Consider the following 56,760-nt stretch of genomic DNA (forward strand, 5'->3'; position numbering starts at 1 on the left):
GTGGTGCTTGTGGTGGGTGGTCGGTTCGCTGGTCCCGCTCGTGGCCGTCTATCGGTTCGCTGGTCGTGCTTGTGGTGGTCGGTCGGTGTGCCGGTGGTGCTTGTGGTGGGTGGTCGGTTCGCTGGTCCCGCTCGTGGCCGTCTATCGGTTCGCTGGTCGTGCTTGTGGTGGTCGGTCGGTGTGCCGGTGATGCTTGTGGTGGGTGGTCGGTGTGCCGGTGGCGCTCCTGGCGGTTCGTCGATGCGCGGGCTTACCGGGCCGCCACCCCGGCGGCGGCCTGCGGTAGCTCGTGGGCGTTCATCGGTTCGCCGGGCGGCTTTCGGTGGGCGTTCATCGGCCTGGCGGGCCGGCCGCGTGGTGGGGAATGCGTGGGCGTGCGGGGTGGAGGCTGCGGGCGTGCGTTGGTTGATGGTGGTGTTTGTGCTGGTCAGTGGGGTTTTGAGGGGTTGGGCCCAGGGCGTAACGGCGGGATGCGTGACGGCGGACTCGGCAGGTGCCGGGCGCCGCTACGCTTGACGTATGCCTGTCGAGTCGATTTTCCACCGCCTGGAAGCGCTGCTGCCGAAGGTGCAGAAGCCCATCCAGTACGTCGGGGGTGAGCTCAACTCGACCGTCAAGGACTGGGACTCCGCCGACGTGCGGTGGGCGTTGATGTACCCGGACGCCTACGAGGTCGGGCTGCCCAACCAGGGCATCGCCATCCTCTACGAGATCCTCAACGAGCTGCCGGGCACGCTCGCCGAGCGCACGTACGCGGTCTGGCCGGACCTTGAAAAGCTCATGCGCGAAGAGGGCGTGCCGCAGTTCACCGTCGACGCGCACCGCCCGGTTCGCGCCTTCGACGTGCTCGGCGTGTCGTTCGCGACCGAGCTCGGCTACACCAACCTGCTGACCGCGCTCGACCTCGCCGGCATCCCGATGCTGGCCGTCGACCGCGGTGAGGACGACCCGATCGTGCTCGCGGGCGGCCACGCCGCGTTCAACCCCGAGCCGATCGCCGATTTCCTCGACGCGGCCGTGCTCGGCGACGGGGAGCAGATCTCCATCGCCATCACCGAGGTCATCCGCGAGTGGAAGGCGGAGGGCCGGCCGGGCGGCCGTGACGAGCTGCTCATGCGCCTCGCCGAGTCCGGCGGGGTCTACGTGCCGAAGTTCTACGACGTCGAATACCACCCCGACGGGCGCATCAAGCGCGTCGCGCCCAACCGGCCCGACGTGCCGTGGCGGGTGCACAAGCACACGGTGATGGACCTCGACGAGTGGCCCTACCCGAAGAAACCGCTCGTGCCGCTGGCCGAGACGGTGCACGAGCGGTTCAGCGTGGAGATCTTCCGCGGCTGCACGCGCGGGTGCCGCTTCTGCCAGGCAGGCATGATCACACGTCCCGTACGTGAGCGCTCGATCACCACGATCGGCGCGATGGTCGAAAACGGCATCAAGCAGTCCGGCTTCAACGAGGTCGGCCTGTTGTCGCTGTCGTCGGCCGACCACTCCGAGATCGGCGACATCGCCAAGGGTCTCGCCGACCGCTACGAGGGCACCAACACCTCGCTGTCGCTGCCCTCGACCAGGGTCGACGCGTTCAACATCGACCTGGCCAACGAGTTCTCCAGGAACGGCAGGCGCTCGGGCCTGACGTTCGCGCCGGAGGGCGGCTCGGAGCGCATGCGCAAGGTGATCAACAAGATGGTCACCGAAGAAGACCTCATCCGCACCGTCACCACGGCCTACTCGCAGGGGTGGCGGCAGGTGAAGCTCTACTTCATGTGCGGGCTGCCCACCGAGCAGGACGAGGACGTGCTCGGCATCGCCGACCTGGCCAAGAAGGTCATCAAGGCGGGCCGTGAGGTGACCGGCAGCCGCGACATCCGCTGCACGGTCTCCATCGGCGGGTTCGTGCCCAAGCCGCACACCCCGTTCCAGTGGGCCGCGCAGGCCGACCACGAGACCGTCGACCGGCGGCTCAAGGCGCTGCGCGACGCGCTGCGCAGCGACAAGGAGTACGGCCGCGCCATCGGCTACCGCTACCACGACGGCAAGCCGTCCATCGTGGAGGGGCTGCTGTCGCGGGGCGACCGCAGGGTCGGCGCCGTCATCAGGGCCGTCTGGGAGGACGGCGGCCGCTTCGACGGGTGGAGCGAGTACTTCTCGTACGAGCGCTGGATGAAGGCCGCCGAGAAGGTCGGCGTCGACGTCGACTGGTACACCACCCGCGAGCGCGAGGAGAACGAGGTCCTGCCATGGGACCACCTCGACGCCGGGCTCGACCGCGAATGGCTCTGGCAGGACTGGCAGGACGCCATCTCCGGCGGCGAGGTCGAGGACTGCCGCTGGACGCCGTGCTACGACTGCGGCGTGTGCCCGACCATGGGCACCGAGATCCAGATCGGCCCCACGGGGCGGAAACTCCTTCCTCTGACGGTGGTCTAGCGCGCTCAGTGGGCGAGCCGTGTCTCGGCGTACACGTTCACGCGCGAACGCGGCTTATCCTGAGACGTAGGAACTCTTACAAGGGAAGGACGACAAGCTCTGAAACCTGTTCCCGACGGGCCACCGCCCGCGCCCACGGTGCAGCGCCTTCGCGTGCGTTACGCCAAGCGCGGCCGCCTGCGCTTCACCAGCCACCGCGACATCTCGCGGGCCGTCGAGAGGGCGGTCCGCCGTGCCGGCATTCCGGTGGCCTACAGCGCGGGCTTCTCGCCCCACCCGAAGATCTCCTACGCGGGCGCGGCGCCGACCGGCGTCGCCAGCGAAGCGGAATACCTCGAGATCGGTGTCACCGAGCCGTGCGACCCCGACCAGGTCAGACAGGGCCTGGACGCGTCGCTGCCGCCCGGTCTCGACGTTCTCGACGTTGTGGAGGCGGGCCCGGGGGGCCTGGCCGACCGCTTGGAGGTCTCCGACTGGGAGGTGCGGCTGCCCGGTGCCGACCGCGAGCTCGCCGAGGTGGCGGTGGAGAAGTTCCTCGCGGCAGGCACGGTGGAGGTCGAGCGTCTCACCAAGAAGGGCCCCCGTCGCTTCGACGCACGGGAGGCCGTCGTGAGGCTCACGGTGTCCGAGGGAACAGCCAGAACCGCAGCTCAGGTGCAAGAGGAGCCGTGTGTCATACTGCGCATGGTTGTTCGGCACATGACGCCTGCCGTTCGACCCGACGACGTGCTCACAGGGCTGCGCCTTGTGGCCGACTTCGCGCCGCCGGTTCCCCCCGAGGTGACCAGGCTGGCGCAGGGGCCGCTCGACGCGACTACTGGTGCGCTTGCCGATCCGCTCGGCCTGGACCGCGACGACACGCGCGGCGGCGAGGCGGAACCGGCGGGTGAGCACATCGCCGGTTAAGGACGTGCCCGGCGAGAGCCGAGCACGACCGCTGACAGGACTTGGCGCCGGCGCTCTCACCGAGAGCGCCGGCGGACAACGAGACACGAGGGCTCCTGCGCGGCGCGGCGACGCGCCCGGGAGCTGACGGGAGAGCGCCCGCATGCTCGACAACGAGCCCAACGCCGGGGCCACTGGCCCTGACGGGGAGACAAATGAACAGCCCCAGGTGACCAGGCGTCGCCGCTCCAGCAGGCCTGCGGGCCCTCCGCCGGAGCTGCCAGAGGAGCCGGTGTCCGTGCCGGTCACCGTCGCCGCCGCGAGGACGGCGCCGGCGGTGGTCAAGGTGGAGCCGGTGCAGATCAACGCCGTGCAGCGCGCGGCGGGTGAGCCGGCGCCTGAGCTGCTCGCCGCCGCGGAGGAAACGCCGAAGGTGAAGACCGTTCCCGCGGGTACGGCCATGCTGGCCACGCCTGCCGTGGAGACGGTGCCGGGCGGCCCGCAGGGCACGAGCCAGACCGAGAACGGCCAGGTGACCGGGGCCGAGGCGGCCGAGGAGGCCGCCGCGGAGAAGCCGAAGAAGACCACGAGGACGCGTTCCACCGCGACGACGACGCGGCGGCGTACGACGAAGAAGGCCGCCGAGGCGGAGGCCCAGGAGACGCCCGCCGAGGGCGAGGGCGCCACGCAGGACAAGGCCGCTGAGGCCGAGGCGCCCGCGCCGGCGAAGCGGACCAGGACGCGGAGGAAGGCCGCGGCGACGGCCGAGGCCGACGCCGGTGCGCAGCCGGCCGAAGGCGCCGCCGCAGGTGCCGCCACCGCCGCCGGCACGGCGACCGCCGACAGCGCGGCGACCGGCCAGAGCACGGCGACCGCTGACAGCACGGTGGCCGGCCAGAGCGCGGCCGGTGCCGCCGATGCCGTGACCGCCGGTGGAGAGGCCGCCGGTGCCGTGGCGGAGGGCGTTCAGGACGCCGGTGCCGCCGCCGAGGCTGCCGAGGAGGCGCCCGCCCGGCGTACGCGGACGACGCGTACCCGTACCAGGACGACCACCGGCACGACCAGGCGCGGCCGTGCCGCCCGCGCCGCCGAGGAGAGCGCCGAGAGCGCGCCTGAGGCGGGCGCAGAGGCCGCGGCCGGTGCGGATGCGGCGGCGACCACCGAGGTGGCCGCCGAGCAGGCCGGAGAGGCCGCTCAGGGCGCCGTGGCGGCGGCCGGGAGCCAGGGCGAGGACGTCCAGGACGCGAAGGCCGAGAGCGCCGAGGACGTCCGGGCCACGGCGAACACCACCGCGGACACCACCGCGGACATTACGGCGGACACCGCTGAGGACACAGCGGACACCACGGCGGACACCGCCGAGGACGCTGAGGACGCTGAGGACATCGACGAGATCCTGCCCGAGGACGAGCCGCTCGACGACGAGCCCGCCGGCGAGGACCTCGACGAGGACACCGTGCGGCAGAGCCTGCTCGCCGACCCCTTCGCGCTGAACGCGCGCAGGGAGTCCGAGCCCGGCACCACGTTCCTGCGGCCCGCCGCGATCTTCGAGCCGCTGTTCCAGGCGCCCGACCCGAGCAAGGCCAAGCCGGCCGTGCCGCGCAGGACCGAGCCGGAGCCCGATCCGGCCGACGCCGACGACGTCGTGGACGAGACGGTCACCGACGAGGAGACCGACCTCGACACGCCCGAGGAGCACGAGGAAGAGACCGGTGGCCGCCGCCGTCGCCGCCGCAGGGGCGGCCGTGGCCGCGGCAAGTCCCGCGAGCGCGACGAGTCCGAGGACGCCGAAGAGCAGCAGGCGGAGGAGGAGCGCGAGGAGGAGCCGGTCGCCGAGGAGACGCCGCAGGAGGAAGAGGTCTCCACCTCGCGTCGCCGCCGCCGTCGCCGCCGCAGGGGCACCGACGAGAACATCGAGCCGTCCAGCGACGACCCGCCGAACACGGTGGTGCGCATCCGCGCGCCGCGCTCCGGCCGCGCTACCGCGCTCGACACCGCCACCGACGGCGTGCAGAGCGTGCGCGGCTCGACCCGGCTCGAGGCCAAGAAGCAGCGCCGCCGCGAGGGGCGCGAGCTGGGCCGCCGGCGTCCGCCGATCATCACCGAGTCGGAGTTCCTCGCCCGCCGCGAGTCGGTCGACCGGATGATGGTGGTGCGCCGCCAGGGCGACCGCACGCAGATCGCGGTGCTCGAGGACGGCGTGCTCGTCGAGCACTACGTCAACCGCGAGGCCAGCCAGTCCTACGTGGGCAACGTCTACCTCGGCAAGGTGCAGAACGTGCTGCCCTCGATGGAGGCGGCCTTCGTCGACATCGGCAAGGGCAGGAACGCCGTCCTGTACGCCGGTGAGGTGAACTTCGACACCGCCGGGCTCGAAGGCCAGCCGAAGCGGATCGAGTCGGCGCTGAAGTCGGGGCAGTCGGTGCTGGTGCAGGTCACCAAGGACCCGATCGGCCACAAGGGCGCGCGGCTCACCTCGCAGATCAGCCTGCCGGGGCGCTACCTCGTCTACGTTCCCGACGGGTCGATGACCGGCATCAGCCGCAAGCTGCCCGACAAGGAGCGCAGCCGCCTCAAGAGCATCCTGAAGAAGGTCATGCCGGAGAACGCCGGCGTGATCGTGCGGACGGCGGCCGAGGGCGCCTCCGAGGAGGAGCTGGCCCGCGACGTGGCCAGGCTGTCGGCGCAGTGGGAGAACATCCAGAAGAAGGCCAAGTCGGCCAGCCCGCCCGAGCTGCTGTCGGCCGAGCCGGACCTGACGATCCGGGTCGTGCGTGACGTCTTCAACGAGGACTTCACGAACCTGGTCGTGCAGGGCGACGACGCCTGGGACACGGTGGACGAGTACGTCAAGTACGTGGCTCCCCACCTGGCCGAGCGGCTGTCGAAGTGGGACATCGAGCAGGGCGACGTCTTCGAGCACTACCGCATCGACGAGCAGCTCGCCAAGGCGCTGGAGCGCAAGGTGTGGCTGCCGAGCGGCGGTTCGCTGGTCATCGACCGCACCGAGGCGATGACCGTCGTCGACGTCAACACCGGCAAGTTCACCGGCCAGGGCGGCAACCTGGAGGAGACCGTCACCAGGAACAACCTGGAGGCGGCCGAGGAGATCGTCCGCCAGCTCCGGCTGCGCGACATCGGCGGCATCATCGTCATCGACTTCATCGACATGGTGCTGGAGTCCAACCGCGACCTGGTGCTGCGGCGGCTGCTGGAGTGCCTGGCCCGTGACAGGACCAAGCACCAGGTGGCCGAGGTCACCTCGCTGGGTCTGGTCCAGATGACCCGTAAGCGGGTCGGCCAGGGGCTGCTGGAGGCGTTCTCGACGCCGTGCGAGTGCTGCAACGGGCGTGGCCTGCTGATTTCCACCGAGCCTGTCGACGGCAAGCCCGAGCCGCGTGGCACGCAGGGCAAGATGGCGGTCGAGAAGGCGGTCGCGGAGAAGGTTTCCGCGGCCAAGGACACCTCCGGCCGTGATACCGTGACCGGTGCGCTTGATGACGTCCCGGCTGAGGACGACCAGGCAAACCAGACTTCCGGCAGGGGGCGGCGACGCTCGCGCCGAGCCAAGTCCGCCGAGTAGCTCTCGGCGAGCTTCCGACGATCCGTCCGGTTCGCCTAGGGCCCGGTCATCCGGTACCCTGGTGAACCGGTGCGTCAGGTGACGTGCCCTGTTGGCGCGCTTACTAAGGTTCGTCGGTGACCGACCGGCCGAATGACGGGCGCAGCATTCGGCGGCCTCCTCTCCGTGAGGCGGCTGATGATCGAAAGCAACAGTGAGTCAGTAGAAGGGTTCCGCGGTGTACGCGATCGTTCGTTGCGGCGGCAGGCAGCAGAAGGTCTCCGTCGGTGACGTCCTCGAGGTGGACAAGGTCGCCGGCGAGGTCGGCTCTTCGGTAGCGCTGCCGACGGTGCTCGTCGTCAACGATGGCGACGTGACGACCGAGGCGGGCAAGTTCACGGTCAACGCCGAGATCATCGGCGAGACCAAGGGCCCGAAGATCAACATTCTCAAGTACAAGAGCAAGACCGGTTACAAGAAGCGCCAGGGCCACCGCCAGCGGTACACCCAGGTGAAGATCACCGGCATCGAGCAGGCCTGACGGGAGTTTGAGAGATGGCACACAAGAAGGGCGCGTCGTCCACCCGGAACGGTCGTGACTCCAACGCCCAGCGCCTTGGTGTGAAGCGCTTCGGCGGTCAGCTGGTGAACGCGGGCGAGATCATCGTCCGTCAGCGCGGCACCCACTTCCACCCCGGCGACAACGTCGGCCGTGGTGGCGATGACACGCTGTTCGCGCTCAAGGCCGGTCACGTGCAGTTCGGCGTCAAGCGCGGCCGTCGAGCCGTGAGCATCGTTCCCGTCGCGGAGTAAGGTTTCTCCTTCGACTTTCAGGGGTGGATCGACCGATCGCGTGTCGATCCGCCCCTTTTTGCTGTTCGTACGGCCTGGGGATGCTCCCGTAGCGGCCGGTGCGTTGTGGGTATGAGAGGCCTCCTTACGGGGGCGATGGAGGGATAGGGCATGCCGGACTTCGTGGACCAGGTGGTCCTGCACGTCAAGGCCGGTGACGGAGGGAACGGGTGCGCCTCCATCCACCGGGAGAAGTTCAAGCCGCTCGGCGGCCCCGACGGGGGCAACGGCGGGCGCGGGGGTGACGTCATCCTGGAGGTCGACCCCAACACGGCGACCCTGCTCGACTACCACCGCCGCCCGCACCGCAAGGCGCCCAACGGCAAGCAGGGGCAGGGGTCGCACCGCGACGGCGCCAACGGCGACGACGTGATCCTGCCGGTGCCCAACGGCACCGTGGTCAAGGACGCCGCCACGGGTGAGGTGCTGGTCGACCTCGTGGGGGCCGGTACGCGGTACGTCATCGCGCAGGGCGGCCGCGGCGGTCTCGGCAACGCGGCCCTGGCCACCGCCAAGCGCAAGGCGCCCGGGTTCGCGCTGCTCGGCGAGCCGGGCGACGAGCTCGACGTGGTGCTCGAGCTGAAGAGCGTCGCGGACGTCGCGCTGGTCGGGTTCCCGAGCGCGGGCAAGAGCTCGCTGATCGCGGCGCTGAGCGCGGCCAAGCCGAAGATCGCCGACTACCCGTTCACCACGCTGATCCCCAACCTGGGCGTGGTGACCGCGGGCGAGAACGTGTTCACGGTCGCCGACGTCCCCGGCCTCATCCCCGGCGCGTCGGAGGGCAAGGGCCTCGGCCACGAGTTCCTGCGCCACGTCGAGCGCTGCGACATGCTCGTGCACGTCATCGACTGCGCCACCATGGAGCCGGGCCGCGACCCCATCACCGACTACGAGGTCATCGAGGCCGAGCTGCACGCGTACGGGAAGCTGGAGGACCGGCCGCGGCTCGTCGTGCTCAACAAGACCGACGTTCCCGACGCACGCGAGCTGGCCGAGCTGGTCAGGCCCGAGTTCGAGGAGCGGGGGCTGCGGGTCTTCACGATCTCGGCGGCCACCCGCGAGGGGTTGCGCGAGCTCGCGTACGCGATGGGCGAATGGGTCGCCGCGGCCAGGGCCGCCAAGCCGATCGAGGAGCCCACGCGCCTGGTGATCAGGCCCAAGCAGCTCGGCGAGGCCGGGTTCACGGTGCGGCGGGTCAACGACAACCTGTTCCAGATCACCGGTGAGAAGCCGGAGCGGTGGATCAGGCAGACCGACTTCACCAACGACGAGGCCGTCGGTTACCTCGCCGACCGGCTGGAGCGGCTGGGGGTCGAGGAGGAGCTGGTCAAGGCCGGTGCCGAGCCGGGGGCCGAGGTGGTCATCGGGCCGATGGAGGGCGGTTACGTCTTCGACTGGCAGCCGACGGTGAACGCCGAGTCCGTACGCCAGGGCCCGCGCGGCACCGACAACCGCCTCGGCTGACCGCGTCCGGCGGGGATCGAGGCGCCGCGTGAGGCGCTTTCAGGGCGGGCCGTGTGTCCTTGGCCGGGAGGGCGTTCTCCGGGGCGCTGAGCCGGTCTCTGGGCCGGCTGCCGTGTCGGCTTCCGTGCCGGTTTCTGGGCCGGTTTCTGGGCCGGTTTCTGGGCCGGGTTTTCGGGCCTGTCTCAGGGGTTGAGCACGATTCAGGTCGTCCTCGGGTCAGCGGATAGGCTTCCACACGTGCGGGAACGGATCAGCTCAGCGTCGAAAGTCGTTGTCAAGGTCGGCTCCTCCTCGCTCACCACCCCTCAGGGAACGATCGACGTCGATAGGGTCGATGCCCTGGTGGACGTGCTGGCGGCGCGGCGCCGGGCCGGGACGCAGATCGTCCTGGTCTCCTCGGGAGCGATCGCGGCGGGCCTCGGCCCGCTCGGGCTGAGCACGCGACCGCGCGACCTCGCCACCCAGCAGGCCGCCGCATCCGTCGGCCAGGGCGTGCTGGTGGCCCGCTACACCTCCTCGTTCGCCCGCTACTCGCTGCGCGTCGGCCAGGTGCTGCTGACCGCCGACGACATGATGCGCCGCGCGCACCACGCCAACGCCCAGCGCACCCTCAACCGGCTGCTCGAGCTCGGCATCGTGCCCATCGTCAACGAGAACGACACGGTCGCGACGGACGAGATCCGCTTCGGCGACAACGACCGGCTCGCGGCGCTGGTGACGCACCTCATCCACGCCGAGGCGCTGATCCTGCTGTCGGACGTCGACGCACTCTACGACGGCCCGCCGAGCCGCAGCGGCTCGCGCCGGCTGGCCGAGATCCGCGGCCCCGAGGACCTCGTCGGGGTCGAGCTGGGCAAGAACGGCGCCTCCGTCGGCACCGGCGGCATGGTGACCAAGGTGCAGGCGGCCAGGATCGCCACCGGAGCCGGCGTGCCCGTGGTGCTCACCGCGGCCGCCCACGCGGCCCAGGCGCTGGCCGGCGCCGACGTCGGCACCTACTTCCACCCCGACGGCCGCCACCCGGGCACGCGGCTGCTGTGGCTCGCCCACGCCACCACCGGGCGCGGCCGGCTCCACCTCGACCAGGGCGCGGTCGAGGCCATCGTGGGCCGCCGCAAGTCGCTGCTGCCCGCCGGGGTGACCTCGGTGGAGGGTGACTTCGCCGCGGGCGATCCGGTTGACCTGTGCGCCCCGCACGGCGGCGTGGTGGCCCGCGGGCTGGTGAACTTCGACGCCGCCGAGATCCCCGGCCTGCTCGGGCGCTCGACCAAGGAACTCGCCAGCACGCTGGGGCCCGAATATGAGCGCGAGCTGATCCACCGCGACGACATGGTCATACTGGAATCCCACAACTGAACGTTCCACCGAGGAGCACGCGATGTCCGAAGAGTTCCTGAGCGTCGCCCGCGCGGCACGAGAGGCCGCCGCCGAGCTGGCCCCGCTGCCGCGGGCGCCCAAGGACCGGGCGTTGCGCGCCCTCGCCGACGCCCTGGTCGCCCACGCCGCCGAGCTGGTCGCGGCCAACGCCGAGGACGTCGAGCGGGCCAAGGCCCAGGGCACGTCCGAGGCGATGATCGACCGGCTGCGGCTCGACGAGGCCAGGATCGCCGCCATCGCCGACGCCGTACGCCAGGTGGCCGACCTGCCCGACCCGGTCGGTGAGGTGGTGCGCGGCTCGACCCTGCCCAACGGGCTCGAGCTGCGCCAGATCAGGGTGCCGCTGGGTGTGATCGGCATCATCTACGAGGGCCGCCCCAACGTCACCGTCGACGCCGCCGCGCTCTGCCTCAAGAGCGGCAACGCGGTGCTGCTGCGCGGTTCGTCCAGCGCCTACTCCTCCAACACCGCGCTCGTCCGCGTCATGCAGGAGGCGCTGGAGGGCACCGAGGTGCCGGCCGGGGCCGTGCAGCTCGTGCCGGGGCAGAGCCGCGACTCGGTCAAGGAGCTCATGCGGGCCCGCGGCCTGGTCGACGTGCTGATCCCGCGCGGCGGCGCCTCTTTGATCAACTCGGTGGTCGAGGAGTCCACGGTGCCGGTGATCGAGACCGGCGTCGGCAACTGCCACGTCTACGTCGACGCCGAGGCCGACGTCGACCTGGCCGTGCAGATCCTGGTCAACGCCAAGGCGCAGCGGCCGTCGGTGTGCAACGCCGCCGAGACGTTCCTCGTCCACGAGGACATCGCCGACGCGTTCGTGCCCAAGGCGCTGGCGGCGCTGCGCGAGGCCGGCGTGACCGTCCACGGCGACGAGCGGATCGCCGCCTACGACCCGCGGGTCGTTCCCGCCACCGAGGACGACTTCGCCGCCGAATACCTCTCGCTCGACATCGCCGCCGCCGTGGTCGGCTCGCTGGAGGAGGCCGTGGCCCACATCAGGCGCTACGGCTCCGCTCACACCGACGCCATCGTCACCCGGTCGCAGCGGGCCGCCCGCAGGTTCGTCGCGCTCGTCGACTCGGCCGCCGTGGCGGTCAACGCCTCCACCAGGTTCACCGACGGCGGCGAGTTCGGCTTCGGCGCCGAGATCGGCATCTCCACCCAGAAGCTGCACGCGCGCGGCCCGATGGGCCTGCCCGAGCTCACCTCGACCAAGTGGGTCTATACGGGCGAAGGACATCTGCGCACCTCAGAGGGCACGGTGGTGGCCGGTTAGTCGGCGTGTCGGCCTGACCGGCGCGGGTGGCGTCGCTTGACTGGAGCACATGGAAATCGTCGTCGCCCTCGCCTTCTCCGCTGCGGTGCTGCTCGGCGCCGACCGGCTCATGCTGTGGCTGGAGCGCCGAGGTCACGTTCACTGGCGCAGGAAAGGGCGCAGGCGGCTGTCGGACGAGCCTGTCACGCGGCTCGACAGCATGCTCTCCGACCACACACGCCGATAAACCTTCGGCGTGCCTCAAGCGATGACAGCGGCACCGGCGCTAGGGTTGTGTCCCTTATGGGCGCGCCGGGCGGGGAGGGACGGTGAGCAAGCTCGGCAAGGTCGGGCCGTACAGCCTGGTCGAGCGGCTCGGCCGGGGTGGCATGGGCGAGGTGTACCTCGCGACCACCCGCCGCGGCGAGCGAGTCGCGCTCAAGGTCCTGCACGACCTAGCCGAAGACGAGACCTCGCGCATCCGGTTGGAGCGCGAGGTCCGAGCGCTGCGCAGGGTCGAGAGCCCGTACGTCGCCAAGGTGCTCGACGCGGACCTCGACGGTGCGCGGCCGTACCTGGTGATGGAGCACATCGAGGGCGACACGCTGCTGGAACGCGTGCGCAAGGAGGGCCCGCTCGACGTCTCCGAGCTGGTCGAGCTGGCGCAGGGCATCGCCGCCGCCCTGGCGATCATCCACGCGGCCGGGGTCGTGCACCGCGACCTCAAGCCGGGCAACATCATCATGAGCGCGCGCGGCCCGGTGCTCATCGACTTCGGCATCGCCCAGGTGCTCGACGCGACGCGGCTGACCATGACCGGTACGTTCCTCGGCACCCCCGGCTACACCGCGCCGGAGATCTTCGCCGACGAGCAGGTCGACTCGCCCGCCGACGTGCACGCCTGGGCCGCGACGGTGGCGTTCGCGGCGACGGGGCGGCCGACGTTCGGGCGGGGCACGGCCGAGGCGCAGATGTACGCGGTGCTCAACGGCCAGGCCGACCTCAAGGGCGTGCCCGTCGAGCTGCTGCCGCTGATCCGGGCGGCGCTCAACAGGGAACCCGGTAAGCGGCCCACGGCGGCGCTGCTGGCCGACCGGCTGTCCAGGCTGGCCAAGGCCACGAGCGCGGCTGAGAGCGAGCCTCAGGCGGCCTCAGGGCGCGTTGCCGACGCCGGCGAGGAGCCCGGCAAGGGGGCGGCCGTGCGCGGCAGGACGGCGCCTGACGAGGCCGCGCCGCCGCGCGGCGATGGCAGGGCCAGAAGCCGGCCCAACGCGCCCGCCGAGGGCAAGGTGCCGCCGCCGCGCGGCCGGGGGAGCCGGGTCGTGCCGGAGAGCGGGCGCGCCGGTCGCGCCCTGCCGGAGGGCGGGCGTCCTGGACGTGCCGTGCCCGAGGCCGGGCGTCCCGGGCGGAGCGTGCCCGAGGCCGGACGCGCCGGGCGCGCCGTACCGGAGGGCGGGCGTCCCGGGCGGGCCGTGCCCGAGAGCGGCAGGGCCGCGAGCCGGGCGGTGCCCGACGGCAAGGGTCAGGCGCTCGCGCGCAGCCGGGCCGAGGGCAAGGTACCGCCGCCGCGCGGGCGTACCGGTGCCGACGGCAAGACCACCGGGCCCAGGGCCAAGGTCACCGCGTCGCGGCAGCGCGCGGCGGCGGCCGTCAGGAGCAGGACCGCCACGCAGGACCGGCGCAAGAGCGCGGGGCTGCGCGAGACGCACACCACGCTGCCCGCGGGCAATGGCGCGCTGCTGCTGCTCGCGGTGCTGGCCGTGCCGTGCGTGGTGGTGTCGGTGATCTGGCCGATCGCCTCCATCGCCATCACGACGCTGTTCGTGGTCCTGACCAGGACCCTGTGGATGAGCCACTGGATGGTCTGGAAGCGCAGCTCCCGGCGTACGCGGGTGCTGCTGCGGGTGCTGCTGTTCCCCATCGCGCTGGCCGGGGCGGCGTCGTCGGCCGTCGTGTGGCCGGGCGTGCCGGTCGCGGTGGCGGCGGGCGGTGCGCTGTGGGCCACCGGCGGCGGTGAGATCACCCCCGACTGGTGGCAGGAGGCGGCGCCCGTGACCGTGGCCGGGGTGGTGTTCGGGATGTTCTGCGGCGGGATCACCGGGCGCGAGATCGAACGAGTCGGGCAGCGGCTGCCCGAGCTGCGCAGGGAAGGGCTGCGCGCGCTGGCCGTGCTGGGCGGGTTCGTCGCGCTGTGCGCGGCCGCCGTACGCGCCATCGCGCTGCTGCTGTGACCCTGCGGCGCCGCTGTGACCTGCGGGTCGCCGGTGTTGGCCCGCCGCTGCGGTGCGGCGGGCCGGCGCGGCCGATCAAGCGGATCCGCCGCGCGGAGGCGGTGTCGTACTCGGTCGCGGCGAGCCCGGCCGTGTCGGGCCCGGTCATGTCGGGCCCGGTCGTGTCGGACTCGGCCGTGTCGGGCCCGGTCGTGTCGTAACCGGTCGCGACGGGCCCGTCGTGTCGGGCTCGGTCGCGGGTGCGCTCAGTCGCGGCGGGCGAAGCGGTTGAAGATGCGCTCGCCCGCGTTGACCGCGCCCTCGGCGACGTCGCGCAGCACGCCGATGAACGGGTCCTGCGACTGCTGCCAGGACGCGCGGTAGGACTCCGCCGCCGCCTTGATCTCGTCGGTGACCCGCGCATGGACGTCGTCCTCCCTGCGGGGGTAGTCGCCGCCGATGATCCGGTCGTACGCGCCGCTGCGCTGCCACTTGTCCAGCTCCGCCACGCGCACCACCGCGAACGGGTGGGTCGTGCCGAGCAGGTTGAGCACCTTGAGGAAGCCGTCGCGAAGGTCGCCTGCGGTGTCGTACTCCTGGAACTGCTCCAGGAACGCCTCGATGTTCATCTCGTGGGTGTAGTCACCGCCGGCGAGCTTCATCAGCGCGCGCTTGGCCGACTCGGGGTTCTGTGCCACGAGCAGGCCGCCGCGGTCGGACGACAGCTCGGACTTGCGGTACCACTCCTCCAGGCCCGCGACGATCGCCCGCAGGCCGATGTAGCCGAGCGGGATCCAGGCGACGCGGGTGGCGAGGCGGGTGAGGATGTCGAGCATCGTCCGGTAGACCGCGTGCCCCGACAGGATGTGGGCGGTCTCGTGGCCGATGACGAAGCGCTGCTCCTCCTCGTTCATGAGGTTGAGCAGACCGGTGGTCACGACGATGAACGGGTCGTCGAAGCCGATCGCCTTGGCCTGCACCTGCGGGTCCTGCTGGACGTAGATCTCCGGGATCCGATGCAGGTCGAGGGTGTAGGCGGCGTCGCGGCCCATGTCGTAGAGGGAGCGGAACTGGGTCTCGCTCACTCGTACGGCCGACGCGAGGTACATCAAGCGGAGCCGGCGCTCACTGACGAGGCCGGACATCTGCTTGAGAACGGTGTCGAACCCACTCAACTTGCGCAGAGCGACCAGGGCGGACCGGTCTGCGGGGTGTTCGTAGGCTCGGGACGAGATGCCTGGCAGTTGGACGCGATTGCGGTCCGGGGTGGTCGTCATGCCCGGCATGCTACGTCCGCAACGGAAGTGATGCGCGGTCATCCTGAAGGGGGGTGCCGTCGAGTTGTCGGAGAGAGTCCGCGTAAGGTCCGTTTCATGATGAATGCGCCTGGTGTGCAGGGGAAGCGGCGAGTAGGTGTGATGGGCGGGACGTTCGACCCCATCCACCACGGGCACCTCGTCGCCGCCAGCGAGGTGGCACACCACTTCCAGCTCGACGAGGTGGTCTTCGTCCCGACCGGCCGGCCGTACCAGAAGTCGGAGCGCGAGGTGTCGGCGGCGGAGGACCGCTACCTGATGACGGTCATCGCGACCGCCTCGAACCCCCGCTTCTCCGTCAGCCGGGTGGACATCGACCGTCCGGGGCCGACGTTCACGATCGACACCCTGCGCGATATTTCGGAGATTTACGGTCCTGAGGTCGAGCTGTACTTCATCACCGGCGCCGACGCGCTCGGCGCCATCCTCGGCTGGCAGAGCGCCGACGAGTTGTTCCAGCTCGCCCACTTCGTCGGTTGCACCCGCCCCGGCCACACCCTGCACGACCCCGGTCTGCCGGAGGGACGGGTGACGCTGCTGGAGATCCCCGCCCTGGCCATCTCGTCGTCGGAGTGCCGGCAGCGCGTCGCCAAGGGCGAGCCCATCTGGTATCTGGTGCCCGACGGAATCGTGCAGTACATCAACAAGCGAGGGCTGTATCGCTCGGCCGGATGAGCCTGCTCAGGGCGTCCTCGTGGCGTAGGTGGGGGGTTTCGGCCCGGAAGGGTACCCTCAAACATAAGGGCATGCTGCCGACACAGGAGGACAGACCCGCATCGTGACCGCATCTGACAAGGCCGTCCAGCTCGTGCGCATCGCCGCGGAGGCCGCGGCCGACAAGCTGGCCGATGACATTCTGGCCTACGACGTGAGCGAACAGCTCGTCATCACCGACGCCTTCCTGCTCTGCTCCGCCACCAACGACCGCCAGGTCCGCGCCATCGTCGACGAGATCGAAGAGCGGCTGCGCACCGAGGCCGACGCCAAGCCCGTACGCCGCGAAGGCGAGCGCGAAGGGCGGTGGGTGCTGCTCGACTACATCGACATCGTCGTGCACGTACAGCACGAAGAGGACCGCACGTACTACGCGCTCGAGCGTCTGTGGAAGGACTGCCCGGCCATCACGCTGCCGGAGAGCGTCATGCAGGCCAACCTCCAGCGGGCGCGCGCGTGACCGACCGACACGACCTGGCGCTTCGCGCCGATTGCGAGCGGTCCGCATGAGCAAAAGGATCGTGTGCCTGCGTCACGGCCAGACCCTGTGGAACGTCGAGCAGCGTTTCCAGGGCCACTCCGACATCCCCCTCGACGAGACCGGCATAGCGCAGGCCGAGCGTGCGGCCTCGCTGCTGGCCGCGCTGCGGCCCACCATGATCGTCTCCTCCGACCTCCAGCGGGCCCACGTCACCGCACAGGCCCTCGGCCGTCTCGTCGGTCTCGACGTGGCGATCGACAAGGACCTCCGCGAACGCGGCGGCGGCGAATGGGAAGGGCTCACCCGCGACGAGATCGCCGCCCGGTGGCCCGAGGAGTACGCCGCCTGGGAGGCCCCGGGCGGAGAGCCTGTCACCGAGGTCGCCGCCAGGGTCGCCAACGCCATGCGGCGCTGGGCGGCCCGCCTGGACGACGACGGGCTCCTCGTCGTCGCCTCCCACGGCGCCGCCCTGCGGCTCGGCATCTGTGAGCTGCTCGGCCTGCCCGAGCAGCTCTGGCCCGCCATCGGCGGGCTGGGCAACTGCTCCTGGTCCGTCCTGCAGGAGGGGCGGCGCGGGTGGCGGCTGCTCGAGCACAACGCCGGCACGCTGCCCGAGCCGGTGCGCAGCGACGACAAGCCGGAAGCGGAGGTCTGACCTCCTGGCCGGGTGCGGTCCCGGCTCGTAGGTCTCCTCCTTCCCGCCGGGTGCCGGCCCGTGCGAACGGGCTGCACCCGGCTTGCCGCATGCCCGCGCCCATCCGATGGGGCCAGGGGTTGCGGTCCGGCCTCCAGCACCACGGCTCTGTAGCCGGCCGAGTCCGCGGGCCGGTGCGTTGGCGGGGCGGCTCCGGTGAGGGTGTGCACGGACGGTCGGGGAGGGCCGGTGCCAGGTTCCGTACGGACGGTCGGGGAGGGCCGGTGCCAGGTCCCGTACGGACGGTCGGCCAGGGCTGGGAGCGGCCGCGCCGGGGTGCGTTCGAGGGGCGGGTGAGGCCCGCCGGGCTTCCGGGGCGGTTGCGATTAGGCGAATCGGGCCGGTTGGCTATATGCTCTCGGAGCGCCGCAACGGGTGGACTCGAAGCGGTGACCAGGGGCTATAGCGCAGTTGGTAGCGCGCCTCCATGGCATGGAGGAGGTCTGGGGTTCGAATCCCCATAGCTCCACGTTCGAAAACCTTGCCCCGCTGATCGCCGGGCAAGGTTTTCTGCTGTACGGAGCCTGTGTCCTCGCTGTACGGCCCCCGCGTCTTCGGCCTCCGGCGGTGCGGGGTCGAATCGCGTTCTGGGATGACATGCGGAAGGCCGGGCGGAGGGCCCGGCCTTCAGGGGGATGAACGGGTCAGTGCTGGACCGCCTGGCGATGCGCGGCGCGGCTCGCGGGGACGGCGGTCAGGCTGAGGACCACCGTGACGACCCCGACGATCCAGGACGTCCAGGACGCCCCCTGGCCCTCGGTGTACGTGATGGCCCACGGGGCGATGAACAGCAGCACACCCCACAGGGCGTTGAGCCATTCCGTCGCCACCACGCCCGGCTTCGCCAGGGACACGAGCGAGGTGAGCGCGATGAGGACACCCAGGACGATCAGCGAAGCGGCGGCACCCGAAGCGCCGTCGACCCAGATCGGGGAGAGTGCCGCGTAGATGCCGGCGACCAGGGTGACCCAGTCCTGCCAGCGTGACCATGCCTTCATGAGAACCTCCGCCAGTGGCGTGTGTACTCGGCTGGCCTGTTCGGTCAGTCGATCGCTGCAACCCGGGAAGGGCGGCAGCGATTTCACGGTGGCATGTGACCTTTCCCACATTGTATGTCCCTGTGAGTGAGGTGTTGCGCGGTCGTGGGCGGAGCGGTCACAGGCGGTTGTAGCGGGTGGCGAGTTCGTACGTCGTCTTCGCCAGCTGCTCGCGCAACTCCGGCGGCGACAGGACCTCGGCGTCGGTGCCCAGGCGCAGGAACTCGCACACCGCGTGCTCGATCGACTCGATCGGCACCGTCACCCGCGTCCAGCCCTCCTCGTCGGGCGGCGAGGCGGTCTCCCGGGCGGCCGCCACCACGCCGGGCGTCATCAGGTCGGCCAGGCGCTCGACGCCGCGCGGCGACAGCCGTACGACCGCCTCGCCCCACCGCAGGCGGGCCTCGAACTCGGCGAGGTACCCCTCCCAGTACGCCTGCAGGTCGAAGTCCGCCGGACGGGTGAAGCCGCCGGGCAGCGTGTGCAGCTCGAGGATCTGCGAGACGCGATATGTGCGTACGTGCTCGCCGGAGCGCGCCACCAGGTACCAGCGTCCGGCCTTGATGACCAGCCCGTACGGCTCCAGCCGCCGCTCCACTTCCTGAGGCTCGCGCCAGCGCCGGTAGCGGACCTGGAGCGGGCGCTCGTTCCAGACGGCGTCGGCCACGGCCGGCAGGTGGGTGACGGGCTCCGGGTCCCGGTACCAGGTGGGCGCGTCGAGGAGGAAGCGTTCCTGGATGCGTCCTGCGCGGTCGCGCAGCTCCACCGGCAGTGCGGCCATCAGCTTGAGCTGCGCCGCCGCCACCACCGCGCCGAGGCCCAGCTCGGCGGCGGGGCCGGGCAGCCCGGCGAGGAACAGCGACTCGGCCTCGTCGGCGGTCAGGCCGGTCAGGCGGGTGCGGTAGCCGTCGAGGAGCTGGTATCCCCCTTTGGGGCCCGCGTCGCCGTAAAGGGGGATGCCGGCCGCGTGGAGGGACTCGACGTCGCGGTAGATGGTGCGTACGGACACCTCCAACCGCTCCGCCAGCTCCTGGGCGGTCATCCGGCCGCGCGTCTGCAACAGCAGCAGGATGGACACCAGGCGGGAGGCACGCATATCACTGACACTACCTGTCAGTGATTGCGTCTTACCGTGCCGCGCATGAACGACTTCGACTTCCTCGCCGGTCGCTGGAACGTCCGCAGCCGGCGCCTCGTCAAGCCCCTGTCGGGAAGCGACGCATGGGAGGAGTTCCCCGGCTTCGCGGTGGTCACCCGGCACTTCGGCGGCGCGGCCAGCGTCGATGAGATCGAGTTCCCGACCAAGGGGTTCAGCGGGATGACCGTGCGGGTGTACGACGCACGGGCCGGGCAATGGTCCATCTACTGGGCGAACAGCGCCATAGGGCGGCTGGACACCTCGGCCATGGTGGGCGAGTTCGACGGGGACCGCGGGGAGTTCCACGGCGAGGAGACCGTGGCGGGGCGGCGGGTGCGGTGCAGGTTCATCTGGACGGTACTGGGCCCCGACGCGGCCAGGTGGGAGCAGGCGTTCTCCGATGACGGAGGGCGTACGTGGGAGACGAACTGGACGATGGACTTCAGCCGGGCGTGACGGCCTGCGTCCCGGAGGGGAGCGGGTGCGTGGTCGCATCGGCGTTGCTGCGTGCCCACAGGACGGCGGCGACGGCCCCGGCGGCGATCAGCAGGACGAGCCCGCCCGCCACGATCACCCACCACCAGGCGGACCTGGGCGGTTTGGCCTCGTAGACGGGCACATCGGGGAGCAGGTCGGGGGTGAACGGGAGCCGCTGCGTATGGGGCGACTCCGCCGAGCCCTGCGGGAGCCGGGCCGGGCGCGGGAAGCGATGCCTGATCGTCCGGTCGGCATCGGGATCGGAGCCGGAATCGAGGTTGATGGTGGGCTCGAAGTCGGGGGTGCGATCGGGAGCGGGGTCGGGGGCGGGCTCGCGCGGGCCGGGCTGCTCTTCCGTCATGATCCCCTCAGACGAGCTGATCCGGTAGGGATTTACGCGGACATTGTCACACTTCTCCCTGCTGCGTCGTCCAGCCTTCATGACATCTGTACTCGTCACAGGAGGAAGCGGGCGGCTCGGGCGCGTGGTGCTGGAGAAGCTGGTCGCAGCGGGGTACGACGTGCGGGCCGCGAGCCGCTCCCGCAGGCCGGGCATCGAAGGCGTGCGGTGGGTGACGGCGGACCTGACGACCGGGGCCGGGGTGGCCGAGGCCGTGTCGGGCGCCGACGTCGTCGTGCACCTGGCCTCGGCGCCGTACAAGGGGCGCTACACCCGGCAGGTGGAGCTCGGCGGCACGGCGGTGCTGCTCGCGGCGGCGCGCGAAGCCGGGGTGCGGCATCTCGTCTACGTCTCGATCGTGGGCGTGGATCGGGTGCCGTGGGGATACTTCCGTACGAAGGCACGCGCGGAGCAGCTCGTCCGGGACGGCGGCGTGCCCTGGAGCATCGTGCGGGCCACCCAGTTCCACGAGTTCGTGGCCGAGGCGTTCAAGAAGATGGCCGGGCTCGGCGTCATGATCGTCGATCCCGGTGTCCCGGCTCGGCCGGTGGACGTGCGCGACCTGGCCGGCCACCTGGTCGGGGTGGTCGCCCGTGGGCCCATCGGTGCGGTCGAGGAGTACGGCGGGCCTCAGACCCTCACCATGGAAGACGCCGCACGGCGGTGGCTGCGGGCGCGCGGGCTGCGGCGGCCGGTGCTGCGGTTGCGCGTGCCCGGCGCGCTCGGCCGTGCCTTCCGCGCCGGGCACCTCGTCACGGAGGCCGCCCCCGCGGGCACGATCACGTGGGACGACTACCTGGCCGGGGGCTCCGTTGAGCATCCTTGCCGGCAGGAGTGAGACGGCCGCCGAGGGTGCTCAGGCGACCGTGGGCGGCTGACCCGGCCTTTCCCGGGCTACTGCTGGGACGGGGGCTGGTAGCCCTGCTGCGGCGGCTGCCAGCCCTGCTGCGGCGGCTGCCCGCCGGGCTGGACCTGCTGCCCGGGCTGCTGCGGTCCCCAGCCGGGCTGTCCGAGGCCGGGCTGCGGCTGAGCGCCCTGCTCGGGCTGCCACGGCGCCTGCCACTCCGGCTGCTGCCCAGGCTGCGGCCAGCCGGGCTGCGCGTGATGGCCGGGCTGGGTGGGCCAGGTCTGCGGCTGCCCGGCGGCCGGTCGCGGGATGCGGCGGGCGACCACGCCGAAGATCAGCAGTGTTATGCCGGCCACCTGCGTCAGGATCGTGAACGTGCTGTTGATCAGCAGGCCGATCTCGTACCCGAACACATCGATCAGTTGACGGAGGAAGAAGCTGATGGCGGTCTGACCGATGAGCCCGATGAACAGCACGACGCACCCGGCGATGCCGAGCGAGGATCCGCGACCGTGGTCCTTCTTGCGCACCGCCATCAGGATGATCCCACCGATCAGGACGATGACCATGAGCAAGACGTTGACGAGAGTGGTGATGAGGCTGAGCATGGCCATCCGGTGAAATCTCCCAAGGGGGACGAAAGGTGACCTGACGACGCTACGCGGGTCGGCGGAGATCGTCCACCGCATGTGTGATCGAGTCGAGATCGTGGCCGCCCTCGTACCGCACGCCGTTGATGAAGAGCGTGGGCGTGCCGCGCACGCCGCTCGCCTGCCCCGACTCCTCGTCCACCGCGATCCTGGCGACGTGGCGCGGCACGTCGGCCCAGGGCTCGACGCCGAGCTGGGCGGCGTAGCGCTCAAGGTCGGCGTCGGTGAGGAAACGCTGGTTGGAGTAGAGGATGTCGTGCATCTCCCAGAACCGGCCCTGGTCGGCGGCGGCCTCGGCGACGATGGCCGCGGGGGCGGCGCGGGGGTGCAGGGTGCGCAGCGGGAAGTGCCGGAAGACCAGGCGCACGTCGGGGTTCTGCCGCAGGATCTCCTCCAGGATGGGCTGGAGGCGGCCGCAGTAGGGGCATTCGAAGTCGGCGTACTCGACGATCGTCACCTTGGCCTGCCGAGGCCCGCGTACGTGGTCGCCGGGCCCCACGGGCACGGCCAGCGTCGTCGGCAGGTCCTGCGACGGCTCGGCGTCGGGCGGGGCGCACACGCCGCCGCGGTCCCACGCCAGCCGGAAGATCACCCAGCCGAGCAGGGCCGACAGCAGTGAGCCCGCCAGGATGCCGATCTTCGCCTGGTCGTGCAGCGCCCGGTCGTCGAAGGCGAGGTCCACGATGAACAGCGCGACCGTGAACCCGATGCCGGACACGGCGGCCCCGCCGAGCACCTGGCCCCAGACGAGGTTGCCGGGCAGGATGCCCCACTTGAGCCGCAGCGGCAGCCAGGTGCCGAGCGCGATGCCGGCGAACTTGCCGACCAGCAGGCCCAGCGCCACGCCGATCGCGATGGGCGAGGTCACGGCGGCGCTCAGGGACTCGCCGTCGAGCCGCACGCCGGCGTTGGCCAGCGCGAAGACGGGCACGATGATGTAGCTGCTCCACGGGTGCAGGCGCAGCTGCAGCCGCTCGTTCACCGAGACGGCCCGCTGGACGCGCCGCGCCGCCTCCCTGGCGGCCGCCGCGCTCGGCGCGACCGTGAACCCCTGCACCGCCTCCCCGGCCAGCAGCAGCTTGTGGTCGGTGGGCGCGTAGACGAAGACGAGCACCCCGAGCGCGATGCCGACGAGCGTCGGGTGCACGCCGCTCGCCAGCGTGGCCAGCCACAGCGCGAACCCCAGCACGATGTACGCGGGCGCCCGCCAGATCTTCAGCCACCGCAGCGTGACGATGGCCGCGAGCAGCAGCGCGGCGACGATGAGGGCGGGCACGGACAGCTCGGAGGTGTAGAAGATCGCGATGATCATGATCGCGAGCACGTCGTCCACGATCGCCAGCGTCAGCAGGAAGGCCCGCAGCGGCTCGGGGCAGCGGGCCCCGACCACGGCCAGCACGCCCAGCACGAACGCGGTGTCGGTGGCGATGGGCACACCCCATCCGCCGGCGCCCGGCCCGCCCGCGTTGAACAGCAGGTAGACCGCGGCGGGGACGAGCATGCCGCCGAACGCCGCCACCGCGGGCACCGCGATCAGCCGCCGGTCTCTGAGCTGCCCGAGCCGCACCTCGTAGGAGACCTCGAGGCCGATGAGGAAGAAGAAGAGCGTCATCAGCCCGTCGTTGACCCAGTGGCGCAGGTCGAGGCTCAGCTGGGCGTCGCCGAACGACAGGCCGACCGGCGTGTGCCAGAACGCCTCGTACGTGTCGCCCCACGGCGAGTTGGCCCACAGCAGGGCCAGCACGGTGGCGGCGAGCAGCACGCTGGTGCTTCCCGCCTCGGTCCGCAGGAACGACCGCAACATCTCCCATCCCCCCTCGCAGCGATCCTAGGGGGCGCGAGGCGATGCCCCTAGAGAGGAGAGGTGCAGTAGGGGGAGGGATGTGCTGATCGCAGGCCAGGACGCGGCGGTCCCAGGCCGAAGGGACGCGAGCGGCGCTAGCCGGTCTCGACGAACAGGTGGAAGGCGGCGTCGCGGGCCAGCAGGAACCCGACGATCCCCAGCCCCCAGCTCAGCATCGACCCGGAGTGCTTGGCCAGCCAGGCGCGCAGCCGTTCGAGCCTCGGCTCGAGCCGGTCTCCCGCCGCCGCGCGCAGCGCCATGAAGGCCAGCGCGGGCAGGATCATCACCAGCACGTACGCCGCCAGCACCGGCAGCCACTGCGAGGCCCGCAGCCCGGCGCTCGTCATCATCCCGACCGCGGCGAGGTACGGCAGCATCGTGGCCACCTCGACCGCCCCGGCCGTCAGCCCGAGCAGCACCATCGTGCGCGGCCCGCCCACCTTGGGAGTGAACGTGCGCTCCGGCAGCCCGCGCTTGGCCCGCCGCTTGGGGTCGAAGCGGAAGCTCAGCGCGAACAGCACGACACCGATCGCGAGCTCCACCGCGTAGGCGGCCCGGGTCTGCAGCGCGCCGCCGAACGCGTCCATGGCGGCCCCGGCACCCAGCATGAGCGCCACCCCCACCAGGAAGTAAAAGCCCGCCAGGGTGGCCAGGTAGGTCAGCAGCCGGCCGCCGCGTCCCCGCTGCGTGGTCAGCAGCAGGAAGACGGGGATGCCCAAGGTGCCGAAGCTCGTGCTGTCGATCAGCGCCAGAGCCGCGAGCGAGAGCAGTAGCGCGACGGTCATGCAGCGATGATGCCGACCGAGATTCCCCGGCCGCCTCCTCCGGCGGGCTGAACTCGGCGTACATCCTTGTGCTCATCCCCGCCGGAGGATGACGGCGTGGATCTCCCGCCGGTAGGCCCGCTCCCACTCCGCGACGGGATCGCCGGATGCCCCCATGAGAGCCCGGATGTCCCCATGAGAGCCCGGATGTCCCCATGAGAGCTACGCCGCCGGACGTAGGCGAGCCGCCTCCCTGGGGACGATTGCCGGGCGGCCGCGCGGTGGCAGCGTGGTGGCATGGATGTGCTCCCTAGGCTGCTCGGCCGGTTGTCGGTGCTGTACGCACTGGTCTTCCTGACCTTCGCGCTGGCGCACGCTGGGGTCACGATCGGCCCCATCAGCGAGCCGGTGATCGTGCCGGCCGTCATCGTCGAGACGCTGTGCGCCGCCGCCCTCGGCATCGGCGCGTACGGCGCGCTGGCCGGACGGGCATGGACCTGGGACGGCCTGCTCTACGGCCACGCGGCCGCGCTGGGCGGGGTGCTGCTCGGCATCGCGGCCACCACTCTGCGCGGGGGCGGCGGGGACGGGGAAGCGCCTAGCGCGTTGCTGCTGACCTATCACGCCACGATGGCGGTCGTGCTCACCGCCGGGCTGGCGGGCGCCTTCTACGTCTCCAGGGTGCGCAGGTAGCCGGCCGCCGTTTCGAGGTCGTCCTCGCCGAACACGCGGATGCCCTCCGACTCCAGCAGCGCCGTCGTGACGCCCTGGCCCGGCGTACGCCGCCCGGAGAAGCCGCCGTCGTAAACGGAGAGCGCGCCGCAGGAGGGGCTGCCCTCCTTGAGCACCGCCATGTGGATGCCGTTGGCGCGCGCGACCGCGAGCGCTCCCCGCGCGCCGGCCACGAACGCGGCGGTCACGTCGGCGCCCTCGCTCGTCAGCACACGGGCCGCGCCCGCGAGGACCGCGGCGCCGCCCAGACCGCCCTCGATCTCGGACGCGGGACGCGGGACCGGCAGCCCGCCCGCCACCTCGGGGCAGAACGGCACCAGCCGCCCCTCCTCCCGCCACCTGGCGAGCAGGGCGGCCGAGCTGGTCTTGGCGCGGCCGTCGTAGCGCACCTTGCGGCCCATCAGGCAGGCGCTGACGAGGATCTTCTCCACGTCTTCGATCCTATGGCCGCGAGTGGGGTGAGGTCGGGCGGAGGTGTGGCGCGCGGGGCGGTGAGGTCGGGTGGGCGTGTGGCGTGAGCGGGGCGGGGCCGGGTGGAGGTGTGGTGCGTGTGGCGTTGGTGGGGGTGAGGTCGGGCGGAGGTTTGCGAGGGGCGTGGGGACGGGGGGACTTGTCGCGTCAGCGGGGGCGCGTGGAGTCCGCCGGCGGGTGGTCGCGCGGGGCCGGGCGTCGGCGGGAGCGGCGCCCCTGGGCGATAGCCTTACCCCCGATGAACACCACCGTCTCCACGATCGTCATCTCGGGCTCGCTGCTGCTCCTGCTGATGAGCCTGGTCAACGCGATCCGCAACCGGCCGATGGGCATGGTGCTGCTGGTCGGCTTCGGGCTGCTGGAGGTGGCGGTGCTGGTGCAGGCCGGGTTCGTGATCGCCGCGGTGGCGGGCGGTGCGGGGCCCGACGATAAGGCCACGCTGTTCGGTTACGTCGGCGGCGAGGTGCTGATCCCGCCCGCGGCGGTGTTCCTCGCGCTGGCCGAGCGCAGCAGGTGGGGCTCGGCGATCCTGGCGGTGGCGGGGTTCGCTATCGCCGTGATGACGGCCAGGCTGCTGCAGATCTGGCAGGGCGCGGCGTGACCGGCTCGATCAGCACCGGCCCCGGGCGCGCGCTGATCGCGGTCTACGGGCTCTTCGCGCTGGCCGCGGGGTCGCGGGCGGGCGTGCAGATCGCCACCAGGTTCTCCGAGGCGCCGCTTGCGTACTCGCTGTCGGCGTTCGCCGCGGCGGTCTACATCCTGCTCACCGTCGCGCTGTGGCGCGGCGCGCGGCGGCTCGCGCTCGTCTCGCTCGGCATCGAGCTGGCCGGGGTGCTCGCCATCGGCACGCTCAGCCTGGTCGATCAGGCGGCGTTTCCCGACGAGACCGTGTGGTCGGCGTACGGCAAGGGTTACCTGTTCATCCCCCTCGTGCTGCCTCTGGTGGGCCTGTTCTGGCTGCGGCGCCGGCGTTAACGCCGTTACTGCCGTTGATGCCGGGGCAGGGGCTGAGCCCATGAGCACGATCGAGCATTCAGAAGACGTCAAGGTCCCCGTACGCGTCGCGTACGACCAGTGGACGCGGTTCGAGAGCTTCCCCGAGTTCATGGAGGGTGTGGAGTCGGTCAAGCAGCTCAGCGGCACCCGCACCCGGTGGGTGGCCGACATCGCCGGTGTGCGGCGCGAGTTCGAGGCCGAGATCACCGAGCAGCACCCCGGCGAGCGCGTCGCCTGGCGCAGCGTCGATCGCCCCCACCATGCCGGTGTGGTGACCTTCCACCGCATCGACGACCGCACGACCAGGGCCACCCTCCAGATGGAGTACGACCCGGAGGGCTTCGTCGAGACGGCGGGCGACTGGCTGCAGCTCGTCCGCATGCGCGTGGTCGGCGACCTCAAGCGGTTCAAGACGTTCATCGAGTCGCGCGGCGGGGGAGAGACCGGCGCGTGGCGCGGCGACGTGCCGGGGCCGCACCAGGAGGGCTCCACGTACGGCGGCAGCGGGCGGCCCGTGCCGCCCGGCACGGTCGGCGGGGAGGGCAGGCCGCCCGGCGGCACGCTGCCTCCTCCCGGCCCGATCCCCCCGAACGAGCCGCCCGCAGGACCGCCCCGGCCGGTGCTCTGACGGCCACGACCATCCCGCCCGGTGCGTCGACGGCAACGGCCACGACCACCCCGCCGGTGCACTGATGAGACCCGCCGGTGCACTCATGAGAACGGCCACGACCACCCCCGCCCGGTGCGCTGACGAGGACGGTCCGGGCCGCCTCGGCCGGTGTTTTTCACGGAGACGGCGGCCATCTCACGGCCGGCCAGAAGCGGCGTACATCACATTCAGCACCCCGTGAGGACAGGAAAAGCAGGAACCAAAGGCAGATAACATGCTTTGACCGGATTGATGCAGGTCAGGGCCTATACCGTGCGCCCCGAGAGCGCGCGGAGTGAGCGAGCAGGAGCCCCCGGAACCACTCCGGGGGTTCTGCATTGCCCGGAATAAACGGGGATTTTGTACCTGTTAGGGTGATCATTCGTCCCATGATTTGATGAGTGGAGGATTGTCCACAGCCATGAGCGTGCTCGCGCAAGAGTCCCGTGGCGGTAGCGGTAACAGCACCCGCCTCGCCTGGCTCCTCGTTCTGGGAATCGTGTTGGCCGCACTCAACCTGCGCACCGGGGTCACCAGTGTCGGTCCGCTGCTTGATCAGCTCGCCGCCGGGCTCGGCATGTCCAGCGCCGGTACCGGCCTGTTGACGACCCTGCCCGTGCTGGCCTTCGCCGGCGTAGGCGCCGCGACCCCGTCGCTCGCCAGGCGGATAGGGGAGCATCGGCTGCTGCTGCTCGCCCTTGTCACCCTGGGTGCGGGACTTCTGGTCAGGTCGCTGGTGGACTCCGCCCCGGTGTTCCTGGTGAGCAGTGCCGTCGCGCTGTCGGGTGGCGCGGTGGGCAACGTGCTGATCCCGACGCTGGTCAAGCGGCACTTCCCGGCGCGTACCGGGATCATGACCACCGTGTACACCACGGCGCTCGCGGTCGGCACCATGCTGGCCGCCGCCGCGACCGTGCCGATCGAGCGCGCGGCGGGTGACTGGCACGTCGCGCTCGGCGTGTGGGCCGCCCTGGCGCTCATCGCCGCCATCCCGTGGCTCGCGCTGCTGCGCAACGAGCCGGCGCGGGACGTCAACGTCAAGCACGCGGGCATGCGCCGCCTGACGCGCAGCAAGCTGGCCTGGACGGTCGCGCTCTACTTCGGCAGCCAGTCGATGATCGCCTACATCATGTTCGGCTGGCTCGCGGCCATGCTGACCGACTACGGCTTCAGCACCGCCGAGGCGGGACTGATCCTCGGCTTCTTCACCGCGCTGAACATCCCCGTCTCGATCGCCGTGCCCATGGTCGCCTCGCGCTTCAGCGACCAGCGGCCGCCCATCGTCGGGCTCATCGCCTTCTACGTGATCGGCTTCCTCGGCCTGTGGTTCGCGCCCTCGGCGGCCTGGGTGTGGGTGGTGTTCGTGGCCATCGGCATGGGCTCCTTCCCGCTGGCGCTGATGCTGCTGGCGCTGCGCACCCGTACGCCGGAGAACACCGCCGCCCTGTCGGCCTTCGGCCAGAGCGCCGGCTACCTCATCGCCGGTGCCGGCCCGCTGCTGGTCGGCGTGCTGCGGGACGCGACCGGCGGCTGGACGGTGCCGTTCGTGCTGATGTTCGCCGTGCTCGCCGTCCAGCTCCTCACCGGCCTGTACGCGGGCCGCAACCGCTACCTGGAGGACGAGCGCTCCGCTGCCACAATGGCCGGGTGAAATCCACGCTCGTCACCTTTCCCAGCGGCCTGACCAGCGGCCGCTCGCAGATCGTCGGGACCGTGCCGGTGGAAGGGGGTCGGCACGGTCTCGTCGTTTCCGAGACCCCCTTCCATCCGCTCGACCACACCTGGCCCGACCAGCCCGCCGACCGGGGCACGATCGGCGGGCTGCCGGTCGTCGACTGCGTGACGGGGGCGTGCTCGGAGGACGGGCGGATCCTGCTCGGCTCCGGCATTCCCGTACGGCGTGGCGCCGAGGGCTGGGAGTGGCTGGTGGTCCACGTCACCGATGCGCCGCTGCCCGTGGGCGCGGAGGTGGATCTCGACGTGGACCGCGAGCACCGTAGGGCGCTGTCGGCCGGGCACACCGCCTGCCACCTCGCCGCGCTCGCGCTCAACGCCGCGCTGGCCGGCCGGTGGCGCAAGGAGGCGCGGCCGGACTCGCTCGGCCACCCCGACTTCGACCAGGCCGCCATCACCTCGTCCCGCATCGAGCCGTACGGCAGCGTGGACGTCTACCGCCTCGGCAAGTCACTGCGCAAGAAGGGGTTCTCCGCCGAGGGCCTCGACCCGTCGGCGATCGAGGATGATGTGAACGCGCGGCTGGCCGGATGGGTCGCCGCGGACGCCCCCGTACGCGTGGAGGTGCCGGGGCCCGAGCTGACCGCCCGCCGCACCTGGCACTGCTCGCTGCCCGAAGGCGAGGCGTCGATCCCGTGCGGCGGCACCCACGTCACCCGTACGTCCGAGCTCGGCTCCGTCACGATCGCGCTCACGCTGGAGGACGCGGCGCTCACCATGAAGACGACCGTCAGCATGTATTGACAGACGGCCGCGTGTCAGCACATGCTGACACATGGACATGAAAGAGCTGGCCGAGACGGCCGCCGGCCGCGACCCAGGCGACGGCCTGCGCGCCGTGGCCGCTCTCCGAGCGCTGCTCGAGGAGCTGGAGGCGGTCCACGTCTCCACCGCCCGCGCGCAGGGCTGGTCATGGGAGCAGATCGCCGGCGCGCTGGGCGTACGCCGCCAGACGGCGCACCGCAAGCACGCCCGCAGGACCGGGAAGGCAGGGGGTCGATGATGTTCACCAGGTTCACGGAAGGTGCCCGCCGGGCCGTGGTCGCGGGCGGGATCCACGCGCTCGACGCCGGGCGGCCCGCGCTCGATGCCGCGCCGATCCTGCTCGGCCTCGCGGAGGTGCAGCCGTTCGCGCTGAAGCACTTCACCGCCGACCCCGCCGAGGTGCGGCGGCTGGCCGGGCTGCCCGACCCGCGCGAACTGCTCGCCACGCTCGGCATCGACCTCGACGAGGTCCACCGCCGCACCCGCGCAGGGGCCGACGACCCGCGGCGGTGGAGCCTGCGCCGCTCCCGCGTGCGCCCGCTGCGCCTCACCCTGTACGGGCCGCTCGGCTCGCTGCCCCTCACCCCGGCGGCCAGGAAGGTCGTGGAGGTGGCCAAGTCGCGGCCCGGCCCCGTCACCGGGGAGCGCCTGCTGTGGGGGCTGCTCGCCGACGGCACCAATGGCGCGCGCCGGATCCTGCGCGCGGCCGGGGTGGACGTGGCGGCGCTGGTGCGTGAGGCCGCCATCCCCGCCCGCCGCGCCGCCTGACCGCCCGCCGCGCCCGACCTCACACGCGCCCGACCTCGCTCCACCCCCGAGCGCCCGCCGGGCTCGACCGCGCGGCGCCTGACCGCGCCGGGCCTGATCGCGCTCCACCCCCCAGACCGTCACGGTCGCATGCGGTGGCGCGGAGGCGCGCCGCCGCACCGTCGCACGCCTGCGTGGCGGGTGGCGGGTGGTCAGGCGGCGAGGGCGAGGTGGGCGAGCTTGTCGGGGTTGGCCATCAGATAGATCGTCTCGATCCGGCCGTCCACGACGACGAGCGAGAGCACGCCGATCACCCGCCCGCCCGCCGACATCACCAGGGCGGGCGCGCCGTTGATCGCCTGGATGTCGTACGACGGCTCCGCCCCGGCCGCCTGGCCGACCGAGGCCATGAACTTGGCGATGTTCGCCGGGGTGTTGATGGAGAGCAGGAACCGGCCGACGTTGCCGGACCCGGTGATGATCCGCAGCGCCGCCTTGGCCTTGCCGCCGCCGTCGCTGACCATCGCCACCTGGTCCGACAGCAGAGAGATGAGCCCGTCCAGGTCGCCTTCCATCGCCGCGTCGAAGAAGCGCTCGGTGATGCGCCGCCGCTCGTCGTGGTCGACGTCGTAGCGGGGCCGCCGCTCGCGCACGTGATCGCGGGCCCGGCGGGCGAGCTGCCTGACGGCCGGTTCGCTGCGCCCGACGATCTCCGCGATCTCCGCGAACGGCAGGGCGAACGCCTCCCGCAGCACGAACACCGCCCGCTCGAGCGGCGTCAGCGTCTCCAGCACCACCAGCAGCGCAAGCTCCACCGAGTCGGCCAGCTCGGCCTGCTCGGCGGCGTCGGGACCGGTGCTGATCGGCTCGGGCAGCCACGGGCCCATGTACGACTCCCGCCGCGTCTTCGCCTGCCGCAGCCGGTCGATGGCCAGCCGCGAGGTCACCGTGACGAGATACGCCTTGGCATCGGCGATGCCCGCCCGATCGGCGCCGGACCAGCGCAGCCACGCCTCCTGGACGACGTCCTCGGCGTCGGTCACGCTGCCCAGGATGCGGTAGGCCACGGCCATCAGCAGGCCACGGTGCTCCTCGAAGGTCGGCATGAACCCTAAGACGTACCACGGACCCGCGACGTGACACGAGGGCTCCGAACCTCCGTTATAGTTGTGGATCGCAAGGGGCTATAGCGCAGTTGGTAGCGCGCCTCCATGGCATGGAGGAGGTCTGGGGTTCGAATCCCCATAGCTCCACCCGATCGAAAGCCTCGCCTGACGGCGGGGCTTTTCGCATGTCCCGGCCGTTCGGACGTGCGGAGAACCGCGCGGACGCGGAGAGAGATCGTCTCTCGGTCGTTCAGCGCGTGGCCAGTTCGCCGAGCACGGCCAGGTAGTGCGGCGGCGAGCGCGGTCGTCGCCGATCCCGCCGCGTGGGACGCGACGGCGAAGGAGCCGCCCGGCCTGGTACCTGCCGGCCGGCACCGAGCGGCCCCGATGGCCCTGCCGCTCGCCGGGCCGAGCCGGCCCGCATCGGCGCGGAGCAGGTCGCTCGCTACGCCTCCTGGGGGAGGGCGGCCGGTGTGGCGCACCTCGCCGCCGTGGCGGGAAGCCTCGTGCGGGGTGAACGCGGCGTGAACGCGGCGGGAGAGCAGAGGGCCGGAGGCGGAGGCCTCCGGCCCGTTCTCTATGTGAAGCGGCCGGGAAGGCCGCCGAGGGTCAGTGGCGCGGGCGGCGCCGGCCGCACGACGCGCCGACATGGCAGCCGCCGGGCAGGTGGGCCGACGTGGCGGCGGCCGTCGGGCAGTGGCCGAGACGGTCATGCGCGCTGCCTGAAGAACGTCCGGCGCGGCGCCCGGGTTCCCGGCCCGGCTGGTCGTGCGTTCGCACGCGCAAGTGGACCTCGGCCGGCCGCCACCCCCGGCTCTATGGTGAGAGCGACGTCCAGCGAAGGGCCATCCACATGTTCGTGTTCGCTCATCTGAGCGATGTCCACATCGGCGCGACCCCCGAGGCCGTCACCCGTACGGAGGCGGTCATGCGGTACCTGGACGCGCTGCCGGGAGAGCTCGACGCGGTGCTCGTCACCGGCGACATCGCCGACCACGGCCGCGCCGAGGAGTACGAGACCGCGGGCAAGCTGCTCACCTCCCGCCACCCCGTGCTGATCGGCCCGGGCAACCACGACGTGCGGGCCGAGTTCCGCCGCGTCCTGCTCGGCGAGCAGGGGGAGCGGAGCGACCGGCCGGTCAACCAGGTGCTGCGCACCCCGAACGCGATCTACGCGATGTGCGACTCCTCGATACCCGGCGAGGACGCGGGCCGCCTGGACGACGAGACGCTCGGCTGGCTGGGCGGCGTGCTGGCGGGCGGTGGCGGGCTGCCGGTGTTCGTGGCCTTCCACCACCCGCCGGTGGAGCTGCACGGCCCGGCCATCGACGGCATCGGGCTGCGCGAGACCGGCCGCCTGGAGGCGCTGCTCGCCGAGCACGCGAACGTGCCCGCCGTGCTGGTGGGGCACGCCCACACGGCCTCCGCCACCACGTTCGCGGGCCGGCCGCTGCTGGTGGGCGGCGGCGTGGTGTCCACGATGACGTGGCCGTGGGAGGGCGGGGTGACCTTCGACGACTGCCTCGACTACGCGCTGCCGCCGCTGCTCGCCTTCCACGTCTTCGATGAGAGCGCAGGCCGGCTCACCACCCACTACCGGGTCGTGCCGTGAGCGCGGCGGCGGGCCCGTGCGGAGGCCCGCCGCCGGGTCTCACCGCTCGGTGAGCTCGATGAACGTCACCGAGTACGCAGGGAAGTCGTAGGTGAAGGCCGAGGAGAAGCCGTCCACCCGCTGCCGCCGCGGTGAGATGCGGTCGGGGTCGGAGATCGTGTTGACGTCGGACGGCTCCCCGGTGAGCGTCGTGACGGTGGCCGACGGGCGCAGCCGGGCCTTGCCGAGGTCCACGTTCGCGCGTACGGCGCCGTCCCGGGCGTTGACGACCTTGAGCGTGATCTTCTTGCCGTCCCTGGAGACCACCTGGTAGAGCGGCTCGATTCGGGAGTCGTCGACGAACTCGTTGATCTTCTCGCCGTCCAGCCAGGTCGTGATCGTGCGCCCGCTGATCCGCACCTTCAGCCGGTAGTCACGGCCGGTCTCGACGGTGGTCGGCGACGTGGCGATCGACGACTTGCCGCCGTTCACGGCCTTCTCGACGGCGGACTGGGTGTTGTTCCAGCCGCCGACGTTCCACCAGTAGTAGTTGCCGCTGTCGCGGACGCCGAACATGAGCAGGAAGCCCTCGGCCCCGGCGGTCTTGCGTGCGGTCACCTCGATCGTGTAGTTCGACCAGTCGGCCGAGCCCGCCGTGGAGCGGGCGTCCTCGACTTGGGCGGTCTGCACGTACGCGCCGTCCTCGACGGCCCAGGTGCCGAGGCCGGGCGACCAGCGGTCGGCGCCCGCCGAGAAGTCGTCCTCCAGCAGCACGGTGCCGTCGGCCGCGGTGACCTTGACGTCGTCGTAGCGGACGGCGGTGTTCCACGCGCCCAGCCCGACGGCGCCCTTGATGTCCTCGACCGGCCTGGGCTCGCCCTCGAACCTGCTGGGCACGATCCGGTCGCCGGCGTTGGTGGAGAACAGCCGCTGGACGTGGTAGCTGGGCGAGCCGTACGCCTCGTCGTTGTCGAACCAGATGAGGTCGGGCGTCCAGTCGACGTAGTCGACGTTGGCGAGCAGCGGCGCGTACGACGCCAGCCGGACGACGTCGGAGTTGCGCTCGATGCCGGTCAGGTACGCCGCCTCGGCGAGCGCGTTGTAGAAGGTGTTGCCCCGGGAGGCGTACTCGCCCACGAACACCTTCGGGCCCTCGCGGTCGTAGGAGTCGTAGCGGTGGTCGTTGGCGAGGAACCACTCGGGGTTGTTGTAGTAGTGCTCGTCGACCAGGTCGGCCTTCTGGTCGCGGGCGAACTGCCACATCCGGTCGAACCAGGCGCCCTGCGAGGTCTGCCCGGCGTTCGAGATGATCGTGATCTCCGGGTGCTCGGCCCTGATGGCGTCGGCGAACTTCGGATAGTTGGTGAAGAACTCCTCGTAGATCTCCTCGTTGCCGAGCCCGATGTACTTCAGGCCGAACGGCTTCGGATGCCCCATCTCGGCCCGCTTCTTGCCCCACGTGGAGGTGACGGGGCCGTTGGCGAACTCGATCAGGTCGAGCGTGTCCTGCACCCAGCGGGCCAGCTTGGCCTCGTCGGTGAGCGGGCGGTTCTCGCCGCAGCCGTTGACGCCCACCGACAGCACCGGCAGCGGCTCGGCCCCGATGTCCTCGGCGAACTGGAAGTACTCGTAGTAGCCGATGCCGTAGCTCTGGTTGTAGCCCCAGAAGTTGAAGTTGGTGGGGCGCTCCTCGACCGGGCCGATCGTCTCCTTCCACTGGTAGATGCGGCGCCGGTCGCCGGTCTCCGCGTACGGGTCGTAGGTGCCGACGTTCGTCACGCAGCCGCCGGGGAAGCGCAGGAAGCTCGGTTCGAGGTCGGCGATGAGCTTGGCCAGGTCGGCGCGCATCCCGTGCCCTTTGAACGTCTTGCGCGGGAACAGCGAGATCATGTCGAGGTCGGTGCGCCCGGCGGGCGCCTGGACGACGAGCCGTCCCGCGTCGGTGGTGTCCGAGGCGGTGAACGACGCGCGGTACTCGGCCCAGCCGCCTGCTTTGACCCGCACGGTGGCCCGGCCCAGCACCTTCGTGCCGTCCTCGACGGTCACGGTGAGCGTGGCGGGCTCGGCGCGCCTGGCCCACAGCGACAGGTCGTAGTGCTCGCCGGCCTTCAGCGGCAGGCCGCGGTTGAACCCGGCGTTGCTCACTCCGGCCGTGCCGTCCCCGGTCACGTCGAGCCGCAGGTAGTTGCGGTTGTTGGGGTTGAGCGGGTCCTCACTGGTGACGGCCAGAGCGGCGGTGGCGCCGCGCTCGACCTTGCTCCACGCGGTCAGGCCCGTGTAACTCGGCTCGTCGATGGGGTCGAACTCGAACGAGCGGTTCTGCACCAGCTCGGCGTACAGGCCGCCGTCGGCGGCGTGGTTGATGTCCTCGTAGAAGACGCCGTACAGGTCGGGGCTGACCTTGGTGCCGCCGGCGCGGGTGTCCACGGTGAGCTCGCCCGTGCTGTAGCGCTCGATGCGGAACTTCGCGGCCTCTCCGGGCGCGGCCATGACGAGTGCGCCGCCCTTGATGGCGACGGCCCGATCGCCGGAGGCGAGTACGACCTTGCCGCCGCCCGCGTCGGTGAGCCGGAAGACCGAGCCCTTCGCGCCCAGCCGCACCGTGTCCGCCGCTTCCAGGTACTTCCCGCCGGTCTCCTTGAGCTTCACCCCGTCGCCGCTCGGCTCGGCGGTGAAGGCCAGGCTCGTCATGCCCGCCGACGCCGAGGCGCGCACCGCGCCCGAGCGGCTCGCGCTCAGGTACGGCAGCGCCGGAGCCCGCAGCGTGAACGTCCCCTCCGGCACCACGGCCCGCCCGGGAGCCGCCTTGATCGCGAAGTAGTCGAAGTCCACCCGCATGGAGGTGCCGTTCTGGGCCGAGAGCCCGAACAGCCCGACCTGCCCGACCGACAGCCGGGCGGTCATCGTCGCCGCCTGCACCCAGCCCGAGCCGTCCCAGTACGAGGAGACGAACTCGTCGCCGGTCCTGGCCAGCTTGAGAATCTCGGCGCTCGAGCCGGGCCTGGCCGCGAACTGGGAGGTGAAGGCCGCCCCGACTTCGGTGGCCGTCTCGATCACCGGGCCGCCGGCGAAGCCCACGTGGGCGAGGCCCGCGCGTACGTAGTTGTCCCAGTCCTGCCAGGCCAGCAGGCCCGCGCTCTGGTAGTCGAGCGCCACGGGGGCGCTGAGCCTGGTCACCACCTCGAAGTCGCCGTCGGGGACGTCCACGAGGAACAGGTTCCTGGCGTTGTTGCCGGCCTGGTGGGTGTCGCCGGTCGAGGTGTCGAGGTGTAACGCGCCGCCGGACAGGCTCCATCGGGAGTCGTCGGGGGAGAGCACGCTCCAGTCGGGCCCGAGCGTGGTGCCGTCGAACTCGTCCACGACCGCGCCCTCGGGGATCGGATCGGGGGCGGGTTCGGCCGGGGCGCGGGCCGGTGCCACCAGGGAGGCGGCCACGAGCAGGGCCGACAGGGCGATGCGCGGCATGAGCGGGGGGCTCCTCACAGGTTGTTAGCGTTAACACATAAGTGAGCGTTAACAACGGCGATCGGCGATTAGTTAAGGACGTCCGACCAGGGGCGTCAAGAGGGGACCGTGTAACACGACCGTAATCCGGCGAGCCCTTGACGGAAGTGATTGTGAGCGTTCACAGTCGGGGCCAAGCCAGGAAAGGAGCACGGCTGTGAGATCCACCCTGGGGCGCCGCCCGCCGGTCATGGCCGACGTGGCCAAGGAGGCCGGCGTGTCGCATCAGACGGTTTCACGCGTGCTCAACGGCCATCCGAACGTCCGCAGCGAGACCCGTACGCGGGTGCTCCAGGCCATCGACAAGCTCGGCTACCGCCGCAACCTCGTCGCCCGCGCCCTGGTCACCAAGCACTCGAGGACGCTCGGCGTGGTCAGCTTCGACACCACCCTGTACGGCCCGGCCAGCACCGTCTACGGCATCGAGCAGGCGGCCAGGGCGGCCGGCTACTTCGTCAGCGTCGTCAGCCTCACATCGATCGACCGGGCCGGCGTCCGCGACGCCCTCGACTACCTGGCCGAGCAGGGCGTGGACGGCGCCGTCGTGGTCGCGCCGCAGCGCTCGGCCGCCGAGGCGCTGGCCGACCTGCCGCCCGGCATGCCCGCCGTGGCGGTGGAGGGCGGGCAGGCCGGCGACGTCTCGGTCGTCTGCGTCGACCAGGTCGCGGGCGGCAGGCTCGCCACCGAGCACCTGCTCTCGCTCGGCCACGAGACGGTCTGGCACGTCAGCGGGCCCTCCGAGTGGCTGGAGGCCGAAGGGCGGGTGGCCGGATGGCGGGCCGCGCTGGAGGAGGCGGGCAGGGACGTCCCGTGCCCGCTCGCCGGCGACTGGAGCCCGCGCTCGGGATACGAGGCGGGCCGCAGCCTGGCGCGCATGAGGAACGTCACGGCGGTCTTCGTCGCCAACGACCAGATGGCGCTGGGCGTGCTGCGGGCGTTCACCGAGCAGGGGGTGAGGGTGCCCGAGCAGGTGAGCGTCGTCGGCTTCGACGACGTTCCCGAGTCGGCGTACTTCTCACCGCCGCTCACGACCATCAGGCAGGACTTCGACGCGGTGGGCAGGCACGGCATCGAGGTGCTGATACGGCAGCTCGAAGGCGGCCGCGACGATCGGGAGCGGCTGGTGGTGCCGCCCTCGTTCGTGCCCAGGGCCAGTACGGCCCCCGTGGCCTGAGCCGCCGCGGCAAGGCAGGACGCGCTGGCGCCCGAGCCGGGTTGTTAGCGCTCACACCAGGAAGGAAACCCCCCACGTGTTCAAGAGGATCTCGGCGCTGATGCTCGCCGGGCTCACCGCGCTCGCGGTGACGTCCTGCGGCAGCGACGGCGGCGGCACCGGTGGCGACGCGGGCTCCGGTGGCGGAAAAGACGACGCGATCGTCATGGGCTTCTCCCAGGTCGGCGCGGAGAGCGGCTGGCGTACCGCCAACACCAAGTCCGTGCAGGAGGCGGCGCAGGCGGCGGGCATCGAGCTGAAGTTCTCCGACGCCCAGCAGAAGCAGGAGAACCAGATCAAGGCGATCCGCTCGTTCATCCAGCAGCGGGTGGACGTCATCGCCTTCTCCCCGGTGGTGGAGTCGGGCTGGGACCCGGTGCTCAACGAGGCCAAGCGGGCGAACATCCCGGTCATCCTGACCGACCGCGCGGTGGACTCCCAGGACACCTCGCTCTACAAGACCTTCCTCGGCTCGGACTTCGTCGAGGAGGGCAGGAAGGCCGGCCAGTGGCTGGTCGAGGAGTACAAGGACTCCGACGAGACCGTCAACATCGTCGAGCTGCAGGGCACGACCGGCTCGGCCCCGGCCAACGACCGCAAGGCCGGCTTCGCCGAGGTCATCGGCAAGGACCCCAAGTTCAAGATCATCGCCTCGCAGACCGGCGACTTCACCCGGGCCAAGGGCAAGGAGGTCATGGAGGCGTTCCTCAAGGCCCACCCGGACATCGACGTCCTCTACTCGCACAACGACGACATGGGGCTCGGCGCCATCGAGGCGATCGAGGGCGCGGGCAAGAAGCCGGGCGAGGACATCAAGATCATCACCGTGGACGCGGTGCGCGACGGCATGCAGGCGCTCGCCGACGGCAAGATCAACTTCATCGTGGAGTGCTCGCCGCTGCTCGGCCCGCAGCTCATGGACCTGGCCAAGAAGATCGTGGCGGGCGAGCAGGTGCCGGACAGGGTGGTGACGGAGGAGACCACGTTCACCCAGGAGCAGGCCAAGGAGGCGCTGCCCGGCCGCCAGTACTGACCGGGCGCCGCGGGGCGTGACGACGAGGAGCGGCGGCCCGGCGCGCGTCCGGGCCGCCGCCACAGACCAAGAGTCCACGGAAGGGGAAAGGCACATGGCCGTACCCGCGCCGGTCCTGACGATGAGCGGGATCGGCAAGAGGTTTCCGGGGGTGACGGCCCTGGACGGCGTGAACCTGCGGCTGCTGCCCGGCGAGGTGCACGCGCTGATGGGTGAGAACGGAGCGGGCAAGTCCACCCTGATCAAGGTGCTCACCGGCGTCTACGCCGCCGACGCCGGCACCATCGAGCTGGACGGCAGGCCCGTGGCGTTCGGCAGCCCGCTGGAGGCGCAGCAGGCCGGCATCAGCACGGTCTACCAGGAGGTGAACCTCTGCACGAATCTGTCGGTCGCCGAGAACATCCTGCTCGGCAGGGAGCCGCGCCGCCTGGGCCGCATCGACTGGCGGCGCATGCGAGCGCGGGCCGCCGAGCTGCTCGCCCGGCTTGACCTCGACCTGGACGTGGGCGCGCCGCTGTCGTCGTACTCGCTGGCCGTGCAGCAGATGGTGGCGATCGCGCGGGCCATCGACATCGACGCCAAGGTGCTGATCCTCGACGAGCCGACCTCCAGCCTGGACGCCGACGAGGTGCGGCAGCTGTTCAGGGTGATGCGGCGGCTGAAGGACGAGGGCATCGCGATCCTGTTCGTCTCGCACTTCCTCGACCAGATCTACGAGATCTCCGACCGCATGACGATCCTGCGCAACGGCCGGCTGGTCGGCGAGTACGCCACCCGCGAACTGCCGCAGGTCGAGCTGGTCGCGAAGATGATCGGCAAGGAGCTGGAAGCGCTCGAACGGCTGCACGGCGCCTCCGAGGTGCCGGACCGGCCGCTGGTCGAGGCGCGCGACCTCGGCCGCGCCGGCGCGATCGAGCCGTTCAGCCTGACCATCCACGAGGGAGAGGTGGTGGGGCTGGCCGGGCTGCTCGGCTCCGGCCGTACGGAGATCGCCCGGCTGCTGTTCGGCGCCGACCACGCGAGCACCGGCGAGATCGCGATCGGCGGCCGGCCCGCCTCGCTGCGCACGCCGCGCGCGGCGATGAACCACAAGATCGCCTTCTGCTCGGAGAACCGCAAGGCCGACGGGCTGATCCCCGACCTCACCGTGCGCGAGAACATCATCCTGGCCCTCCAGGCCACCCGGGGCTGGACCAGGCCGGTGCCCCGCGACCAGCAGGACGAGCTGGTCAGGAGGTACATCGAGGCGCTCAAGATCAGCCCGCCCAACCCCGACCACCTCGTCCGCGACCTCAGCGGCGGCAACCAGCAGAAGGTCGTGCTGGCCAGGTGGCTGATCCTGGAGCCCAGGCTGCTCATCCTGGACGAGCCCACCCGCGGCATCGATGTCGGAGCGAAGACCGAGATCCAGCGCCTGGTGGCCGAGCTGTCCGGCGGCGGCATGGCGGTGCTGTTCATCTCGGCCGAGCTCGAAGAGGTGCTGCGGCTCAGCCACAAGGTCGAGGTGCTGCGCGACCGGCGGCTGGTGGCCGAGCTGCCCAACGACGCCGAGCTGACCACCGACGTGCTCATGGAGACGATCGCGAGCGGAGGGCGGACCTCATGAGACGCCTGCTCTGGCCGATCGCGGTGCTCATCGCGCTGCTGGCGCTGAACGTGTTCTTCACACCCGGCTTCTTCTCGATCGAGGTCAAGGACGGCCACCTCTACGGCAGCCTCATCGACATCCTGCGCTTCGGCGCGCCGCTCATCCTGGTCGCGCTCGGCATGACGCTGGTCATCGCCACCGGCGGCATCGACCTGTCGGTCGGCTCGGTGGTGGCGATCTCGGGCGCGCTGGCCTGCCTGCTGATCAGCGAGGACGCGAGCGTGCTCACCGCCGTGGCGCTGGCGCTCGGCCTGTGCCTGGTGCTCGGGCTGTGGAACGGGTTCCTGGTGGCCGGCATCGGCATCCAGCCGATCATCGCCACGCTGATCCTCATGGTGGCCGGTCGCGGGCTGGCCCAGCTCATCACCGACGGGCAGATCATCACCGTCAACAGCCCGGCGTACAAGGAGATCGGCGCCGGTTACTGGCTGGCCCTGCCGTCCGGCATCCTCATCGTGGCGGCGGTGCTGGCGGTCACCGCGTTCCTGACCAGGCGGCTGGCGCTGGGCGTGCTCATCGAGTCGGTGGGCGGCAACGCCGAGGCGAGCAGGCTCGCCGGCATCAGGTCACGCGGGATCATCGTCATGGTCTACGCCTTCGCCGCCCTGTGCGCGGGCGTCGCCGGGCTGATGATCAGCTCGAACGTCTCCAGCGCCGACGGCAACAACGCCGGCCTGTGGATCGAGCTGGACGCGATCCTCGCCGTGGTGATCGGCGGCACCTCGCTGGCCGGCGGGCGCTTCTCGCTCGGCGGCACCGTGCTCGGCGCGCTCATCATCCAGTCGCTGACCACCACGATCTACTCGATCGGCGTGCCGCCGGAGACGACGCTGCTGTTCAAGGCGCTGGTGGTGACGGCGGTCTGCCTCATCCAGTCGCCGTCGTTCCGCGCGAAGGTGCTGCGCGGGCGGGGGCGCGGGCGTGCGGCGCCGCCACCGGTCCCGGCCCCAGCCGCACAGGAGGAGACGAGCGCGCCGGACGGAGTGAGGTCATGAGCACGATGAGCGGGACGGCGGCGCTCGGGCGGGTGTCCGTGCCGTCGAAGTACCTGCCGGTCCTGGTGACCGGCTGCCTGTTCGTGGCGATGTTCGTGGCGGGCGGCATCCGCTACGAGGGCTTCGCCCACGGGCAGGTCATCTTGAACGTCTTCATCGACAACGCGTTCCTGCTGGTGGTGGCCGTCGGGATGACGTTCGTGATCCTGACCGGCGGCATCGACCTGTCGGTCGGCTCGGTGGTGGCGCTGTCGACGATGATCGCGGCCAGCCTCATGGAGGGGCCAGGGTGGCCGCCGTACCTGGTGGTGCCGCTGGTGCTGCTCATCGGCTCGGCGCTCGGGCTGGTGATGGGCTACATCGTGCAGGCCTTCGACATCCAGCCGTTCATCGTGACGCTGGCGGGCATGTTCCTCGCGCGGGGCCTGTGCTACACCATCGGCACCGACTCGATCCCCATCCGCGACGCCACGTTCACGGCGTTCGCACAGGCCAGGATTGATTTGTTCGCCGATCTGTGGATCTCGCCGAGCGTGGTGATCGCGGCCGTGGTGGTCGCGGTGGCGGCGTACGTGCTGCACTACACCCGCTTCGGCCGGTCGGTCTACGCGACGGGCGGCAACGAGCAGTCGGCGATCCTCATGGGGCTGCCGGTGGGCCGTACGAAGATCATGGTCTACACGATCAGCGGGTTCTGCTCGGCCCTGGGCGGGGTGCTGCTGACGTTCTACATGCTCTCCGGCTATGGGCAGCACGCCGCGGGCATGGAGCTCGACGCGATCGCGGCGGTGGTCATCGGCGGCACGCTGCTGACCGGCGGCAGCGGGTTCCTGCTGGGGACGGTGCTCGGCGTGCTCGTGCTCGGCCTGATCCAGACGATCCTGAGCTTCGAAGGAACGCTGTCGTCGTGGTGGACGAAGATCGTCATCGGGGCTCTGCTGTTCGTCTTCATCCTCCTGCAGCGGCTGTTCTCGGTGCGGGCGAGGAGGTGAGACGCTGGTAACAGGTAAGAAACCTGCGCAATTGCCTGGCCCGGGGGGTATCGTTCCTGGTCAGGGCGGAGAGGCGCGGCTCGCGCATCTTACGGGAACGTTACCATCAGGTTATGCCCGGACGTTGACATGGTCGTTGTTAGCGATAACAATCGGGCGAAGCAGGTGTGTGCTTTGTAGTGATTCGTCCTGTTCGGGCGGATCTCCTTGCTTTATTCGGCAGCAGCCGCGTTCCAGCGCTGCCGCGACCCCCATGGAAAGGGACACTCATGAGGTTGGGACGAATCGGGGGCGTGGTGTCGGCCATCGCGCTCGCCGCGACCATGACGGCGTGTGGATCGAGCACGAAGACCGTCGACGCCGAGACATCCGCTTCGGCCGCCGCCGGCAACGCGGGCGCCCTGATCGGCGTCACGATGCCCACCAAGTCTTCCGAGCGCTGGATCCACGACGGTGACAACGTCAAGAAGCAGCTCGAAGAGCTCGGTTACAAGGTCGACCTCCAGTACGCGGAGAACGACATCCCGACGCAGGCCAACCAGATCGAGAACCAGATCACCAAGGGCGCCAAGCTCCTGATCATCGCCTCGATCGACGGCACGGCCATCACCTCGCAGCTCCAGCAGGCGGCCGACGCCAACATCCCGGTCATCGCCTACGACCGGCTGATCCGCAACAGCCCGAACGTCGACTACTACGCGACCTTCGACAACTTCAAGGTCGGCGTGCAGCAGGCGACGTCGCTGCTCAAGGGCCTCGGCGTCGAGGACGGCAAGAAGGGCCCGTTCAACATCGAGCTCTTCGCCGGCTCGCCCGACGACAACAACGCCACGTTCTTCTGGAACGGCGCGATGTCGGTGCTCCAGCCGAAGATCGACGACGGCACGCTGGTGGTCAAGAGCGGCCAGACCGACTTCAAGCAGGCCGCCATCCTGCGGTGGGACCCCGCCACGGCGCAAAAGCGCATGGAGGACATCATCACCAGCACCTACACCGGCGGCACCAAGGTCGACGGCGTGCTCTCGCCGTACGACGGCCTGTCCATCGGCATCCTGTCGGCGCTGAAGAGCTCCGGCTACAGCAAGCCGTACCCGATCGTGACCGGCCAGGACGCCGAGCTGCAGTCGGTGAAGTCGATCATCGCCGACGAGCAGTACTCCACGATCTTCAAGGACACCCGCAAGCTCGCCGAGCAGACGGTCAAGATGGCCGACGCCGTGCTCAAGGGCCAGCAGCCCGAGGTGAACAACACCAAGGACTACGACAACGGCAACAAGGTCGTGCCCTCGTACCTGCTCGACCCGGTGATCGTCGACAAGAGCAACTACAAGGACGTCATCGTCGGCAGCGGCTACTACACCGAGGACCAGCTCAAGTAAGGGACCGTGCCCCGGGGAGGACCTCCCCGGGGCCTTCCCTGAACGCGAGGGGCATATGACCGAGCACATCTTGCGGATGAGCGGGATCACCAAGACGTTCCCGGGCGTCAAAGCGCTCCAGGACGTCAACCTGGCGGTGCGCAGGGGTGAGATCCACGCCATCTGCGGCGAGAACGGCGCCGGCAAGTCGACGCTGATGAAGGTGCTGTCGGGCGTCTACCCGCACGGCACCTACGAGGGCGAGATCATCTTCGAGGGCCGGCGCTGCGAGTTCGGCGGGATCCGCGACAGCGAGCACGCCGGCATCGTCATCATCCACCAGGAGCTGGCGCTCAGCCCGCAGCTGTCGATCGCCGAGAACATCTTCCTCGGCAACGAGCGCGCCACCCGCGGCTTCATCGACTGGAACCGCACCAACTACGAGGCCGCCGAGCTGATGAAGCGGGTCGGCCTGCGCGAGAACCCGACCACGACGATCTCCGACATCGGCGTGGGCAAGCAGCAGCTCGTCGAGATCGCCAAGGCGCTGTCGAAGAAGGTGAAGCTGCTCATCCTCGACGAGCCCACCGCGGCGCTCAACGACGACGACTCGGCCCACCTGCTCGACCTGCTGCGCGGGCTGCGCGACGAGGGCATCACCTGCGTGATCATCTCGCACAAGCTCAACGAGGTGATCGCGATCGCCGACTCCGTCACGATCATCCGCGACGGGCGCACGATCGAGACGCTGGACATGGCCACCGACAACGTCACCGAGGACCGCATCATCGCGGGCATGGTGGGCCGCGCGCTCGACAACCGCTTCCCGCCGCACGAGCCGAAGATCGGCGACGAGGCGCTGCGCATCGAGGACTGGACGGTCTACAGCCCGGCCCAGCCGGACCGCAAGGTGGTCGACGGCGCCTCGCTCATGCTGCGGCGCGGCGAGATCGTCGGTCTCGCGGGCCTCATGGGCGCCGGCCGCACCGAGCTGGCGATGAGCGTCTTCGGCCGCACGTACGGGGTGCACATCTCCGGCAAGATCTTCAAAGACGGCAAGCCGGTCGAGATCCGCAACGTGCAGGACGCGATCAACCACGGCATCGCCTACGCCTCGGAGGACCGCAAGCGCTACGGGCTCAACCTCATCCAGGACATCAAGACCAACATCAGCGCCGCCGGGCTCAAGAGCCTGGCCAAGCGCGGCTGGGTGAACGAGAACGAGGAGTACCGGGTCGCCGAGCAGTTCCACAAGAGCATGAACATCAAGGCCCCGAGCGTCGACAGCATCGTGGGCCAGCTCAGCGGCGGCAACCAGCAGAAGGTCGTGCTGTCGAAGTGGATCATGACCGAGCCGGACGTGCTCATCCTCGACGAGCCCACCCGGGGCATCGACGTCGGCGCCAAGTATGAGATCTACACGATCATCAACAGGCTGGCCGACCAGGGCAAGGCCATTCTGGTGATCTCCTCTGAGCTGCCCGAGCTGCTCGGCCTGTGCGACCGCATCTACACGCTCTCCGAAGGACGCATCACCGGAGAGGTGCCCCGCCAGGAGGCCACCCAGGAAAGCCTCATGTATCTCATGACCAAGGGACAGGAGTAGCTCCCATGAGCAGCATCACGCCCACCGGCCTGCGTGAGGCCGGAGCCGCGGGCGAAGGGGGAAAGGCGCCCAGGCAGCCGGGCCAGGTGTCGCTCGGCGGCATATCGCTCAACCTGCGATCGAGCGGCATCTACATCGCCTTCGCGCTCATCATCGTGCTGTTCTCGGTGCTCACCGACGGAGCGCTGCTCCAGCCGCAGAACATCTCCAACATCATCGTCCAGAACTCCTACGTCCTGATCCTCGCGATCGGGATGATCCTGATCATCATCGCCGGGCACATCGACCTGTCGGTCGGCTCGGTGGTGGCGGTCACGGGAGCTCTGGCCGCGGTGCTCATGGTCAACATGGGCTGGCCGTGGCCGCTGGCCCTGCTCGCCACGCTGGTGGCGGGCGCGCTCATCGGAGCCTGGCAGGGCTACTGGATCGCCTACTTCGGCATCCCGGCGTTCATCGTGACGCTGGCCGGCATGCTGCTGTTCCGCGCGCTGACGCTGACCGTGCTCGGCAACCAGGGCATCGGGCCGTTCCCCGACCAGGTCCGCACGCTGGCCAACGGCTTCACCGACGGCTACCTCGGCAACATCGGCCTCGGCCCGCTCGGCGGCGCCGACCTGTTCAGCCTGCTCATCGGCATCGTCGCGATCGCCGGCATGGTCGCCGCGCAGTGGCGCACCAGGAGTGCGCGCAAGGGTTACGGCCAGGCCGTCGAGCCCATCGCGCTGTTCGCGCTGAAGATGGCGGCGGGCGCCGCGATCATCCTGTTCCTGGTGGTGCAGCTCGCCCGGTTCAAGAACCTGCCGTGGGTGCTCGTGCTGCTGGCGATCCTCGTGCTCGGCTACTCGCTGATGGCCAACCGCACGGTCTTCGGCCGGCAGATCTACGCCATCGGCGGCAACCTCCAGGCCGCGATCATGTCCGGTGTGAAGGTCAAGTCGGTCGTGTTCTGGATCTTCGTGAACATGGGCGTGCTGTCGGCCATCGCCGGCATCATCTTCGCCGGCCGGCTCAACCAGGCGGGCCCGACCGCGGGCAACAGCTTCGAGCTGGACGCGATCGCCGCGGCGTTCATCGGCGGCGCGGCCGTGCAGGGCGGCGTCGGCAAGGTGGTCGGCGCCATCACCGGCGGTCTGATCATGGCGGTCATCAACAACGGCATGTCGCTGATCGGCTCCCCGAGCGAGCGGGTCATGCTCGTCAAGGGTGCGGTGCTGCTCGCGGCCGTCGCGTTCGACGTCTGGACCAAGCGCAGGGCGGGTGCCGCGGGGCGCTGAGAGCTCACGGGGAGCCCCACGACCAAGATCGCGCGGGCTCCCCTGAGTAAGATCCACCCGAGCGAAAGGAGAGACCGTGACGACCCCCAAGCGTCGCGTGCCGGTCATGGCCGACGTGGCCAGGGAGGCGGGCGTGTCGCACCAGACGGTCTCCCGGGTGCTCAACGACCATCCCAACGTCCGGCCGGACACCCGCGCCCGCGTGGAGGCGGCGATCAACCGGCTGGGCTACCGCCGCAACCTCGCCGCCCGCGCCCTCGTCACCAAGCGCTCGCGCACCCTGGGCGTGGTGAGCTTCGACACCACCCTGTACGGCCCGGCCAGCACCATCTACGGCATCGAGCAGGCGGCGAGGACCGCGGGCTACTTCGTCAGCATCGTCAGCCTGAAGTCCATCGACACCGCGAGCGTCCGCGACGCCATCGGCTACCTCACCGAGCAGGGGGTGGACGGCGTCGTGGTGGTGGCGCCGCAGCGTTCGGCCGGGCGCGCCCTGGAGAGCCTGCCCGCCGGCATGCCCGCGGTCGCGGTCGAGGGCACGCACAGCGCCGGCGTGTCGGTGGTCTGCATCGACCAGGCGGAGGGCGCCAGGCTCGCCACCCGCCACCTGCTGGAGCTGGGCCACGAGACGGTCTGGCACGTGACGGGCCCGCAGGACTGGATGGAGACCGAGGGCCGCGTCGAGGGCTGGCGCTCGGCGCTGGAGGAGGCGGGCCGCCCGGTGCCCGAGCCGCTGGCCGGCGACTGGAGCCCGCGCGCCGGCTACGAGGCCGGCAAGCGCCTGGCGAGCATGGACGGCGTGACCGCCGTGTTCGCGGCCAACGACCAGATGGCGCTCGGCGTGCTGCGCGCCCTGTCCGAGAAGGGAGTGCGGGTGCCGGAGCAGATGAGCGTGGTCGGCTTCGACGACATCCCCGAGTCCGAGTTCTTCTCGCCGCCGCTCACCACGGTCAGGCAGGACTTCGACGTGGTGGGCCGCCACTGCATCGAGGTGCTGCTGCGGCAGATCGAGTCGGGGCCGGCCGCCTTGGAGCGGCTGGTCGTGCGGCCGAGCTTCGTGGTGCGGGCCAGCACCGCCCCTGTCCGGTAGATGATGGGCATGCCCCCGGAAACCCCTGGAGTCCAATGTGAACGCTAACAAGTACGTCGTCGGAGTGGACTTCGGCACGCTGTCGGGACGTGCCGTCGTCGTACGCGTCAGCGACGGCGCCGAGCTGGGCAGCGCCGTCCACGAGTACGCGCACCGCGTCATCGAGCACACCCTGCCCGGCACCGACGTGCGCCTCGGCCCCGACTGGGCGCTGCAGTCGCCGCAGGACTGGCTCGATGTGATCAAGAACGCGGTGCCGCAGGCGATCGCCGCCGCGGGCGTGCCGGCCGCCGACATCATCGGCATCGGCACCGACTTCACCGCCTGCACCGTGCTGCCGACGAAGGCCGACGGCACGCCGCTGTGCTTCGAGACACCGGATGAGCCGCACGCCTGGCCCAAGCTGTGGAAGCACCACGCCGCGCAGCCGCACGCCGACCGCATCAACGAGCTGGCCGCGCGGCGCGGCGAGAGCTGGCTGCCCCGCTACGGCGGCAAGATCTCCTCGGAGTGGGAGTTCGCCAAGGCGCTGCAGGTGCTGGAGGAGGCCCCCGAGGTCTACGCCAGGGCCGAGCGCTGGATCGAGGCCGCCGACTGGATCATCTGGCAGCTCACCGGCGTGGAGAGCCGCAACATCTGCACGGTCGGCTACAAGGGCATCTTCCAGGATGGAAGCTACCCGTCGCGGGAGTTCCTGGCCGAGCTGAACCCCGGCTTCGCCGACTTCACCGCCAAGCTCGCCACCGGCCAGGTCGGCGACGACGTCAACGGCGTCACGCTGGCCCCGCTGGGCGGTCTCGCCGGGCGGCTCACCGCGCAGGCGGCCGGGTGGACCGGCATCCCCGAGGGCGCGGCCGTCGCCGTCGGCAACGTGGACGCCCACGTCACCGCGGCCGCCGCCGACGCCGTCAGGCCCGGCCAGATGGTCGCCATCATGGGCACCTCCACCTGCCACATCATGCCGAGCGACCGGCTGGCCGAGGTGCCCGGCATGTGCGGCGTCGTCCAGGACGGCATTGTGCCGGGGCTGTGGGGCTACGAGGCCGGACAGTCCGCGGTCGGCGACATCTTCGCCTGGTTCGTGGAGAACTTCGGCACCGAAGGCCACGACGAGCTGACCGCGCTGGCCGAGAAGCAGGCCGTGGGCCAGCACGGCCTGGTCGCGCTCGACTGGTTCGGCGGCAACCGCTCGGTGCTGGTCGACCACAACCTGTCCGGCGTGATCGTCGGCCAGACCCTGGCCACCAAGCCCGAGGACGTCTACCGGGCGCTCATCGAGTCCACCGCCTACGGCGCGCGGATGATCGTCGAGACGTTCGAGCAGTCGGGCGTGCCGGTCGAGGAGTTCGTGGTGGCCGGCGGGCTGCTCAAGAACTCCTTCCTCATGCAGGTCTACGCCGACGTCCTGCGCCGTCCCCTGTCGGTCATCGGCTCCGACCAGGGGCCCGCGCTGGGCTCGGCCATCCACGCCGCGGTCGCCGCCGGCGCCTACCCCTCCATCGAGGAGGCCGCCGCGGCGATGGGCAAGCGCACCGAGCGGGCCTACGAGCCCGACCCGGCCCGCGCCGACGCCTACGACCGGCTCTACGCCGAGTACCGCAGGCTGCACGACTTCTTCGCCGACGGACGGATGCTGCACACGCTGCGCGCGATCAGGAACGAGGCAAGCGCATGACTTCCCCCGATGTGACCACTCTCCGCAAGACGGTCGCGGACCTGCACGCCGAGCTGGTCCGCTACAACCTGGTGGTGTGGACGGCCGGCAACGTGTCGGGCCGCGTGCCGGGTGAGGACCTCTTCGTCATCAAGCCGTCAGGCGTCTCCTACGACGAGCTGACCCCCGACAACATGGTCGTGTGCGACCTGGACGGCAACCTCGTCGAGGGTGAGCACTCGCCGTCCAGCGACACCGCCGCGCACGCCTACGTCTACCGCAACATGCCCGACGTCGGCGGCGTCGTGCACACCCACTCCACCTACGCCTCCGCCTGGGCCGCCCGCGGCGAGGCCATCCCGTGCGTGCTGACCGCGATGGCCGACGAGTTCGGCGGCGAGATCCCGGTCGGGCCGTTCGCGCTCATCGGCGACGACTCGATCGGCAAGGGCATCGTCGAGACGCTCAAGGGCCACCGCTCCAAGGCCGTGCTCATGCAGAACCACGGGGTGTTCAGCATCGGCAAGGACGCCAAGGCCGCCGTGAAGGCCGCCGTGATGTGCGAGGACGTCGCCCGTACGGTGCACATCGCCCGCCAGCTCGGCGACCCGCTGCCCATCGCGCAGGACGACATCGACCGCCTCTACGACCGCTATCAGAACGTCTACGGACAGAGGAGCCCGCGTTGACAATCTGGTTTCTGACCGGCAGCCAGGGGCTGTACGGCGAGGACACGCTGCGCCAGGTGGCCGAGCAGTCCCGGCGCATCGCCGAGCAGCTGCCCCTGCCGGTGGAGTGGAAGCCCGTCCTGACCGACGCGGCGGCCATCCGGCGGGTGATGCTGGAGGCCAACGCCGACGACGACTGCGTCGGCGTGATCGCCTGGATGCACACGTTCTCGCCGGCGAAGATGTGGATCGCCGGGCTGGACGCGCTGCGCAAGCCGCTGCTGCACCTGCACACGCAGGCCAACGTCGAGCTGCCGTGGGCCACCATCGACATGGACTTCATGAACCTCAACCAGGCCGCGCACGGCGACCGCGAGTTCGGGTTCGTGCAGACGCGCCTCGGCGTGCCGCGCAAGACGGTGGCGGGCCACGTCAGCGACCCGGCGGTGGGCGAGCGCATCCTCGCCTGGCACCGGGCCGCGACGGGCCTCGCCGAGCTGCGCACGCTGAAGCTCGTCCGCTTCGGCGACAACATGCGCGACGTGGCGGTCACCGAGGGCGACAAGGTCGAGGCGCAGCTCCGTTTCGGCGTCTCGGTCAACACCTACGGCGTGAACGACCTGGTCGAGGCCGTGGACGCCGCCTCCGACGCCGAGGTGAGCGCGCTCGTCAAGGAGTACGAGGAGCGCTACCGCGTCGTGCCCGAGCTGCTCGGCGAGCGCAACGAGTCGCTGCGCTATGCGGCCAGGATCGAGCTGGGCCTGCGCGGCTTCCTGGAGGCAGGCGGCTACAAGGCGTTCACCACGAACTTCGAAGACCTCGGCGGGCTGCGCCAGCTCCCCGGCCTGGCCGTGCAGCGGCTGATGGCCGACGGCTACGGCTTCGGCGGCGAGGGCGACTGGAAGACCTCGGTGCTGGTGCGGACGCTGAAGGCCATGACCGGCAACGAGGGCGGCACCTCCTTCATGGAGGACTACACCTACAACCTGACGCCGGGCCAGGAGCTGATCCTCGGCGCCCACATGCTGGAGGTCTGCCCGTCGATCGCGGCGGACACGCCGTCGTGCGAGATCCACCCGCTCGGCATCGGCAACCGCGAGGACCCGGTGCGGCTGGTGTTCGACGCCGAGCCCGGTCCCGCCATCGTGGTGGGCCTGGCCGACATGGGCGACAGGTTCCGCCTGGTGGCCAACGAGATCGACGTGGTCGCCCCGCCGCAGCCGCTGCCCAAGCTGCCGGTGGCGCGCGCGGTGTGGAGCCCGCGCCCGAACCTGCGCACCTCCACCGAGTCCTGGCTGACCGCGGGCGGCCCGCACCACACGGTGCTGTCGAAGGCGGTGGGCCGCGAGGAGCTGACGGACCTGGCCGACATGCTGGGCGTGGAGCTGGTGATCATCGACGCCGACACCACGACCGAGCGGTTCGCCAAGGAGCTGCGCTGGAACCAGGCGTACTACCGGCTGGCCCAGGGTCTGTGAGCCCGGCGGGTCCCCGCGCCGGGCTCACAGACCCGGCGCGGGGACCCGCGGCCACCCGCCGGAGGCCGGCGGGTGAAGTTGTGGGAAGGTGAACCACGTGACGCTGACCAATTGGGCTGGAAACACCACATTCCACGCGAAAGAAGTCCATCATCCGACGTCCCTCGACGAGCTGCAGCGGCTCGTCGCGGGCAGCAGCAGCGTGCGGGCGCTGGGCAGCGGCCACTCCTTCAACCACGTCGCCGACACCACCGGCGACCTGGTGGTGCTGGACCGCATGCCCGAGCTCGTGGAGATCGACAGCGCCGCGGCCACGGTGCGCGTCGGCGCCCGCACCACGTACGCCCAGCTCGCGCCGCGGCTGCACGAGGCCGGGTTCGCGCTGGCGAACATGGCCTCACTGCCGCACATCTCCGTCGCCGGCTCGGTCGCGACCGGCACCCACGGCTCCGGCGTCACCCAGCCGGGCCTCGCCTGCGCCGTCTCCTCGATCGACCTGGTCACCGCCGACGGCTCGCTGCTGACGCTCTCGCGCGGCGACGCCGACTTCCCCGGCGCGGTCGTCTCGGTGGGGGCGCTCGGCATCGTCACCTCCCTGACGCTCGACCTGGTGCCCGCCTTCGAGCTGCGCCAGTACGTACGCGAGGGACTGACCCCCGACGCGTTCGCCGACTTCGACGCGATCATGGCGAGCGGCTACAGCGTCAGCCTGTTCACCGACTTCCGCGACACCCGCGTCTGGCTCAAGCGCGAGGACGAGCTGACCGACGCCGACTGGTACGGCACCACGCCCGCCGACGGCCCGCGCCACCCGCTGCCCGCCATGCCGCCGGACACCTGCACCGGCCAGCTCGGCGTCCCCGGCCCCTGGTACGACCGGCTGCCGCACTTCCGCGCCGACTCCCCGCCCAGCGGCGCCGGCGACGAGCTGCAGTCGGAGCTGCTGCTGCCCAGGGAGCACGCGGTCAAGGCGCTGCGCGAGCTGTTCGCGATCGGCGACCGCATCCGCCCGGCCCTGCAGATCTCCGAGATCCGCACCATCGCCGCCGACGACCTGTGGCTGAGCCCGTTCAACGGCCGCGACACCCTCGGCATCCACTTCACCTGGGTCAGGGACGTCGATACCGTCATGCCCGTGCTGGAGCTGGTCGAGCGGACGCTGGCGCCGTTCGACCCGCGGCCGCACTGGGGCAAGCTGTTCACCCGGTTCCCCGAGTGCCCGCCGCGCTTCAAGGAGCTGGTGCGCAGGCTCGATCCCACGGGCAAGTTCGCCAACGCCTTCACCCGCGTACTGCTGGGGGAGTAGCGCACCCGCGCGGGGCTGCGCCGCATGACGTAGCCCCGCACCGGTCCGCCAGACGATGTGCCGCGCCCGCCCGTCGGCGATCGTGAAGGGCATGACGGATCACCCCTTCAGATTCGGCGCCGTCGCGGGACGGGCGCCCGGTGCCGCCGCCTGGACCGGCCTCGCCCGCAGGGCCGAGAGCCTGGGATACGACACGCTGCTGGTGCCCGACACGCTCGACACGTTCTCGCCGTTCCCCGCCCTGGCCGCGGCCGCCGCGGCGACCACGACCCTGCGCCTTGGCACGTACGTGCTGAGCGTCGCCAACCGCACCCCGCGCGCGGTCGCGTGGGAGACCGAGACCCTCCAGGAGCTCAGCGGCGGCCGGTTCGAGCTCGGTCTCGGGGCCGGGCGGCCGGACGCCGAGCAGGACGCGGCGGCGCTCGGCGTGCCCTACGGCACCCCGGGCGAGCGCGTCGACCGGGTCATGCGGACCATCGACGCCGTGAAGGACACGCGGATCCTCGTGGCCGCATCGGGCCCCAGGATGCTGCGCCTGGCCGCGCAGAAGGCCGACACGATCGCGCTCGGCCTGCCCATCCACTACACCGAGGAGCAGGTGGCGACCAGGCTGGACGAGCTGTACGAGCTGTCCGGCGACCGCTTCCACGACCTGGAGCTGGCCATGAACCTGGCCTTCGCCGGCGAGGACCCGCCGGACTGGGTCGCGAGCCGCTTCGGGCTCACCGGCACCGGCGTGCTCATCGGCACGCCCCAGCAGATGGCCGACACGCTGCTGCGCCGCCGCGACGCCCTCGGCGTGTCGTACGTCTCGGTGAACGCCCAGTGCCTGGAGGCGTTCGCGCCCGTCGTGGAACGCCTGGCCGGAACCTGACAGGAGCTGACAGGTTAGCCTGCCAGGCTGTCCCCATGACCCGGATGACAGCCAAAGGAACTTTCGATATCACCGTCTGGACACCGCAGCCGCCGGTCCACGAGGGCGACGGCGTCACGATCCAGCTCGTCACCCTCAACAAGACCTGGCGCGGCGACCTGACCGGAAGCAGCGTCGTCACCATGCTGACGGCCACCACGCCGGTGGAGGATTCGCGCTCGTACGTGGCCATGGAACGCTTCGAGGGCACCCTGCACGGCCGGTCGGGCTCGTTCGTGGTGCAGCACGACGGCGTGAGCGACGCGGGCGCTCAGTCGGCGCTGATCAGGGTCGTACCGGAATCGGCGACCGGCGAGCTGCGCGGGCTCAGAGGCGAGATCGGCATCACCATCGCGCCCGACGGCACCCACTCGTACAGCTTCGACCACACGCTCTGAGCACGCCTTCGGCCGGACGTTCCGAGCCGCCTCGCGGTACCGGACAGTGGCGGTAAAAGCGGTGGCCTCGCGGGCGCCGCCCGTGAAACGGTCGAGTCCTGATGATCCGATGGAGCGAGTCAGGACACGAGCGATCGGCGCCCTGGCGATCCGTGCTGGGCGCGCCGCCACCCGCCCGCGTGGTCGTCGCCGACGACCGTACCCGAGCCGCCACCGCGTACCGGCTGGCCTGCGAGGGCACCGCGCTGCTGTGGCGCGGCGACTTCCACAACGCGCGGCAGCTGCTGGCCGCGATGGGGCGGCGCGGCAAGCCCGCCGCCCCCGGCAGCGGCTTCCACCGCTACCGCCAGGCCCGCGCGCAGCGCGCCCGCGTGCTCGGCATGCTGCTCATCCCGTACGACGCCGATCACGTGGTGCCGCTGCGCCGCGCCCCCGACGTGCGGCAGGCCTGCGCCGCCGTGCACGGCCCGCACGCCCCGCCCGCGGTCGGCCCGCTGCGGGAGCTGCTCGGCCTGATCGGCGCGCAGGAGTGGCGGGTGAAGGGCGTGCACGTGCCCGCGCTCGGTGCCCGCATCCACCCGCACTACGGCGTCTTCTCCCCGGTCAGGGGCGAGTACGTCGATCTGGTGGCGCGGGCGCCGCTGCCCGGCGACCGGCTGGCCTTCGACGTCGGCACCGGTACGGGCGTGCTGGCGGCGGTGCTGGCCAGGCGTGGGGTGCGCCGCGTGGTGGCCACCGACCTCGACCCGCGGGCCGTCGCGTGCGCGAGCGACAACCTCGCCAGGCTGGGACTGGCCGGGCGGGTCGAGGTGATGGAGACGGACCTGTTCCCGCCGGGCCGCGCGCCGCTGATCGTCTGCAACCCGCCGTGGCTGCCGGCCAAGCCGGTCACGCCGCTCGACCACGCGGTCTACGACCCGGGCGGGCGCATGCTGCGGGGCTTTCTCGACGGGCTCGCCGAGCATCTCGAGCCCGGGGGCGAGGGCTGGCTCGTCCTGTCGGACCTGGCCGAGCACCTGGGGCTGCGAAGCCGGGCCGAGCTGCTCGCCGCGTTCGAGCGGGCGGGCCTGCGGGTGGCCGGCCGCCTCGACGTGACGCCGCGGCACCGGCGTCCCGGTGATCCTGACGACCCGCTGCACGCCGCCCGCGCCGCCGAGGTGACCTCGCTCTGGCGGCTGCGCCGCTGACCGCGGCCCTCCCCGCGTCTCGCCTGCCGGGCCGCGGCGCGCCCGCATGTTAGCCGGGGCCTCTCCGCGGCAGAGGAGACGTATGCATATTGCGGGGGTACAGACCGTTTTGCCGGAAAATCGGTACGGGCAAGCGGAGATCACCGAGGCGTTCTCCCGGCTGACCGACTGCGACGAGGAGCTGCTTCGCCGGTTCCATGCGGCCACCGGCGTCCAGGGCCGTAACCTCGCCCTGCCCCTCGCCGACTACGCCAAGCTCGACTCCTTCGCACGCGCCAACGACGTCTACGTCGAGCGCGCCCTGGAACTCGGCGAACAGGCGCTCGCCGGAGCCCTGCGCAAGGCCGACATCCCTCCGGAGAAGGTCGATCTCCTGCTGTTCTGTTCGACCACCGGGCTGTCCACGCCTTCGCTCGACGCTAAGATCGCACAGCGGATCGGGCTGCGGCCGGACGTGAAACGGGTGCCGGTGTTCGGGCTCGGCTGCGCCGCCGGGGCGTCCGGGCTGTCCCGCCTCCACGACTACCTGCGCGGCTGGCCGGGACACGTCGCCGTGCTGGTCTGCGTGGAGCTGTGCTCGCTGACCATCCAGCGCGACGACACCTCCATCGCGAACCTGATCGCCAGCGGGCTGTTCGGCGACGGCGCCGCCGCCGTCGTCGCCACCGGGCGCGGGTCCGGGCCCGAGGTCGTCGCCACCCGCAGCCGCCTGTATCCCGACACCGAGCACCTCATGGGCTGGAGCGTCGGCGAACACGGCTTCCGCATCATGCTGGACGCCGACCTCACCACCTTCGTCGAAGAGGTGCTCGCCGCCGACATCAAGGCGTTCCTCGCCGACTACGGGCTCACCACCGACCAGGTCGCCACCTGGATCTGCCACCCCGGCGGCCCCAAGGTCATCGAGAAGATCGCGGGCACGCTCGGCCTGCCGCCCAAGGCGCTCGACGTGACCTGGCGATCCTTGCGCGAGAACGGCAACCTGTCGTCCGTGTCCGTCCTTCACGTCCTGCAGGAGACCCGGGGACGGCCGGGCACCCCCGCCGTGCTGATGGCCCTCGGCCCCGGCTTCTCCGCCGAGCTGCTGCTGCTGCACTGGTGAGCGCCTACCTCGTCCTCATCGGGCTGGTCGTCATGGAACGGCTGGCCGAGCTCGTCGTGGCCCGGCGCAACCTCGCCTGGGCCCGCGCGCGGGGCGGCGTCGAGCACGGCAGGGGGCACTACCCGTTCATCGTGCTCCTCCACGTGGCGCTGCT

Annotated in this window: 52 protein-coding genes and 2 tRNA genes (1 of these 54 running past the window's edge); 44 read left to right on the forward strand and 10 right to left on the reverse strand. The window is 71.0% G+C overall.

Going from position 1 to position 56,760, the window contains the following annotated elements:
- Positions 1-519 precede the first annotated feature (519 nt).
- The 10 genes from ACGFIM_RS25210 (at position 520) to ACGFIM_RS25255 (ending at position 14,056) form a co-directional block, all read left to right on the forward strand.
- Positions 520-2,430, forward strand: a complete 1,911-nt coding sequence (locus ACGFIM_RS25210; RefSeq protein WP_393204216.1) for a TIGR03960 family B12-binding radical SAM protein — start codon at positions 520-522, stop codon at positions 2,428-2,430.
- A 153-nt stretch (positions 2,431-2,583) separates the two neighbouring features.
- Positions 2,584-3,336 (forward strand): TIGR03936 family radical SAM-associated protein, encoded by a 753-nt coding sequence (locus ACGFIM_RS25215; RefSeq protein ID WP_393204218.1) that lies wholly within the window; start codon positions 2,584-2,586, stop codon positions 3,334-3,336.
- A 271-nt stretch (positions 3,337-3,607) separates the two neighbouring features.
- A complete protein-coding gene (locus ACGFIM_RS25220; RefSeq protein WP_393204220.1) occupies positions 3,608-6,898 on the forward strand; it encodes a ribonuclease E/G in 3,291 nt (1,096 codons plus the stop codon).
- Between the two features lie 217 nt (positions 6,899-7,115).
- Entirely contained in the window at positions 7,116-7,418 is a 303-nt protein-coding gene (gene rplU / locus ACGFIM_RS25225; RefSeq protein ID WP_364067168.1) for a 50S ribosomal protein L21, read from the forward strand.
- 14 nt (positions 7,419-7,432) lie between these two features.
- A complete protein-coding gene (gene rpmA / locus ACGFIM_RS25230; protein WP_364067166.1) occupies positions 7,433-7,690 on the forward strand; it encodes a 50S ribosomal protein L27 in 258 nt (85 codons plus the stop codon).
- Between the two features lie 150 nt (positions 7,691-7,840).
- Positions 7,841-9,193: a GTPase ObgE gene (obgE, locus tag ACGFIM_RS25235; protein WP_393204223.1), complete on the forward strand. Its 1,353-nt coding sequence runs from the start codon at positions 7,841-7,843 to the stop codon at positions 9,191-9,193.
- 237 nt (positions 9,194-9,430) lie between these two features.
- Positions 9,431-10,549 carry a glutamate 5-kinase gene (gene proB / locus ACGFIM_RS25240; protein ID WP_393204225.1) on the forward strand — a complete coding sequence of 373 codons (1,119 nt, stop codon included), beginning with the start codon at positions 9,431-9,433 and terminating at the stop codon, positions 10,547-10,549.
- A gap of 22 nt (positions 10,550-10,571) precedes the next feature.
- Entirely contained in the window at positions 10,572-11,846 is a 1,275-nt protein-coding gene (locus tag ACGFIM_RS25245) for a glutamate-5-semialdehyde dehydrogenase (protein WP_393204227.1), read from the forward strand.
- Positions 11,847-11,895: 49 nt separating this feature from the next.
- Complete coding sequence (locus ACGFIM_RS25250) at positions 11,896-12,072, forward strand: hypothetical protein (protein ID WP_393204229.1); 177 nt, start codon at positions 11,896-11,898, stop codon at positions 12,070-12,072.
- Between the two features lie 82 nt (positions 12,073-12,154).
- Positions 12,155-14,056 carry a protein kinase gene (locus ACGFIM_RS25255; protein WP_393204231.1) on the forward strand — a complete coding sequence of 634 codons (1,902 nt, stop codon included), beginning with the start codon at positions 12,155-12,157 and terminating at the stop codon, positions 14,054-14,056.
- A gap of 245 nt (positions 14,057-14,301) precedes the next feature.
- On the opposite strand, the gene ACGFIM_RS25260 is transcribed toward ACGFIM_RS25255, so the two are convergent.
- Entirely contained in the window at positions 14,302-15,312 is a 1,011-nt protein-coding gene (locus ACGFIM_RS25260; protein WP_393204233.1) for a M48 family metallopeptidase, read from the reverse strand.
- 96 nt (positions 15,313-15,408) lie between these two features.
- Here ACGFIM_RS25260 and nadD point away from each other — a divergent pair, with 96 nt between their 5' ends.
- The 4 genes from nadD to ACGFIM_RS25280 all read left to right on the forward strand — a co-directional run bounded on the left by nadD (position 15,409) and on the right by ACGFIM_RS25280 (position 17,709).
- Positions 15,409-16,026 (forward strand): nicotinate-nucleotide adenylyltransferase, encoded by a 618-nt coding sequence (gene nadD, locus ACGFIM_RS25265; RefSeq protein WP_393204235.1) that lies wholly within the window; start codon positions 15,409-15,411, stop codon positions 16,024-16,026.
- A 103-nt stretch (positions 16,027-16,129) separates the two neighbouring features.
- The gene (gene rsfS / locus ACGFIM_RS25270) at positions 16,130-16,525 is read left to right on the forward strand and encodes a ribosome silencing factor (protein WP_393204237.1); all 396 of its coding nucleotides are present in this window, start codon (positions 16,130-16,132) and stop codon (positions 16,523-16,525) included.
- 46 nt (positions 16,526-16,571) lie between these two features.
- The gene (locus ACGFIM_RS25275; RefSeq protein WP_393204239.1) at positions 16,572-17,201 is read left to right on the forward strand and encodes a histidine phosphatase family protein; all 630 of its coding nucleotides are present in this window, start codon (positions 16,572-16,574) and stop codon (positions 17,199-17,201) included.
- 435 nt (positions 17,202-17,636) lie between these two features.
- Positions 17,637-17,709, forward strand: a tRNA-Ala gene (locus ACGFIM_RS25280).
- 175 nt (positions 17,710-17,884) lie between these two features.
- Here the strand turns inward: ACGFIM_RS25280 and ACGFIM_RS25285 are convergent.
- Positions 17,885-18,238, reverse strand: coding sequence for an SPW repeat protein (locus ACGFIM_RS25285; protein ID WP_393204241.1), 354 nt, complete (start codon positions 18,236-18,238; stop codon positions 17,885-17,887).
- 157 nt (positions 18,239-18,395) lie between these two features.
- On the reverse strand, positions 18,396-19,373 hold the full coding sequence (locus tag ACGFIM_RS25290; RefSeq protein ID WP_393204243.1) for a helix-turn-helix transcriptional regulator: 978 nt from the start codon (positions 19,371-19,373) through the stop codon (positions 18,396-18,398).
- A gap of 45 nt (positions 19,374-19,418) precedes the next feature.
- Between ACGFIM_RS25290 and ACGFIM_RS25295 the strand changes: the two genes are divergently transcribed.
- Positions 19,419-19,871, forward strand: a complete 453-nt coding sequence (locus ACGFIM_RS25295; RefSeq protein WP_393204245.1) for a hypothetical protein — start codon at positions 19,419-19,421, stop codon at positions 19,869-19,871.
- On the opposite strand, the gene ACGFIM_RS25300 is transcribed toward ACGFIM_RS25295, so the two are convergent.
- Positions 19,858-20,253, reverse strand: coding sequence for a hypothetical protein (locus ACGFIM_RS25300; protein WP_393204247.1), 396 nt, complete (start codon positions 20,251-20,253; stop codon positions 19,858-19,860). The two genes, ACGFIM_RS25295 and ACGFIM_RS25300, sit on opposite strands and share 14 nt — an antisense overlap.
- Positions 20,254-20,332: 79 nt before the next feature.
- On the opposite strand from ACGFIM_RS25300, the gene ACGFIM_RS25305 reads away from it, so the two are divergent.
- Complete coding sequence (locus ACGFIM_RS25305; protein ID WP_393204249.1) at positions 20,333-21,130, forward strand: SDR family oxidoreductase; 798 nt, start codon at positions 20,333-20,335, stop codon at positions 21,128-21,130.
- 56 nt (positions 21,131-21,186) lie between these two features.
- Here ACGFIM_RS25305 and ACGFIM_RS25310 read toward each other — a convergent pair whose 3' ends face one another.
- The 3 genes from ACGFIM_RS25310 to ACGFIM_RS25320 form a co-directional block, all read right to left on the reverse strand.
- The gene (locus tag ACGFIM_RS25310) at positions 21,187-21,753 is read right to left on the reverse strand and encodes a hypothetical protein (protein WP_393204251.1); all 567 of its coding nucleotides are present in this window, start codon (positions 21,751-21,753) and stop codon (positions 21,187-21,189) included.
- A 43-nt stretch (positions 21,754-21,796) separates the two neighbouring features.
- Positions 21,797-23,593 (reverse strand): Na+/H+ antiporter NhaA, encoded by a 1,797-nt coding sequence (gene nhaA / locus ACGFIM_RS25315; protein ID WP_393204253.1) that lies wholly within the window; start codon positions 23,591-23,593, stop codon positions 21,797-21,799.
- Between the two features lie 134 nt (positions 23,594-23,727).
- On the reverse strand, positions 23,728-24,417 hold the full coding sequence (locus ACGFIM_RS25320; protein ID WP_393204255.1) for a GAP family protein: 690 nt from the start codon (positions 24,415-24,417) through the stop codon (positions 23,728-23,730).
- Between the two features lie 276 nt (positions 24,418-24,693).
- Between ACGFIM_RS25320 and ACGFIM_RS25325 the strand changes: the two genes are divergently transcribed.
- Positions 24,694-25,089 (forward strand): hypothetical protein, encoded by a 396-nt coding sequence (locus ACGFIM_RS25325; protein WP_393204257.1) that lies wholly within the window; start codon positions 24,694-24,696, stop codon positions 25,087-25,089.
- On the opposite strand, the gene ACGFIM_RS25330 is transcribed toward ACGFIM_RS25325, so the two are convergent.
- A complete protein-coding gene (locus ACGFIM_RS25330; protein ID WP_393204259.1) occupies positions 25,065-25,559 on the reverse strand; it encodes a DUF523 domain-containing protein in 495 nt (164 codons plus the stop codon). The genes ACGFIM_RS25325 and ACGFIM_RS25330 overlap by 25 nt on opposite strands.
- A gap of 278 nt (positions 25,560-25,837) precedes the next feature.
- On the opposite strand from ACGFIM_RS25330, the gene ACGFIM_RS25335 reads away from it, so the two are divergent.
- From ACGFIM_RS25335 to ACGFIM_RS25365, 7 genes are all read left to right on the forward strand, one after another.
- On the forward strand, positions 25,838-26,200 hold the full coding sequence (locus tag ACGFIM_RS25335) for a hypothetical protein (RefSeq protein WP_393204261.1): 363 nt from the start codon (positions 25,838-25,840) through the stop codon (positions 26,198-26,200).
- Entirely contained in the window at positions 26,197-26,574 is a 378-nt protein-coding gene (locus ACGFIM_RS25340; RefSeq protein ID WP_393204263.1) for a hypothetical protein, read from the forward strand. Before ACGFIM_RS25335 ends, ACGFIM_RS25340 begins: the two co-directional genes overlap by 4 nt.
- 40 nt (positions 26,575-26,614) lie before the next feature.
- The gene (locus ACGFIM_RS25345; protein WP_393204265.1) at positions 26,615-27,223 is read left to right on the forward strand and encodes an SRPBCC family protein; all 609 of its coding nucleotides are present in this window, start codon (positions 26,615-26,617) and stop codon (positions 27,221-27,223) included.
- A 520-nt stretch (positions 27,224-27,743) separates the two neighbouring features.
- Positions 27,744-28,895, forward strand: a complete 1,152-nt coding sequence (locus ACGFIM_RS25350) for a CynX/NimT family MFS transporter (protein WP_393204267.1) — start codon at positions 27,744-27,746, stop codon at positions 28,893-28,895.
- Entirely contained in the window at positions 28,892-29,722 is an 831-nt protein-coding gene (locus tag ACGFIM_RS25355) for a metal-dependent hydrolase (RefSeq protein ID WP_393204269.1), read from the forward strand. Before ACGFIM_RS25350 ends, ACGFIM_RS25355 begins: the two co-directional genes overlap by 4 nt.
- A 31-nt stretch (positions 29,723-29,753) precedes the next feature.
- Positions 29,754-29,981 carry a helix-turn-helix domain-containing protein gene (locus ACGFIM_RS25360; RefSeq protein WP_393204271.1) on the forward strand — a complete coding sequence of 76 codons (228 nt, stop codon included), beginning with the start codon at positions 29,754-29,756 and terminating at the stop codon, positions 29,979-29,981.
- Positions 29,978-30,511, forward strand: coding sequence for a Clp protease N-terminal domain-containing protein (locus ACGFIM_RS25365; protein ID WP_393204273.1), 534 nt, complete (start codon positions 29,978-29,980; stop codon positions 30,509-30,511). The genes ACGFIM_RS25360 and ACGFIM_RS25365 overlap by 4 nt, the downstream gene beginning before the upstream one ends.
- Positions 30,512-30,702: 191 nt before the next feature.
- Here ACGFIM_RS25365 and sigJ read toward each other — a convergent pair whose 3' ends face one another.
- Entirely contained in the window at positions 30,703-31,596 is an 894-nt protein-coding gene (gene sigJ, locus ACGFIM_RS25370) for an RNA polymerase sigma factor SigJ (RefSeq protein ID WP_393204276.1), read from the reverse strand.
- A 74-nt stretch (positions 31,597-31,670) separates the two neighbouring features.
- Here sigJ and ACGFIM_RS25375 point away from each other — a divergent pair.
- Positions 31,671-31,743: transfer RNA gene (locus ACGFIM_RS25375), tRNA-Ala, on the forward strand.
- Positions 31,744-32,449: 706 nt separating this feature from the next.
- Positions 32,450-33,208, forward strand: coding sequence for a metallophosphoesterase (locus tag ACGFIM_RS25380; protein ID WP_393204278.1), 759 nt, complete (start codon positions 32,450-32,452; stop codon positions 33,206-33,208).
- A gap of 39 nt (positions 33,209-33,247) precedes the next feature.
- Here ACGFIM_RS25380 and ACGFIM_RS25385 read toward each other — a convergent pair whose 3' ends face one another.
- Positions 33,248-36,652, reverse strand: a complete 3,405-nt coding sequence (locus ACGFIM_RS25385; RefSeq protein WP_393204280.1) for an alpha-L-arabinofuranosidase C-terminal domain-containing protein — start codon at positions 36,650-36,652, stop codon at positions 33,248-33,250.
- Positions 36,653-36,881: 229 nt separating this feature from the next.
- Here ACGFIM_RS25385 and ACGFIM_RS25390 point away from each other — a divergent pair, with 229 nt between their 5' ends.
- The 18 genes from ACGFIM_RS25390 to ACGFIM_RS25475 all read left to right on the forward strand — a co-directional run.
- A complete protein-coding gene (locus ACGFIM_RS25390; RefSeq protein WP_393205862.1) occupies positions 36,882-37,865 on the forward strand; it encodes a LacI family DNA-binding transcriptional regulator in 984 nt (327 codons plus the stop codon).
- Between the two features lie 76 nt (positions 37,866-37,941).
- Positions 37,942-38,937 (forward strand): ABC transporter substrate-binding protein, encoded by a 996-nt coding sequence (locus tag ACGFIM_RS25395; RefSeq protein WP_393204283.1) that lies wholly within the window; start codon positions 37,942-37,944, stop codon positions 38,935-38,937.
- Between the two features lie 94 nt (positions 38,938-39,031).
- Positions 39,032-40,543, forward strand: a complete 1,512-nt coding sequence (locus ACGFIM_RS25400; RefSeq protein WP_393204286.1) for a sugar ABC transporter ATP-binding protein — start codon at positions 39,032-39,034, stop codon at positions 40,541-40,543.
- A complete protein-coding gene (locus ACGFIM_RS25405) occupies positions 40,540-41,580 on the forward strand; it encodes an ABC transporter permease (RefSeq protein WP_393204289.1) in 1,041 nt (346 codons plus the stop codon). The genes ACGFIM_RS25400 and ACGFIM_RS25405 overlap by 4 nt, the downstream gene beginning before the upstream one ends.
- A 5-nt stretch (positions 41,581-41,585) precedes the next feature.
- Positions 41,586-42,572, forward strand: a complete 987-nt coding sequence (yjfF, locus tag ACGFIM_RS25410) for a galactofuranose ABC transporter, permease protein YjfF (RefSeq protein ID WP_393205865.1) — start codon at positions 41,586-41,588, stop codon at positions 42,570-42,572.
- Positions 42,573-42,841: 269 nt separating this feature from the next.
- Positions 42,842-43,951: a multiple monosaccharide ABC transporter substrate-binding protein gene (chvE, locus tag ACGFIM_RS25415; protein ID WP_393204292.1), complete on the forward strand. Its 1,110-nt coding sequence runs from the start codon at positions 42,842-42,844 to the stop codon at positions 43,949-43,951.
- A 55-nt stretch (positions 43,952-44,006) separates the two neighbouring features.
- Positions 44,007-45,536: a multiple monosaccharide ABC transporter ATP-binding protein gene (gene mmsA / locus ACGFIM_RS25420; protein WP_393204295.1), complete on the forward strand. Its 1,530-nt coding sequence runs from the start codon at positions 44,007-44,009 to the stop codon at positions 45,534-45,536.
- Positions 45,537-45,541: 5 nt separating this feature from the next.
- The gene (gene mmsB, locus ACGFIM_RS25425) at positions 45,542-46,810 is read left to right on the forward strand and encodes a multiple monosaccharide ABC transporter permease (RefSeq protein WP_393204298.1); all 1,269 of its coding nucleotides are present in this window, start codon (positions 45,542-45,544) and stop codon (positions 46,808-46,810) included.
- 76 nt (positions 46,811-46,886) lie between these two features.
- Positions 46,887-47,900 carry a LacI family DNA-binding transcriptional regulator gene (locus ACGFIM_RS25430; RefSeq protein ID WP_393204301.1) on the forward strand — a complete coding sequence of 338 codons (1,014 nt, stop codon included), beginning with the start codon at positions 46,887-46,889 and terminating at the stop codon, positions 47,898-47,900.
- Positions 47,901-47,937: 37 nt separating this feature from the next.
- On the forward strand, positions 47,938-49,575 hold the full coding sequence (araB, locus tag ACGFIM_RS25435) for a ribulokinase (RefSeq protein WP_393204304.1): 1,638 nt from the start codon (positions 47,938-47,940) through the stop codon (positions 49,573-49,575).
- Entirely contained in the window at positions 49,572-50,243 is a 672-nt protein-coding gene (locus ACGFIM_RS25440; RefSeq protein WP_364067083.1) for an L-ribulose-5-phosphate 4-epimerase, read from the forward strand. The genes araB and ACGFIM_RS25440 overlap by 4 nt, the downstream gene beginning before the upstream one ends.
- The gene (gene araA, locus ACGFIM_RS25445) at positions 50,240-51,700 is read left to right on the forward strand and encodes an L-arabinose isomerase (RefSeq protein WP_393204307.1); all 1,461 of its coding nucleotides are present in this window, start codon (positions 50,240-50,242) and stop codon (positions 51,698-51,700) included. The genes ACGFIM_RS25440 and araA overlap by 4 nt, the downstream gene beginning before the upstream one ends.
- 97 nt (positions 51,701-51,797) lie before the next feature.
- Positions 51,798-53,006, forward strand: coding sequence for an FAD-binding protein (locus ACGFIM_RS25450; protein ID WP_393204310.1), 1,209 nt, complete (start codon positions 51,798-51,800; stop codon positions 53,004-53,006).
- A gap of 91 nt (positions 53,007-53,097) precedes the next feature.
- Positions 53,098-53,880, forward strand: coding sequence for an LLM class flavin-dependent oxidoreductase (locus ACGFIM_RS25455; protein WP_393204313.1), 783 nt, complete (start codon positions 53,098-53,100; stop codon positions 53,878-53,880).
- Positions 53,881-53,924: 44 nt separating this feature from the next.
- Positions 53,925-54,317 (forward strand): DUF3224 domain-containing protein, encoded by a 393-nt coding sequence (locus ACGFIM_RS25460; RefSeq protein ID WP_393204316.1) that lies wholly within the window; start codon positions 53,925-53,927, stop codon positions 54,315-54,317.
- A gap of 101 nt (positions 54,318-54,418) precedes the next feature.
- On the forward strand, positions 54,419-55,504 hold the full coding sequence (locus tag ACGFIM_RS25465) for a methyltransferase (RefSeq protein ID WP_393204319.1): 1,086 nt from the start codon (positions 54,419-54,421) through the stop codon (positions 55,502-55,504).
- Positions 55,505-55,586: 82 nt separating this feature from the next.
- Positions 55,587-56,606: a type III polyketide synthase gene (locus ACGFIM_RS25470; RefSeq protein ID WP_393204322.1), complete on the forward strand. Its 1,020-nt coding sequence runs from the start codon at positions 55,587-55,589 to the stop codon at positions 56,604-56,606.
- Positions 56,603-56,760, forward strand: the 5' portion of a protein-coding gene (locus ACGFIM_RS25475) for an isoprenylcysteine carboxyl methyltransferase family protein (RefSeq protein ID WP_393204325.1). The gene runs 346 nt beyond the window's last position; only the first 158 of its 504 coding nucleotides appear in the window; its start codon is at positions 56,603-56,605; its stop codon lies beyond the right edge, outside the window. The genes ACGFIM_RS25470 and ACGFIM_RS25475 overlap by 4 nt, the downstream gene beginning before the upstream one ends.

Origin of the sequence: Nonomuraea sp. NPDC049309 (assembly GCF_043196965.1) — a bacterium.
GTDB lineage: Bacteria > Actinomycetota > Actinomycetes > Streptosporangiales > Streptosporangiaceae > Nonomuraea > Nonomuraea fastidiosa.

Bases quoted from the DNA above. Each gene is read 5' to 3' on its own strand.
- ACGFIM_RS25210 (WP_393204216.1), top strand. From the start codon at position 520: ATGCCTGTCGAGTCGATTTTCCACCGCCTGGAAGCGCTGCTGCCGAAG.
- rpmA (WP_364067166.1), top strand. From the start codon at position 7,433: ATGGCACACAAGAAGGGCGCGTCGTCCACCCGGAACGGTCGTGACTCC.
- obgE (WP_393204223.1), top strand. From the start codon at position 7,841: ATGCCGGACTTCGTGGACCAGGTGGTCCTGCACGTCAAGGCCGGTGAC.
- ACGFIM_RS25245 (WP_393204227.1), top strand. From the start codon at position 10,572: ATGTCCGAAGAGTTCCTGAGCGTCGCCCGCGCGGCACGAGAGGCCGCC.
- ACGFIM_RS25250 (WP_393204229.1), top strand. From the start codon at position 11,896: ATGGAAATCGTCGTCGCCCTCGCCTTCTCCGCTGCGGTGCTGCTCGGC.
- ACGFIM_RS25260 (WP_393204233.1), bottom strand. From the start codon at position 15,312: ATGACGACCACCCCGGACCGCAATCGCGTCCAACTGCCAGGCATCTCG.
- nadD (WP_393204235.1), top strand. From the start codon at position 15,409: ATGATGAATGCGCCTGGTGTGCAGGGGAAGCGGCGAGTAGGTGTGATG.
- ACGFIM_RS25275 (WP_393204239.1), top strand. From the start codon at position 16,572: ATGAGCAAAAGGATCGTGTGCCTGCGTCACGGCCAGACCCTGTGGAAC.
- ACGFIM_RS25285 (WP_393204241.1), bottom strand. From the start codon at position 18,238: ATGAAGGCATGGTCACGCTGGCAGGACTGGGTCACCCTGGTCGCCGGC.
- ACGFIM_RS25290 (WP_393204243.1), bottom strand. From the start codon at position 19,373: ATGCGTGCCTCCCGCCTGGTGTCCATCCTGCTGCTGTTGCAGACGCGC.
- ACGFIM_RS25295 (WP_393204245.1), top strand. From the start codon at position 19,419: ATGAACGACTTCGACTTCCTCGCCGGTCGCTGGAACGTCCGCAGCCGG.
- ACGFIM_RS25300 (WP_393204247.1), bottom strand. From the start codon at position 20,253: ATGACGGAAGAGCAGCCCGGCCCGCGCGAGCCCGCCCCCGACCCCGCT.
- ACGFIM_RS25305 (WP_393204249.1), top strand. From the start codon at position 20,333: ATGACATCTGTACTCGTCACAGGAGGAAGCGGGCGGCTCGGGCGCGTG.
- ACGFIM_RS25310 (WP_393204251.1), bottom strand. From the start codon at position 21,753: ATGGCCATGCTCAGCCTCATCACCACTCTCGTCAACGTCTTGCTCATG.
- nhaA (WP_393204253.1), bottom strand. From the start codon at position 23,593: ATGTTGCGGTCGTTCCTGCGGACCGAGGCGGGAAGCACCAGCGTGCTG.
- ACGFIM_RS25320 (WP_393204255.1), bottom strand. From the start codon at position 24,417: ATGACCGTCGCGCTACTGCTCTCGCTCGCGGCTCTGGCGCTGATCGAC.
- ACGFIM_RS25325 (WP_393204257.1), top strand. From the start codon at position 24,694: ATGGATGTGCTCCCTAGGCTGCTCGGCCGGTTGTCGGTGCTGTACGCA.
- ACGFIM_RS25335 (WP_393204261.1), top strand. From the start codon at position 25,838: ATGAACACCACCGTCTCCACGATCGTCATCTCGGGCTCGCTGCTGCTC.
- ACGFIM_RS25345 (WP_393204265.1), top strand. From the start codon at position 26,615: ATGAGCACGATCGAGCATTCAGAAGACGTCAAGGTCCCCGTACGCGTC.
- ACGFIM_RS25360 (WP_393204271.1), top strand. From the start codon at position 29,754: ATGGACATGAAAGAGCTGGCCGAGACGGCCGCCGGCCGCGACCCAGGC.
- ACGFIM_RS25365 (WP_393204273.1), top strand. From the start codon at position 29,978: ATGATGTTCACCAGGTTCACGGAAGGTGCCCGCCGGGCCGTGGTCGCG.
- sigJ (WP_393204276.1), bottom strand. From the start codon at position 31,596: ATGCCGACCTTCGAGGAGCACCGTGGCCTGCTGATGGCCGTGGCCTAC.
- ACGFIM_RS25380 (WP_393204278.1), top strand. From the start codon at position 32,450: ATGTTCGTGTTCGCTCATCTGAGCGATGTCCACATCGGCGCGACCCCC.
- ACGFIM_RS25385 (WP_393204280.1), bottom strand. From the start codon at position 36,652: ATGCCGCGCATCGCCCTGTCGGCCCTGCTCGTGGCCGCCTCCCTGGTG.
- ACGFIM_RS25390 (WP_393205862.1), top strand. From the start codon at position 36,882: ATGGCCGACGTGGCCAAGGAGGCCGGCGTGTCGCATCAGACGGTTTCA.
- ACGFIM_RS25400 (WP_393204286.1), top strand. From the start codon at position 39,032: ATGGCCGTACCCGCGCCGGTCCTGACGATGAGCGGGATCGGCAAGAGG.
- ACGFIM_RS25405 (WP_393204289.1), top strand. From the start codon at position 40,540: ATGAGACGCCTGCTCTGGCCGATCGCGGTGCTCATCGCGCTGCTGGCG.
- yjfF (WP_393205865.1), top strand. From the start codon at position 41,586: ATGAGCGGGACGGCGGCGCTCGGGCGGGTGTCCGTGCCGTCGAAGTAC.
- chvE (WP_393204292.1), top strand. From the start codon at position 42,842: ATGAGGTTGGGACGAATCGGGGGCGTGGTGTCGGCCATCGCGCTCGCC.
- mmsA (WP_393204295.1), top strand. From the start codon at position 44,007: ATGACCGAGCACATCTTGCGGATGAGCGGGATCACCAAGACGTTCCCG.
- mmsB (WP_393204298.1), top strand. From the start codon at position 45,542: ATGAGCAGCATCACGCCCACCGGCCTGCGTGAGGCCGGAGCCGCGGGC.
- ACGFIM_RS25440 (WP_364067083.1), top strand. From the start codon at position 49,572: ATGACTTCCCCCGATGTGACCACTCTCCGCAAGACGGTCGCGGACCTG.
- ACGFIM_RS25455 (WP_393204313.1), top strand. From the start codon at position 53,098: ATGACGGATCACCCCTTCAGATTCGGCGCCGTCGCGGGACGGGCGCCC.
- ACGFIM_RS25460 (WP_393204316.1), top strand. From the start codon at position 53,925: ATGACAGCCAAAGGAACTTTCGATATCACCGTCTGGACACCGCAGCCG.
- ACGFIM_RS25465 (WP_393204319.1), top strand. From the start codon at position 54,419: ATGATCCGATGGAGCGAGTCAGGACACGAGCGATCGGCGCCCTGGCGA.
- ACGFIM_RS25470 (WP_393204322.1), top strand. From the start codon at position 55,587: ATGCATATTGCGGGGGTACAGACCGTTTTGCCGGAAAATCGGTACGGG.